Annotated in this window: 53 protein-coding genes and 2 tRNA genes (1 of these 55 cut by a window edge); 31 read left to right on the top strand and 24 right to left on the bottom strand. The window is 64.3% G+C overall.

All coding sequences use genetic code 11. The annotated features are described in order from the left end of the window. From rpmI to ACN0X9_RS00260, 4 genes are all read right to left on the bottom strand, one after another. Positions 1-116, bottom strand: the 5' portion of a protein-coding gene (gene rpmI, locus ACN0X9_RS00275) for a 50S ribosomal protein L35 (protein WP_075191477.1). The gene continues 85 nt to the left of window position 1, outside the view; 116 of the gene's 201 nt are visible here — the first part of the coding sequence; its start codon is at positions 114-116; its stop codon lies off the left edge, out of view. 158 nt (positions 117-274) lie between these two features. After that, entirely contained in the window at positions 275-727 is a 453-nt protein-coding gene (locus ACN0X9_RS00270) for a MerC domain-containing protein (RefSeq protein WP_417485632.1), read from the bottom strand. A gap of 168 nt (positions 728-895) precedes the next feature. Next, a complete protein-coding gene (locus tag ACN0X9_RS00265; protein ID WP_417485631.1) occupies positions 896-2,659 on the bottom strand; it encodes a hypothetical protein in 1,764 nt (587 codons plus the stop codon). A gap of 23 nt (positions 2,660-2,682) precedes the next feature. Next, positions 2,683-3,156: a peptidase S1 gene (locus ACN0X9_RS00260; RefSeq protein WP_417485630.1), complete on the bottom strand. Its 474-nt coding sequence runs from the start codon at positions 3,154-3,156 to the stop codon at positions 2,683-2,685. A 252-nt stretch (positions 3,157-3,408) separates the two neighbouring features. Between ACN0X9_RS00260 and ACN0X9_RS00255 the strand changes: the two genes are divergently transcribed. Then, positions 3,409-4,677, top strand: coding sequence for an MFS transporter (locus ACN0X9_RS00255; RefSeq protein WP_417485629.1), 1,269 nt, complete (start codon positions 3,409-3,411; stop codon positions 4,675-4,677). A 69-nt stretch (positions 4,678-4,746) separates the two neighbouring features. Here the strand turns inward: ACN0X9_RS00255 and infC are convergent, their stop codons facing one another. The 3 genes from infC to ACN0X9_RS00240 form a co-directional block, all read right to left on the bottom strand. Then, positions 4,747-5,286 carry a translation initiation factor IF-3 gene (infC, locus tag ACN0X9_RS00250; protein ID WP_417485848.1) on the bottom strand — a complete coding sequence of 180 codons (540 nt, stop codon included), beginning with the start codon at positions 5,284-5,286 and terminating at the stop codon, positions 4,747-4,749. 153 nt (positions 5,287-5,439) lie between these two features. Continuing rightward, the gene (locus tag ACN0X9_RS00245) at positions 5,440-6,423 is read right to left on the bottom strand and encodes a glycosyltransferase family 9 protein (RefSeq protein WP_417485628.1); all 984 of its coding nucleotides are present in this window, start codon (positions 6,421-6,423) and stop codon (positions 5,440-5,442) included. Further along, positions 6,420-7,568, bottom strand: coding sequence for a glycosyltransferase family 4 protein (locus tag ACN0X9_RS00240; RefSeq protein WP_417485627.1), 1,149 nt, complete (start codon positions 7,566-7,568; stop codon positions 6,420-6,422). The genes ACN0X9_RS00245 and ACN0X9_RS00240 overlap by 4 nt, the downstream gene beginning before the upstream one ends. A gap of 225 nt (positions 7,569-7,793) precedes the next feature. Between ACN0X9_RS00240 and ACN0X9_RS00235 the strand changes: the two genes are divergently transcribed. Beyond that, complete coding sequence (locus ACN0X9_RS00235; protein WP_417485626.1) at positions 7,794-8,471, top strand: hypothetical protein; 678 nt, start codon at positions 7,794-7,796, stop codon at positions 8,469-8,471. On the opposite strand, the gene ACN0X9_RS00230 is transcribed toward ACN0X9_RS00235, so the two are convergent. From ACN0X9_RS00230 to ACN0X9_RS00215, 4 genes are all read right to left on the bottom strand, one after another. Next, positions 8,472-9,419, bottom strand: a complete 948-nt coding sequence (locus tag ACN0X9_RS00230) for a diguanylate cyclase (protein WP_417485625.1) — start codon at positions 9,417-9,419, stop codon at positions 8,472-8,474. Positions 9,420-9,570: 151 nt separating this feature from the next. Beyond that, entirely contained in the window at positions 9,571-10,689 is a 1,119-nt protein-coding gene (queG, locus tag ACN0X9_RS00225; RefSeq protein ID WP_417485624.1) for a tRNA epoxyqueuosine(34) reductase QueG, read from the bottom strand. A 9-nt stretch (positions 10,690-10,698) separates the two neighbouring features. Further along, positions 10,699-11,376, bottom strand: coding sequence for a glutathione S-transferase family protein (locus ACN0X9_RS00220; RefSeq protein ID WP_417485623.1), 678 nt, complete (start codon positions 11,374-11,376; stop codon positions 10,699-10,701). Positions 11,377-11,407: 31 nt separating this feature from the next. Beyond that, on the bottom strand, positions 11,408-12,379 hold the full coding sequence (locus ACN0X9_RS00215; RefSeq protein ID WP_417485622.1) for a cation diffusion facilitator family transporter: 972 nt from the start codon (positions 12,377-12,379) through the stop codon (positions 11,408-11,410). Between the two features lie 151 nt (positions 12,380-12,530). Here ACN0X9_RS00215 and ACN0X9_RS00210 point away from each other — a divergent pair, with 151 nt between their 5' ends. Further along, positions 12,531-13,337 carry an undecaprenyl-diphosphate phosphatase gene (locus tag ACN0X9_RS00210; RefSeq protein ID WP_417485621.1) on the top strand — a complete coding sequence of 269 codons (807 nt, stop codon included), beginning with the start codon at positions 12,531-12,533 and terminating at the stop codon, positions 13,335-13,337. Positions 13,338-13,414: 77 nt separating this feature from the next. After that, positions 13,415-14,281: a CPBP family intramembrane glutamic endopeptidase gene (locus ACN0X9_RS00205; RefSeq protein ID WP_417485620.1), complete on the top strand. Its 867-nt coding sequence runs from the start codon at positions 13,415-13,417 to the stop codon at positions 14,279-14,281. 56 nt (positions 14,282-14,337) lie between these two features. Here ACN0X9_RS00205 and ACN0X9_RS00200 read toward each other — a convergent pair whose 3' ends face one another. Continuing rightward, positions 14,338-15,303, bottom strand: coding sequence for a complex I NDUFA9 subunit family protein (locus ACN0X9_RS00200; protein ID WP_417485619.1), 966 nt, complete (start codon positions 15,301-15,303; stop codon positions 14,338-14,340). 164 nt (positions 15,304-15,467) lie between these two features. On the opposite strand from ACN0X9_RS00200, the gene ACN0X9_RS00195 reads away from it, so the two are divergent. Beyond that, a tRNA-Leu gene (locus tag ACN0X9_RS00195) sits at positions 15,468-15,554 on the top strand. A gap of 151 nt (positions 15,555-15,705) precedes the next feature. Here ACN0X9_RS00195 and ACN0X9_RS00190 read toward each other — a convergent pair. Beyond that, positions 15,706-16,128 (bottom strand): hypothetical protein, encoded by a 423-nt coding sequence (locus ACN0X9_RS00190; protein WP_417485618.1) that lies wholly within the window; start codon positions 16,126-16,128, stop codon positions 15,706-15,708. A gap of 313 nt (positions 16,129-16,441) precedes the next feature. Between ACN0X9_RS00190 and ACN0X9_RS00185 the strand changes: the two genes are divergently transcribed. The 10 genes from ACN0X9_RS00185 (at position 16,442) to ACN0X9_RS00140 (ending at position 25,833) form a co-directional block, all read left to right on the top strand. Further along, complete coding sequence (locus ACN0X9_RS00185) at positions 16,442-17,962, top strand: MBOAT family O-acyltransferase (protein WP_417485617.1); 1,521 nt, start codon at positions 16,442-16,444, stop codon at positions 17,960-17,962. 12 nt (positions 17,963-17,974) lie between these two features. Then, positions 17,975-19,234, top strand: coding sequence for a hypothetical protein (locus tag ACN0X9_RS00180; RefSeq protein WP_417485616.1), 1,260 nt, complete (start codon positions 17,975-17,977; stop codon positions 19,232-19,234). Positions 19,235-19,260: 26 nt separating this feature from the next. Beyond that, positions 19,261-19,875: a ribonuclease D gene (locus ACN0X9_RS00175; protein ID WP_417485615.1), complete on the top strand. Its 615-nt coding sequence runs from the start codon at positions 19,261-19,263 to the stop codon at positions 19,873-19,875. Between the two features lie 87 nt (positions 19,876-19,962). Next, positions 19,963-20,676 (top strand): LPS export ABC transporter periplasmic protein LptC, encoded by a 714-nt coding sequence (gene lptC, locus ACN0X9_RS00170; protein ID WP_417485614.1) that lies wholly within the window; start codon positions 19,963-19,965, stop codon positions 20,674-20,676. Beyond that, a complete protein-coding gene (locus tag ACN0X9_RS00165) occupies positions 20,676-21,209 on the top strand; it encodes an LptA/OstA family protein (protein ID WP_417485613.1) in 534 nt (177 codons plus the stop codon). Before lptC ends, ACN0X9_RS00165 begins: the two co-directional genes overlap by 1 nt. A 45-nt stretch (positions 21,210-21,254) precedes the next feature. Further along, positions 21,255-22,016, top strand: coding sequence for an LPS export ABC transporter ATP-binding protein (gene lptB, locus ACN0X9_RS00160; protein WP_417485612.1), 762 nt, complete (start codon positions 21,255-21,257; stop codon positions 22,014-22,016). A gap of 37 nt (positions 22,017-22,053) precedes the next feature. Next, positions 22,054-23,568 (top strand): RNA polymerase factor sigma-54, encoded by a 1,515-nt coding sequence (rpoN, locus tag ACN0X9_RS00155; RefSeq protein ID WP_417485611.1) that lies wholly within the window; start codon positions 22,054-22,056, stop codon positions 23,566-23,568. Between the two features lie 181 nt (positions 23,569-23,749). Beyond that, the gene (gene hpf, locus ACN0X9_RS00150) at positions 23,750-24,379 is read left to right on the top strand and encodes a ribosome hibernation-promoting factor, HPF/YfiA family (RefSeq protein ID WP_417485610.1); all 630 of its coding nucleotides are present in this window, start codon (positions 23,750-23,752) and stop codon (positions 24,377-24,379) included. 17 nt (positions 24,380-24,396) lie between these two features. Then, a complete protein-coding gene (ptsN, locus tag ACN0X9_RS00145; protein WP_417485609.1) occupies positions 24,397-24,861 on the top strand; it encodes a PTS IIA-like nitrogen regulatory protein PtsN in 465 nt (154 codons plus the stop codon). Positions 24,862-24,945: 84 nt separating this feature from the next. Further along, the gene (locus ACN0X9_RS00140; protein ID WP_417485608.1) at positions 24,946-25,833 is read left to right on the top strand and encodes a tetratricopeptide repeat protein; all 888 of its coding nucleotides are present in this window, start codon (positions 24,946-24,948) and stop codon (positions 25,831-25,833) included. Positions 25,834-25,894: 61 nt separating this feature from the next. On the opposite strand, the gene ACN0X9_RS00135 is transcribed toward ACN0X9_RS00140, so the two are convergent. After that, positions 25,895-25,970, bottom strand: a tRNA-Ala gene (locus tag ACN0X9_RS00135). A gap of 121 nt (positions 25,971-26,091) precedes the next feature. Next, positions 26,092-26,559: an FYDLN acid domain-containing protein gene (locus ACN0X9_RS00130; RefSeq protein ID WP_417485607.1), complete on the bottom strand. Its 468-nt coding sequence runs from the start codon at positions 26,557-26,559 to the stop codon at positions 26,092-26,094. Positions 26,560-26,670: 111 nt separating this feature from the next. Here ACN0X9_RS00130 and aroA point away from each other — a divergent pair, with 111 nt between their 5' ends. The 5 genes from aroA to ACN0X9_RS00105 all read left to right on the top strand — a co-directional run bounded on the left by aroA (position 26,671) and on the right by ACN0X9_RS00105 (position 31,752). Beyond that, positions 26,671-28,014 (top strand): 3-phosphoshikimate 1-carboxyvinyltransferase, encoded by a 1,344-nt coding sequence (aroA, locus tag ACN0X9_RS00125; protein WP_417485606.1) that lies wholly within the window; start codon positions 26,671-26,673, stop codon positions 28,012-28,014. After that, the gene (cmk, locus tag ACN0X9_RS00120; RefSeq protein WP_417485605.1) at positions 28,011-28,637 is read left to right on the top strand and encodes a (d)CMP kinase; all 627 of its coding nucleotides are present in this window, start codon (positions 28,011-28,013) and stop codon (positions 28,635-28,637) included. The genes aroA and cmk overlap by 4 nt, the downstream gene beginning before the upstream one ends. 52 nt (positions 28,638-28,689) lie before the next feature. Further along, a complete protein-coding gene (rpsA, locus tag ACN0X9_RS00115) occupies positions 28,690-30,528 on the top strand; it encodes a 30S ribosomal protein S1 (protein ID WP_417485604.1) in 1,839 nt (612 codons plus the stop codon). A 140-nt stretch (positions 30,529-30,668) separates the two neighbouring features. After that, positions 30,669-30,974 (top strand): integration host factor subunit beta, encoded by a 306-nt coding sequence (locus tag ACN0X9_RS00110; RefSeq protein ID WP_011642040.1) that lies wholly within the window; start codon positions 30,669-30,671, stop codon positions 30,972-30,974. A 73-nt stretch (positions 30,975-31,047) separates the two neighbouring features. Further along, the gene (locus ACN0X9_RS00105; RefSeq protein WP_417485603.1) at positions 31,048-31,752 is read left to right on the top strand and encodes a putative metalloprotease CJM1_0395 family protein; all 705 of its coding nucleotides are present in this window, start codon (positions 31,048-31,050) and stop codon (positions 31,750-31,752) included. A gap of 3 nt (positions 31,753-31,755) precedes the next feature. On the opposite strand, the gene ACN0X9_RS00100 is transcribed toward ACN0X9_RS00105, so the two are convergent. Next, the gene (locus ACN0X9_RS00100; protein WP_417485602.1) at positions 31,756-31,908 is read right to left on the bottom strand and encodes a hypothetical protein; all 153 of its coding nucleotides are present in this window, start codon (positions 31,906-31,908) and stop codon (positions 31,756-31,758) included. A 91-nt stretch (positions 31,909-31,999) separates the two neighbouring features. Here ACN0X9_RS00100 and ACN0X9_RS00095 point away from each other — a divergent pair, with 91 nt between their 5' ends. The 9 genes from ACN0X9_RS00095 to ACN0X9_RS00055 all read left to right on the top strand — a co-directional run bounded on the left by ACN0X9_RS00095 (position 32,000) and on the right by ACN0X9_RS00055 (position 40,504). After that, a complete protein-coding gene (locus ACN0X9_RS00095; protein WP_417485601.1) occupies positions 32,000-32,950 on the top strand; it encodes a LysR substrate-binding domain-containing protein in 951 nt (316 codons plus the stop codon). Between the two features lie 288 nt (positions 32,951-33,238). Next, entirely contained in the window at positions 33,239-33,874 is a 636-nt protein-coding gene (locus ACN0X9_RS00090) for a phosphoribosylanthranilate isomerase (RefSeq protein WP_417485600.1), read from the top strand. 29 nt (positions 33,875-33,903) lie between these two features. Further along, positions 33,904-35,136, top strand: coding sequence for a tryptophan synthase subunit beta (gene trpB / locus ACN0X9_RS00085; RefSeq protein ID WP_417485599.1), 1,233 nt, complete (start codon positions 33,904-33,906; stop codon positions 35,134-35,136). 59 nt (positions 35,137-35,195) lie between these two features. Next, complete coding sequence (locus tag ACN0X9_RS00080; protein WP_417485598.1) at positions 35,196-35,480, top strand: BrnT family toxin; 285 nt, start codon at positions 35,196-35,198, stop codon at positions 35,478-35,480. Next, positions 35,452-35,736, top strand: coding sequence for a BrnA antitoxin family protein (locus ACN0X9_RS00075; protein ID WP_291765863.1), 285 nt, complete (start codon positions 35,452-35,454; stop codon positions 35,734-35,736). Before ACN0X9_RS00080 ends, ACN0X9_RS00075 begins: the two co-directional genes overlap by 29 nt. Before the next feature lie 567 nt (positions 35,737-36,303). Then, positions 36,304-37,101, top strand: coding sequence for a tryptophan synthase subunit alpha (gene trpA, locus ACN0X9_RS00070; protein ID WP_417485597.1), 798 nt, complete (start codon positions 36,304-36,306; stop codon positions 37,099-37,101). Between the two features lie 45 nt (positions 37,102-37,146). Continuing rightward, entirely contained in the window at positions 37,147-38,082 is a 936-nt protein-coding gene (accD, locus tag ACN0X9_RS00065) for an acetyl-CoA carboxylase, carboxyltransferase subunit beta (protein ID WP_417485596.1), read from the top strand. Continuing rightward, on the top strand, positions 38,054-39,400 hold the full coding sequence (locus tag ACN0X9_RS00060; protein ID WP_417485595.1) for a bifunctional folylpolyglutamate synthase/dihydrofolate synthase: 1,347 nt from the start codon (positions 38,054-38,056) through the stop codon (positions 39,398-39,400). The genes accD and ACN0X9_RS00060 overlap by 29 nt, the downstream gene beginning before the upstream one ends. Before the next feature lie 87 nt (positions 39,401-39,487). Then, positions 39,488-40,504 carry a S41 family peptidase gene (locus ACN0X9_RS00055; RefSeq protein ID WP_417485594.1) on the top strand — a complete coding sequence of 339 codons (1,017 nt, stop codon included), beginning with the start codon at positions 39,488-39,490 and terminating at the stop codon, positions 40,502-40,504. Between the two features lie 78 nt (positions 40,505-40,582). Here the strand turns inward: ACN0X9_RS00055 and trxA are convergent, their stop codons facing one another. From trxA to tsaE, 6 genes are all read right to left on the bottom strand, one after another. Further along, on the bottom strand, positions 40,583-40,903 hold the full coding sequence (gene trxA / locus ACN0X9_RS00050; protein WP_011642030.1) for a thioredoxin TrxA: 321 nt from the start codon (positions 40,901-40,903) through the stop codon (positions 40,583-40,585). Positions 40,904-40,983: 80 nt separating this feature from the next. Next, positions 40,984-44,535, bottom strand: a complete 3,552-nt coding sequence (gene addA, locus ACN0X9_RS00045) for a double-strand break repair helicase AddA (protein ID WP_417485593.1) — start codon at positions 44,533-44,535, stop codon at positions 40,984-40,986. After that, entirely contained in the window at positions 44,532-47,582 is a 3,051-nt protein-coding gene (addB, locus tag ACN0X9_RS00040; protein WP_417485592.1) for a double-strand break repair protein AddB, read from the bottom strand. The genes addA and addB overlap by 4 nt, the downstream gene beginning before the upstream one ends. Continuing rightward, on the bottom strand, positions 47,579-48,292 hold the full coding sequence (locus tag ACN0X9_RS00035; protein ID WP_417485591.1) for a nucleotidyltransferase family protein: 714 nt from the start codon (positions 48,290-48,292) through the stop codon (positions 47,579-47,581). Before ACN0X9_RS00035 ends, addB begins: the two co-directional genes overlap by 4 nt. Next, positions 48,289-49,386 carry an aminoglycoside phosphotransferase family protein gene (locus ACN0X9_RS00030; RefSeq protein ID WP_417485590.1) on the bottom strand — a complete coding sequence of 366 codons (1,098 nt, stop codon included), beginning with the start codon at positions 49,384-49,386 and terminating at the stop codon, positions 48,289-48,291. Before ACN0X9_RS00030 ends, ACN0X9_RS00035 begins: the two co-directional genes overlap by 4 nt. Next, positions 49,376-49,852 (bottom strand): tRNA (adenosine(37)-N6)-threonylcarbamoyltransferase complex ATPase subunit type 1 TsaE, encoded by a 477-nt coding sequence (gene tsaE, locus ACN0X9_RS00025; protein ID WP_417485589.1) that lies wholly within the window; start codon positions 49,850-49,852, stop codon positions 49,376-49,378. The genes ACN0X9_RS00030 and tsaE overlap by 11 nt, the downstream gene beginning before the upstream one ends. Before the next feature lie 103 nt (positions 49,853-49,955). On the opposite strand from tsaE, the gene ACN0X9_RS00020 reads away from it, so the two are divergent. Beyond that, positions 49,956-50,276, top strand: coding sequence for a 2Fe-2S iron-sulfur cluster-binding protein (locus ACN0X9_RS00020; RefSeq protein WP_417485588.1), 321 nt, complete (start codon positions 49,956-49,958; stop codon positions 50,274-50,276). 33 nt (positions 50,277-50,309) lie between these two features. Here the strand turns inward: ACN0X9_RS00020 and ACN0X9_RS00015 are convergent, their stop codons facing one another. Next, a complete protein-coding gene (locus ACN0X9_RS00015; protein ID WP_417485587.1) occupies positions 50,310-52,799 on the bottom strand; it encodes an ATP-binding protein in 2,490 nt (829 codons plus the stop codon). Between the two features lie 277 nt (positions 52,800-53,076). Beyond that, positions 53,077-53,523, bottom strand: coding sequence for an energy transducer TonB (locus ACN0X9_RS00010; protein ID WP_417485586.1), 447 nt, complete (start codon positions 53,521-53,523; stop codon positions 53,077-53,079). Positions 53,524-53,729: 206 nt separating this feature from the next. On the opposite strand from ACN0X9_RS00010, the gene ACN0X9_RS00005 reads away from it, so the two are divergent. Then, on the top strand, positions 53,730-55,426 hold a 1,697-nt coding region (locus tag ACN0X9_RS00005), incomplete at its 3' end, for a hypothetical protein (RefSeq protein WP_417485585.1).

Genomic DNA, 55,426 nt, shown 5'->3' with positions numbered 1-55,426 from the left:
TTGGGCGTCCGCTTGATCATCCCGTGGCGCTTGCCGGTCTGGCCCGCCTTGATTTTACCCGTGGCGGTGAGCTTGAAGCGCTTTTTCGCGCCGCTCTTCGTCTTCATCTTCGACATTTTCATCTCCTTTGCAGGACGCGGCGAGCGCATCCGGTGGATGGTTCAGCCAGCGGGCATGTCGAATTCGGCCCGGTTGGCTGGTGTTGGAAGCGGGGGTTTATACCCTCAATGACCCTGATTGCAAGCGGTCATGCGAGTCGCGGGCGCACGCAAACTCAGTGCGAATGATCGTCACACAGCCCGCAATCGCGCTCATGCACGTGCCCGGCCCGGGCGCGCGTCCGCCAATTGGCGAAATGAGCCCCGGCGAGCACGGTCACGCCGGTCAGCGTCAGCACAGTCTCGATCGTCGTCGAAAACACATGGGAAGCCCCCAGCGCCATGACCGACAGGCCGGCCAGACCAATCACGAAGATCGGCCAGCCAGCACGGGTCGCCCGCACACTCCAGCCGAGACCGACCAGCGAGACAGGCGCCGCGATGGCGAGCAGCAGGAGATGCCAGTCATGGCTCAGCCCCAACAATTCACCGGCCTCGGGCGCCAGCATCGGCGTTGCCGCGGCGGCGGCCGGCAGGAACAGGCAATGGGCGATGCACAGGGCTGACAGGCCGACGCCGGTGGCGTCGAGCTTGCCCTGGTTGTCGGCGATGTGGCGGTGAAGAGGCATGGGGCATCCGGCTGCGTTGCCTGAATGATATAGTATAACATTCCCGACTTGCAAAGGACCGAACTGCGCCGCCGGGCCATTTATTTCCCGGGCCACGAAAACAAGAAAGGGCGACCCGACCGGGCCGCCCTCTCCTGATCCCCGCGCGCTGCGCGGCTGCTTCGCGGCTTACTCGTGGAAGCCGAGCTCGGAAATCGCCAGGACCGCCGGCGACACATCGCCACCGGAATAGGTGCCGACCCAGATATCGTAGACACCGCCCTGCGGATCGGCGAAATGGACACCCGGGTTCAGGTTCCCGGCGCCGTCATCATTGCAATACCATTCCCCGTCCGGGCCATTGATCACCAGGGTGGTGTCGCGATCGGACACGGCCGAGATGTAGAGGTCCAGACTGCCTGGCTCAAATCTCAGCTCGACATCCGGGGCCAGGGTGACGAAACCGCGGCAGTGCTGGCCAGACGCCGATTCAGCCTCGACACCGCCGCCGGCCATCAGCTCGACGAGATAGGGGTCAGGGACAAAACCGCCGGTCAGCTCAACATTGCCGTAATTGGCCGGGAGCGAGTAATCCAGCGGAGTTTCCGGCAGGAAGCCGCCACCAAAGCCCAGCTCGGACACGTGCAGCGTCGCCGGACCGCCATCATGCTCGCTATAAGTGCCGACCCAGACATCATAGCGACCGGACATCGGATCATTGAACACGATGCCCGGGTCGAGTTCGCCGGCGCTGTCATCATCGCAATGCCAGCTGCCATCCGGCGCGTTGACGATCATGGTGGCGTCGCCGTCATAGCTGGCTGACAGGTAGAGATCGAAATCACCGGCCTCATAGTCGAGGTCGAAATCGGGGGCGCTGTCAGCCCAGCCGCGACAATTCTCTCCGACCGCCTCATAGATATCGGTTTCGCCACCGGCGATGACATCGACATTGTAGGGATCGGGCACGAAACCGGCCTGGAGTGAAGCGGATCCGGACTGCGACGGCAGCGAATAATCCAGCACCGCCGGCTCGTCGACATTGCCCAGGAAGCCAAGCTCGGAGACATAGAGCGTCGCCGGAACATGCGCGTCAGACGCATAGCGAGCCGCCCATACAGCATAGCGGCCTGGCAGCGGGTCGCGGATCTGGACTCCCGGATTCAGGTTCTCGGCGCTGTCATCATCGCAATGCCATCCACCGTCCGGCGACTGGACTGCGAGCGTGGTATCGCTCTCGGCCTGCATGGAGAAATAGAGGTCGAACGTGTCGCTGCCCGCATAGTCGACCCAGACGTCCGGCGCCCGGTCTGCCTGGCCCCAGCACATGCCGTCGGCGAAACGATCCAGCTGCAGTTCACCACCCGCCTGGACGGCCATTGTCCGCGGGTCATTGGCAAACCCTTCGCTCAGGCTGAGTGTGCCCGATTGCGGAGGCAGATTGGCCGACGGCGCTTGCGAGTAGGGATTGTCATCCTCGAAGCCGAGCTCGGAAATGTGCAACATGGCCGGCTCATAACCGCCGCCCGAGCCATAGGTTCCGACCCAGATATTATAGAGACCGCTCTGCGGTTCATCGAACATCATGCCGGCATTGAGGCCGCTTCCTGCGCCATCATCATCGCAATGCCAGGCACCGTCCGGCGTGTTGACGAGCAGCACCGTATCGACATCAGAGGCGGCCGACAGGTAGAGGCTGAAATCGCCGGCCGAATAATTGAGATTGTAGGACGGCTGGTAGCTCACGAAACCCGGGCACCACTCCGAAACCTCACTGGCAGGCATGGCGCCGCCGGCGCGCAAGCCGACCGAGACCGGATGCGGAATGAAACCGGCGTCAAGCTGGCCGGACCCATAGGCGGGCGCGGCCGAGATATCCTGCACCGCGTGTGCGGGTGCGACGAACAGAAGGGCGGCCACTGCGGCGCCGGTCATCAATTGCAACTTCATCATGTTTCTCCCCCAGGATTGAAGTGTCACTCACTGTAAAGTTCGGAAATCGACAGGCGGGCCGTCGCCGGGCCAGGCCCGAGAAAACGACCGACCCAGATATCATAATTGCCGGAGACGGGTTCACCGAACCGGATCGACGGGTTGAGGCCGCTGCCGCTGTCGTCATCGCAATACCATTGGCCGTCCGGCGCATTGACGACCAGCGTCAGGTCGTCGTCGGAATCCGCCGAAACGATGAGCGGAAATGGCCCGGCATTGTAATAGACGGAAACATCCGGCTCTTCGCCGCTGATGAAACCGTGGCAGGTCTCCGATATCTCAATGGCGGAATCGATGCGGGTCTCGAGTTCAAGATCAATGGTCTTGGGATCCGGTGTGAAACCGGCCGACAGATAGAGACTGTCTCCCGGACCCTCGCCGACACCCCAAGCCTCGCCCGACACGGCAGGCAGGGCCAGCACTGTCAGTGACATCAGGGCGGAGTGCCAAAGGCGCATCAATCTGTCTCCTGTCCGGTCGTCTTCGCGAAACGCCGTCGCTCAGCGCGTCAGTTGAACATGCTTCGTGTTGGATATCATCAGAAAACCCGGCGGCTGAATATGGTCTGAATGGGTGAGCCGCGTTTCCGGCATACACGCGGCGGCAATAAGGCGCCAAGACCAGCCAATCGTCCAGCCTGTTGAATTTTCGCGTGAAAGCGAGTTAATCGGCGCTCCTGCCGCGCCCGCGGCGTGCTCCGGATATGTCTCGTGCTCACGCCTTCCCTGTCGATTTTCTCCAATCAGCCCTACCGGCATTACTGGATCATGCGGCAATTATTGTCGGCAGCCCGGCAGATGCAGGCGGTCGCGATCGGCTGGCAGGTCTATGATGTCGCGCGCCAGACCCGCTCGGTCGAGGAATCGGCCCTGATGCTGGGCTTTGTCGGCCTGGCCATGTTTGCGCCGGTATTCTTCCTGTCCCTGCTGGGCGGACAAGCCGCCGACCGGCTCGACCGCAAGCTGATCCTCGTCGTCACCAACCTGATCCGGGTCGCCTGCGCCATCGCCCTCGCCATCAGCCCCTTCCAATCCGGACCGGTGACGCTGGTCATCGTCTTTTCGGCTGCCACCTTTCTCGGCGTGACCCATGCCTTCTCTCCCGCCGCCTCCAGCGCCCTGATGGCGCGGATCGTGCCGCGCGATGACATGCGCCAGGCCATCGCCTGGAACTCGCTGGGCTTCCAGGTGGCAGCCATTGGTGGCCCGGCGATCGGCGGGCTGCTCTATATTATAGGACCTACCACCGTCTATCTGGTCAGCGCCGCCATGCTGGTCGCCGCGACCGTGGTGATCGCGACAGCGAGAACACCGAAGCACGAAAAACTGGAGGGTCATCGCGGCCTGTCGATGGTGATCGAAGGCCTGCGCTATGTGCGTGACAACAAGGTCGTACTGGGCGCGATCTCGCTTGATCTGGTGGTCGTGCTGTTTGGCGGCGTCACGGCACTTCTGCCTGTTTTCGCGCGCGATGTTCTGCACACCGACACGGTGGGTTTGGGCTTGTTGCGGACCGCGCCGGCCATCGGAGCCGGACTGATTGCCTTCCTGCTGGCCGTGCGACCGCTGACCCGCAGGATCGGCATCTGGATGCTGGGGGCGATCGGCGTCTACGGTGTTGCCATGATCGGCTTTGCGCTGTCGGAGATCTTGATCCTGTCGATGATCGCCCTGGCGGTGACCGGCGCTGCCGACATGATCTCGGTCTTCATCCGCCAGTCGATCATCCAGCTGGCAACGCCGATTGGCATGCGCGGTCGGGTGTCGGCGGTCGAATTCATCTTCATCTCGGCCTCGAACGAGCTGGGCGAATTCGAGTCCGGCGTTGCTGCCCGCTTCATGGGGCCCATTGGCGCGGTCCTGCTCGGCGGTGGCATGGCGCTGGTCACCGCCGCGGCCTGGTTCCGGCTCTTCCCGCAGCTGGCGAAGACCGACGCGCTGGACCAGGTCGAGGAAGACCCGGCAAAACCGACCGCCTGACCCTCCGGCAGACAAACAAAAACGGCGCCCCGAAAGGCGCCGTTTTCGGATCGGACATGTGAGGTCCGCTTAACGCGGCGCCATCACCATGACCATCAGTCGACCTTCGAGCTTCGGCTCGAATTCGACCTTGGCCACTTCGCCGAAGTCTTCCTTGACGCGATTCATGATGTCCATGCCGCGGTTCTGGTGAGCCATTTCACGGCCCCGGAAACGCAGGGTCACCTTGACCTTGTCACCCGCCTCGAAGAAGCGATGCATGGCCTTGGTTTTCACCTGGTAGTCATGGATATCGATGTTCGGACGCATCTTGATCTCTTTGATCTCGACGGTCTTCTGCTTCTTCTTGGCCTCGGCCTTTTTCTTCTGATCCTGGTATTTCAGCTTGCCATAATCGACGATCTTGCAAACTGGCGGATCGGCATTCGGCGACACTTCAACGAGGTCGAGCCCAGCCTGTTCGGCGGCCTCCAGGGCCGCTTCCGTCGGCATAACGCCTTGCTTCTCACCAGTTTCGTCGATCAGGAGCACCCGCGGTACGCGGATATCCCGGTTAATGCGCGGGCCCTCTTTTTTGGGCGGTTGCGCAGCGTGTGGTCTACGGGCTATGGCATCTTCTCCCTGGTTGCCCCAAAGCTGAACCTTACTAATCCTCCCGGGAGGGCGCTGGATCAAGCCCTAAACAGGCAAATAGCGCCTCAGGTCCGCCGGGAGGCGGGCACTATGGTGAAATGATCACAATTGGCAAGCGTGGTGAGCGGTTCACGCGGCCGCCGGGGCGCGGTCGAAACCACCCGCGAAGCGCATGGCGGCGATCGCCTCTTCCGGTGTGACCTGGGCCAGCGTTACCGCGTGCATCAGGATGACCGGCGCGGACCCGCGCGGGGCGATCGGGGCCGGGTCATCTGTATTGCCGTAAAGAGCCAGCGCCGGAGCTCCGGCGGCGGTCAGCAAATGGACCAGCGGCGTATCTTCGGAAAAGACGAAATTGGTCCGTCGGGCCAACCCGGCCAGCTGTGGCAGCTTGGCCTTGCCGGTCAGGTCCCTCGCGCCGGGCGCGACCTGCGACACATGACGGCCGACATCGCGCGTGTCCGGGCCGCCGATCAGCGCCGGTGTGATGCCGGACTGCAAAAGCTCGTGCGCCAAAGCCGCCCACTGCTCTTTCGGCCAGCGCAACGCCGGCTTCACGCTCTCGCCCGCCGGGGCCAGCAGGGCAAACGGTCCGTTGAGCCCGAAATACTCCGGATCAAGCATGCGCGACTGCTTGGCCAGGAAGTCGACCCAGCTGGCATCCGGCGAGGGCGCGCCACCCAGCGGGAAAAAGGTCGGCTCGAGGCCCAGGGCGCCATTGAGGGCCCCCGCCATCTCATCAACCGGATGCGCACCGCTTTCAGCGCGAACCGCGATGTCGTGCCACTTGCATTTCGAAAAGCGGAAATTGCCCTTGATCCGGCGCGAGTCAGCGCTCCCGACCAGATCGAACACCCGCACCGGCTTGGCCAGCTTGATACGCTTGTCGCGCAGACCGACCATCGGCCGCGTATCCGGACAGGCATCAGTCTCGATCGCGTTGAACCACGGGCAATGCTTGAGAAAGCTCTCATAGTCCGGCGTGGTCAAAAGGATGATGCGGTCACGCCGGAACGTGTCGCGAATGGTCTTCGCGGCGGCCAACATGCGCACCGTCGAGGTCAGGTCACCCCAGTGAAGGATATAGGTTATGTCGCGCTGCGGCTCGGTCATGGGGTGGAGTTTAGGACCTCACGATAGACCCGCAAAGTCGAAGCTTGCAGGGAGACGGTAGAAAAATGCGTCGCGACATGGTCGCGCGCGGCGGCGACCATGCTGTCATGCACATTCCGGTCCAACGTCAGAGCCGCCGCGATGGCTGTGGCCAGGGCCGCCGGATCACCCGGTGCAACACGCCAGCCCGTCTCGCCATCCAGAACGACTTCCCGGGCGCCGCCATGGTCAGCGGCGATCACCAGACGCCCCATCGCGCCGGCTTCTGCCGCCGTGCGGCCGAAGGCCTCGGGATCAACCGACGGGGTCAGGACCAGATCGCTCAGGGCAAATGCCGCCGGCATGTCCGTGCAGTGCCCGACCCGGTGAACCCGGTCCGTAACGCCGAGTGTCGCTGCCAGCTCTTCAAGTTCCCGGACGTAGGCATCACGCCCCTGGGCATCGCCGACCAGCAGGAGGTGGGGGAGTGATGGTCCGACATCGCCAAGCCCGGCAAGCGCCCGGATCGCCTCTCGCTGGCCTTTCCAGCCCGTCAGCCGTCCCGGAAGCAGCAATAGCGGGGCCTTGCCGGCCAGGCCGGCAACACCCCATTGCCCGGCCAGCGCCGCGACACGCTCGTCCGGCACCGCCGCCGGATCAAACCGGGTCAGGTCGACACCGCGTGGAATGACCGTCAGACGCGCACCGTCGACGCCGTGCTCGCGCCGGACATGGTCAGCGATAAAGCCGGAATTCGCGATCACCCGCTCGCCGCCAGCCATGACCGAATTATAGCGCCGCTTCAGCCCGGACCTGGCGTTGTAGGTGCCGTGATAGGTGGTAATGAAGCGCGCCTCGGTCCGGTCACAAGCCCACTTGGCGCTCCACGCGGGCGCGCGCGAACGGGCATGTACGATCTGGACGCCTTCGCGCCGGATCAGGCGGACCAACGCTGTCATGTTGGACCACAGGGTAAGCGGGTTCTTGCTGGCGACAGGCAGGCGGACGAGTTCACCGCCGAGCTCTGCCAGTTCACCCTCCAACCGCCCGCCCTGGCTGGCAACGAGTGCCCGCCCTCCGGCAGCGACCACGGCCTCGGCGACCTCCAGCGTTGTCCGCTCGGCGCCACCAGCCTCGAGTTCGGGTATCACCTGGAGAACGATCATCTCGGGGCGGGCTCTTTCATACGCGCGACCGGTCCGGACGCCTGTTGCGGAACTTCTTCCATAGCTCGCGCCGGAAAACAAACGGGCTTTGAGGTGAGACAGGGGCTATCGCCCCGGGGGTCCGTTGCCGTATCTGGATCAGGTGATGTCTGTTTCGGGGGAAGAGCGTCACCGGTAATTCATGCCAGCCGGTCACGGACCGGCCCGACCCGACGGAGTTGACTGATGCGTATCACCCCGACTGCCTGCATTTTGGCGCTGGCCACGATTTCGCTGGCCTTCGCCCCTTTCGCGCAGGCCCAGAACAGCGCCGCCTATCAGGAACGGGTCCGGTTGGACGCCTGCCTCGGGCAGATCCAGATCGACCCTTCAGAAGCCCTCGAACGGGCCCAGACCTGGCGCCTGGAAGGTGGAGGCTGGCCGGCGGAGATGTGTGAGGCGCGCGCCCTGATCGAGCTGGGCGAAGCCGTGATCGGGGCCGACATCCTGGTCAGCCTGGCCGAACGGCAACCGATCGGCATGGTCGATGAGGAACGGGCCGAGCTTTACATCCTGGCCGGGGATACGCGTTTCACGTCTGGCCTGGTCGACGGGGCGGCCTTGGCCTACGACGCCGCCCTCACGCTGACACCGGACTCGGTCCCGGCCCGCCTGGCCCGCGCCCGCCTGCTCGCCGATGCCGGGGACTGGGCGGCCCTGGCCGTGGATGCGGACGCCCTGATCACCCACGCTCCCTACCTGGCAGCCGGCTGGCGCTATCGCGGACAATCGCATCTGGGACTCGGGGAGCTCGATCTTGCCTGGCAGGACATGCAACGGGCCCGCGAACAGGAGCCGGATGACATTCCGTCGCTCTTGCTGCGGGGTGCAATCCTGGAAGCGCGGCGCCTGGCCGCCGACTGATCAGCCTGCCTGGCGCAGGGGCGGGTCGGCTTCGCGATCATCCGCGCCGTCCAGCCAAACCTTGTTGCGACCTGTTTCCTTGGCCCGGTAGAGCGCCGCATCAGCCGTCTGCAGCAAAGTGTCCGGAGCCGAAATGAGGTCACCATCGGCGAGACTGGCAACGCCCAGGCTGGCTGTGACTGGAACGGCGACGCCCGCGTCGGTCGAGATCGTCATGGCCTCGACAGCGGCGCGGATGCGCTCACCGGCAATACCGGCAGAGTACAGGCCGGCGCCCGGCAGGATGACGCAGAATTCCTCGCCACCGAGGCGACCCAACATGTCATTGTCCCGCAGGCAGGCCTGAACGGCTTTGACGGTTTCAATGAGCACTGTGTCGCCAGTTGCATGGCCATAGGTGTCGTTGACCGACTTGAAGTGATCCAGATCGATCATGATCACGGACAGGGGAATGTCATCGCGCGTCGCGCGTTGCGACTGGATATCCAGATACTGCATGAAGGCGCGCCGGTTGGCGGCACCGGTCAGCGCATCGGTCTCGGCCAGACGCTTGAATTGTTTTTGCATGCGCACCAGACGACTGGCAGCGCGCAGGCGGGCCCTCAGCTCCGTCATGTTCACCGGCTTGCGGATGAAGTCATCGGCGCCCGCATCGAGGGATTCCTCGAGCCGCCGATCCTCGCCCGATGCCGTGATCACGATCGTGTAGACGGACTCGGTCTCGGCGTTGGCCTTCAATGACCAGCAGGCTTCCAGCCCGGACACCGCTCCGACCTCGATCCCCGTCAGGAAAATGTCGACCGTTCCCATCTGCAAAATCGCCAGCGCGTCTTCGGCACTGTTTGCTGTCTGCACGCTGTAGCCGGCCTGCCGGACGGCTTCGGACAGGATGCGCAACTGAACCGAGCTGCTTTCGCAGATCAACACCGAGATCGTCTCGGACGACATGTCAGTTTGAAAATCCGCCGAAGTCATCGTGCACGGCCCATGCTGATTGTTGTCATGACTGTCGCTCCCCCCGAAGCTATGTCCTTGCCCATTCTCGAGCCTCAGAGTGCATGACAAATAGATAACATCCCCTCAATTTTGATGCGTCGCGCTACGAATTCCCGCTCGCCAGGGTCGCCCACTCCATCCGGACATCACTGTCAGCCTCCGCGTCGGTCAACGTTTCGGACATGTCCGAAGCGAGACGTGGCGACAACTGTCCCAACGCCCAGACAGCCATGCCTCGCACCAGCGGTGATACGTCGTCCAGCGCCATTCTTGCCACCGGGACAAGTGCCTCGTCGCCGGAATTGCCGATCGCAATCATGACATTGCGGACAAAGCGGTCGCGCCCGATCCGTTTGACCGGCGAGGCGGTGAAAACCTGCCGGAATGCGGCGTCATCGAGCGCTGCCAGTTCGGCCAGCAGCGCCCCTTTCAACTCCGGTCGCGGGTGGAAGGCCGCCTCCGCGCTGGTTTGCGCAAACTTGTTCCACGGGCAGACCGCCAGACAGTCATCACAGCCATAGATCCGGTTGCCCATCGGCTGGCGGAATTCGAGCGGAATGACACCCTTGTGCTCGATGGTGAGATAGGAGATGCACCGCCGCGCATCGATCCGGTAGGGCTGCGGGAAGGCTTTGGTCGGGCATACATCAAGGCAGGAACGGCACGAGCCGCAGGTGTCGCGCTCGGCCTCATCCGGCTCCAGCTCCGCCTCGGTCAGCATCACACCCAGAAACAGCCAGGAGCCGAATTCGCGAGAGACCAGATTGGTGTGTTTACCCTGCCAGCCGATACCCGCTTTTTCCGCCAGCGGCTTTTCCATCAGCGGCGCGGTATCGACGAAGACCTTGACCTGCTGACCGGTTTTCCCGGCAAAGGCGCGCGCCAGATGCTTCAGCCGCTTCTTCAGAAGGTCATGATAGTCGGAGTTTTGCGCATAGACGCTAACCACAGCTTCCGAGCGCCGCTCAAGCAAAGGCAGCGGATCGTGCTCCGGCCCGTAATTCAGGCCCACCACCACAGCAGATTTCGCCTCCGGCCACATGGCCGTGGGATGCTGACGCCGCGCCAGCGTCTCCTCCATCCAGGCCATCGACCCGTGATGCCCGTCCGCGACATACGCGGCCAGGCGATCACCGGCGACCCAGGCCTCATCGGCGCGGCAGATGCGGGCCGTGGAGAAGCCGAGCTCGAGGGCGAGGGATTTGAGATCGTCGGGGCCCATCCGTCGTGCCTAAAAATCCAGATCCGCATAATGCGCCGCAGCCGGCACGCCCGGCAGCTTGTCGGCCAGCAGCCCGCGAAAGGCCGGGCGGCACTTCACACGGGAATACCATTGCTTGACCGGCTCGAACTCGTCCCAGGGGACGTCGCCGAGATAGTCGGCGCAGGACAGGTGCGCAGCGGCGGCGATATCCGCGAGGGTGTAGCGGGGGCCGGCAAGTCCGTCGCGGGCCTCGAGGAGCCAGGCCATGTGATCGAGATGCCAGCGCAGGTGATCACGGCCGGCGCGCAGGGCGGCAGGATCCGGTGCGCCAAGACCCTGGGCCTTTTTCTCCAGCTTTTCGTGCAGGAGATAGGCGTTGACCTCGCCATCATATTTGCGGTCGAACCAGTCAACGAGACGGCGCGCTTCGGCGCGCTCGGCCGGACCTCCCGGCAGCAGGCAGGGGCTGGGCGTGGTTTCCTCAAGATATTCCAGGATGGCGCGGCTCTCGACGATGACCCGCCGACCACCGCCGCTCTCATCGATCAGGACCGGTGTGGTGCCGGCCGGATTGAGAGACAGAAGATCGTCCGGCCGCTCCCACGGCACTTCCAGCTGCAGCTCATGGCGCAGGGATTTCTCCTCGAGCACGAGGCGAACCTGTCGGGAGAAGGGATCGAGGGGCCAGAAGTGTAGCGTTCGCATCGCGACAGGCTAACCCGCTTCAACCAGAAGTCTAAGCGCCCTTGGTCGTGCTTTCTGCATTGAAAAATTCACCGCCATGCGGTTCCGCAACCCCGTGCGGGTCGGCATGGATGAGGATGTCGGCGGCCGGGAAGGTATCGTGCAGCCGCCGTTCGCAGTCGATCAAGATGGTATGGGCCTCGCGCAGGGTCAGATCCGGCTCCAGCGAGACGTGAAACTGGATGTGTACCAGCGGACCGGCGGCTCGGGTGCGCAGTTCATGAACATTGATGATGCGCGGATCATCGCTGGCGAGGGCACAGATCAGGTCGCGGGCCTCATCAGGCAGTTCGCGGTCCATCAACTGGTCACCGGCCGAGCGGGCCACGGTCCAGGCAGTCCAGAACAGCCAGAGCGAAACGGCCAGGGCAGCCGCCGCGTCGAGCCATAACAGGCCGAGCAGGGTCGAGCCGGCAATGCCGATGATGACCACCACATTGGCCCCGAGATCGGAGAAATAATGGGCGCGATCCCCCTCGACCGCGATCGAGCCGGTCGCGGTGACGGCCCGGGTCTGGATGATGACCAGGCCGATCGTCATCGCGATCGAGAGCAGCATGACCGCAAAGGCCCAGCCGCCGGCACGCACCTCGACCGGATTGATCAGATGCTCGACCCCTTCGCGCATCAGCAGCGCCGCCGAGACAGCAACAAAGATCGCCTGAAGGATGCCGGCGAAGGCCTCTGCCTTGCCATGCCCGAAACGGTGTTCCGCATCGGCCGGCTCGGCGGCGTATCGCACCGACAGATAGACGGCGAGCGAGGCGGTCAGATCGAGCAGGCTGTCGGCCATTGAGGCCAGCAGGGCCACCGATCCCGACATCCACCACACGCCGGCCTTGGTCAGGGTCAGGATCAACGCCACCACGACAGACGCCGCCGTCGCCTGGCCAGTATGGCTCAACGCGTCTTTCGGGCTCAGGCGGCCGGGCCCACCCGGTCCTGCGGCAAAATCATGGGGCATGATGTTATCCTTCGACACCGGTTTTGCTGTGCCGCAGGGCGGTCGTCAATCCGGGCAGTGCGCCACCTTGTGAGCAAGGTCTGCCCCGCATCTGGCCAAGCGCGGCGGATTGTTCAACTATCGGCGCGATCCTTGCTGCCAGGAATACCCCATGAGCCTGTTCTTTCTCGTCATCCTCGCGCTTGTGCAGGGCATCACCGAATTCCTCCCGATCTCGTCCTCGGCCCATCTCATCCTCGCGCCACAAGTGCTCGGTCAGGCTGACCAGGGTCCGTTGATCGACGTGATGGCCCATGCCGGCTCGCTGCTGGCCGTGCTGGTCTATTTCCGCAGCGACATCGTTTCCGTGGCACTGGGCAAGCTGGCCTTTCTGCAGGGCCGGGTCACGCCGGGCGGGCGCCTCGCTCTGCTGGTCGCCGCCTCTATGCCGCCGATCATCATTGTCGCCGGGGCCCTCGTCGCCTTTGACCTGGTAGACAGCCTGCGCTCACCGCGTGTCATCGCCATTGCCACCCTGGTCTTTGCCCTGCCGCTATGGCTGGCCGACAAATATGGCCGCCAGACCGTAACCATCGAAACAATGAGTTTCAAACAAGCCGCCCTGATCGGTATCGCCCAGCTGTTCGCCCTGATCCCCGGCGCGTCGCGTTCCGGCGTGACCATGACCGCCGCCCGCGGCCTGGGACTGACGCGTACCGACAGCGCCCGCTTCTCCATGCTGATGGCAATCCCGGTGATCGCCGCCTTCGGTCTGGTGTCCCTGATCGAGCTGGTCCGCGCCGACGGCATGGCAACCGGCGCCAGCCTGTCCGACGGCTTGATCGTGGCCGGCCTGTCCTTTGTCACAGCCTGGGCCGCCATCGCCGTGCTGATGCGACTGGTCGAGCGGATCGGCTTTTTGCCCTTCGCGCTCTATCGCGTCGCCCTAGGTCTCGCCTTGTTGGTCTTTTTTGTTTAGGAAGAAGCCGAAATAGCTTGCCCGGAACCCTGCCCCGTGATTGATTAGGAATAACCCTAATTAACGCGGAGGCTGCCATGCGTGCCATTCTGGTTTTCCTGCTGATCGCATTTGGCTTCAGCTGGCTGGTCGCCTGGCAGATCCATGCCAGTGGTGGCCTGGGCGCGCAGGGCCCACTGACCGGGGTCGGCTTGCTGTCCCTGATGATGATGGGCCCGGCACTGGCGGCGATCGTCTGCATGGCGCTGTTCGACAAGGGCCGACGGCTCGCTGCGATCGGCTTGCGGGGGCATGGGTTGGGCACGGTCGCCAAATGGACGGTCATCGCCTGGCTGGTGCCGGTCATCGTCTGCGCCCTCGCCGTCCTGGCCACACTGGCACTCTCCGGCCAGACGATCGGTGACCCGGTCGCCGTCATCGCGGCCCAGCTCGAGGCGGCGGAGCAGGATGCGCCAATGGATCCCGGAACCCTGCTGGTCATCCAGCTGTCCGTGGGCCTGCCGGTCGGGATCGCCTTCAACACTGTTTTCCTGATGATCAGCGAGGAACTGGGCTGGCGCGGCTGGCTGCAACCGCGTCTCGCGGGTCTCGGCTTCTGGCCCATGTGCCTGGCGGTCGGTGTGCTCTGGGGACTCTGGCACGCACCGATCATCCTGATGGGCTATAATTACCCCGGCCTGGGCTGGACCGGCGTGGCCGTCATGACCGTCTTCACGACGCTGTGGACACCCTATCACGCGCTGGTCCGCGAGCGCGGCGGACTGGTCGCGGCGGCGGGCATGCACGGCGCCCTGAACGCCGTTGCCGGGGTGGCGCTGCTCTTCCTGTCCGAGCCCGAATGGCCCTGGAACGGGCCGCTGGGCGTGGGGGGGCTTGTGGTGCTGGCCGCCGGCCTGCCGCTCATCGCCTGGGCTCGGACAGGCAAGAAAAAACGGGCCGCGTAAAGCGCGACCCGTCTTTCAATCCATCATCCGGATCATCCAGGGACAATAGCCCTGGATCAGGCTTCGCGCTCGTGGAACTGGCCATAGCGACGATAGCGTTCCAGATAGCTCGGAACGATGGCCTCAACGGTTTCACCGGTGACGCCCAGATCGGCCAATCCCTTGGCACTTTCCGACACCACATTGTCAGACTGCAGCTGCACCAGCTGGTCGCGGGTGATCAGGACCGGCATCAGGGGCAGCGCTCCGACCAGTTCGGAGACGGTCGCGATCACCTTGCCGATCACCCAGGGCAGCGGCAGCAGGAGGCGCGGACGGTCGGTCTCGTCGAGGATGAAGCGCATCAGCTCTTCGAATGTATAGACGCCCGGTCCGCCCAGCTCATAAGTCTGGCCGCGCGCTTCGGACCGCTCGAACGCTGCCAGGACGGCCTTGCCGACATCACCAGCGAAGACCGGCTGGAAACGGGTCTTGCCGCCGCCAAACAGCGGCAGGGCCGGCACAAAGCGCGCCAGGGCGCCGAAACGGTTGAAGAAGCCGTCCTCGGTGCCGAACACGATGGACGGACGCAGGATCGTCGCCTGCGGCAGCGCCGCCAGAACGGCGGCTTCGCCCTCGGCCTTGGTGCGGGCATAACGCGAAGCGCTGTCTGCCGAGGCACCGATGGCGGAGACCTGGATCATGCGCTCAATGCCGAGCCCGGACGCTGCCTTTGCGATGGTTGCGGCGCCGACGGCGTGCAGGCGGGAGAAGGTCTGACGGCCGCTCTCATTGAGCACCCCGACCAGATTGACCACGCCGCTGGCGCCATCAAGTGCCCGCTCGACAGAAGCCGCGACCCGCAGATTGGCCTGGACCAGCTGGACCTGCCCGACCACACCCATGACCCGCAGGTCCTGGGCCAGGTGCGGGCGACGCGTCGCCACGCGGACCCGATAGCCGGCTTTCGCCAGCGCCCGAACCACATGACGCCCGACAAATCCGGACCCGCCAAACACGGTGATGATCTCGTCTCGCAGCATGGTTTGCCCTCATACAGATGGGATTTGATCCGGATAGACCAAAAAACCGCGGCGCTGTCCATGCGGCAATGCGCTTGCGGTCCGACTGCAGAACACAGCGATGCGTGCATTGAGCCCGTTGACAGCGCCCCGCCCCGGCTTTAGTTACCGCGCCTCGCACACCTGCCCAGGTGGCGGAATTGGTAGACGCGCTGGCTTCAGGTGCCAGTTCCCGCAAGGGAGTGGAAGTTCGAGTCTTCTCCTGGGCACCATTGCTTCGCAACTGTTGCGACGATTGAACGGTCCGCCTGGCGGGCCGTTTTCGTTTTTGGGGTTGGTGCACACGAAAGCGCCCGACTGCGGGGGACCACAGCCGGGCGTCTTTCAACCTGAATGCTTCGTACAGGTTATATCGTCGGGCGCTTACGAGCCGGTCGAGACCGGGGTCGTGCGGCGCTGGATGTTGAAGCTGCCGCTGTCACCGGGCTGGAGATAGGCGCGGCAGAAGCCGGCTTCGGTCACCGTGAACGGGCATTCCAGCTGGGTATGCTCGACATTGAGGGTCAGGCGAAGCTCGCCGCGGTCCGGCACCGAATAGGTGCACAGGCCGCTGACCACATCACCGACCGAGAAACGGCCATTGTCGAGCAGGCCGCGGCCACGCTCACGGGTGGCGACGCTGTCGCCATCTCCCTGGGTGAGCTGGCAGGAAACTTCCCAGGCGCGCTCGCCCATCATTTCGAGATAAAAGGCTTCCCCACCGTCGGGGGCTTGAGCCGTGGCCGGTGCCATGAAGGCGAAGGACGCGGCGAGGGAAGCAGCGATCATTTTGCTCTGGTTTTTCATGTGTTCTCCCTCCTGCGAGAAACGTGTCAGGATCTTGTATGACACTAATGTTACAGAATGGCCAGTGATTGTAAAGTCCGTATACGGACGTTTCGGTTGTTTTCGCAATATCCTGCTTGTGCAGTAATTATGGGGAGTTCCGCTGCACTCCTGATGCAATTCGATGCGATTTTTATTCGTTAACAGGACATTAATCGGGTGAGATGTGACACTGGTCGGCCCGCCCTGTGGATAACCCTGGTGCGTGCAGGCCTGCCTTGCCGCCCGGGTGGCGGGCGGCTAGCGTCCCTGCCACCTCCGGCGCGGCGCGGTCATGATCTTCAATTCCTTCGAATTCCTGTTTCTTTTCCTGCCCGGCGTGCTGCTCACCTATTATCTGGCGCGTCGCTATATCTCGCACTGGACGGCGCTGAGCCTGCTCGCGGCGGCCAGCTTCTTCTTCTATGCGTGGTGGGATGTCTCGCGGGCGCCCTGGCACGAGCTGGATGGCTGGACGCTTGAGAGCCTGATCCGCTCGCTGTGGTTCATCCGGCATGTCCTGCTGCTGCTCGGCTCGGTGATCATCAACCACATCGTGGCGCGCCTGATGCGGCGCTGGGGCAATCAGCCGCTGCTGGCCATCGGCATCATTTTCAACCTGTCACTGCTCGGCTTCTTCAAATATGCCGACTTCCTGGCCAGCAATATCAACGCGCTGACCAGGCTCGACATTCCCGAGCTGGGCCTCGGCCTGCCGCTGGCGATCTCGTTTTTCTCCTTCCAGCAGATTTCCTACCTGGTCGATGTGGCACGCCGGAAGACCGAGCCGGGCCGCTTCTTCGCGCATGCGCTGTTCGTCTCATTCTTCCCGCACATCGTCGCCGGACCGCTGATCCAGCACCACCAGATCGCCTCGCAATTCAACGACACCACCCGCAAGGACGACCTGTGGGACAATCTGGGCGTCGGCCTGTCGCTGTTCGCCATCGGCCTGGCCAAGAAAGTGCTGATCGCCGAAAGCATCGAGCCCTACGCCTCCTCCCTGTTCGCCATGGCCGAGCGCGGTGACACGCCGGGACTGGTCGCCGCCTGGCTGGGCGCGACGGCCTATGCGCTGCAGATCTTCTTCGATTTTTCGGGCTATTCCGACATGGCGCTGGGCCTGGCGCGCTGCCTGGGTTTCCGCCTGCCGGTCAATTTCAATGGACCCTACAAGTCAGCCTCGATTGTCGAATTCTGGCGTCGCTGGCACATCACGCTGAGCCATTTCCTGCGTGACCATCTCTACATCCCGCTGGGTGGCAACCGGCATGGCGAGACGCGGCGTTCGATCAATCTGATGGCGACCATGCTGCTGGGCGGCCTCTGGCATGGCGCGGCCTGGACCTTTGTCATCTGGGGCGGGCTGCACGGTCTGGGTCTGACGGTGAACCATTACTGGGCCAAATGGGGACCCAAGGGCTGGTTTGACGGCCATCGCCGCATTCTGGCGATCGGCCTGACCTTTGCCTTTACCACCATCGCCTGGGTCTTCTTCCGGGCCGAGAGCTGGACCGGCGCCGGGCGCATCCTGGCCGGCATGTTCGGCATGTCCGGACTGGGGCTTGAGGGCGTGTCGGGCGAGTTGGTGATCTGGGTCGCCTTCGGGCTCGGCCTGGTCTGGTCCCTGCCGGACACGCCGGAACTGTTTGCCGAAGTGCTCGACGAGCAGACCCTGAAAGACGCCCAGATCAAGCCCAGGCCTGGCCCGCGCTGGCGCTTTACCCACTGGGCCGCCATCGGCGCCGCCGTGCTGCTCTTCCTGTCGGTACTGAACGCCTGGAAGACCTCCGAATTCATCTATTACACCTTCTAGGACCCGCCCCCGATGCAACGTTATGCCGCGACATTGCTGATTGCCCTCTTCACCGCCCTGGCGGGGTTTGCCGGGTTCAACGCGTTGGTCGACCCGTTCGGCATCATGGGCACGCCGGACATTGCCGGACTGACAGCGCGTGACACCCGCCTGTATGAAGACGGCGGACGCGTCCATGTCGCCGACCAGCTGGCCCGCGGCGACGACCCGGCCATCATCCTGGGCTCCTCACGCACGGTCGACGGTTTTCCGCGAGATGCGGCCGAGCTGCCCGCCGGCTTCATCAATGCCGGCATGCGCGGCACCAATATCTTCGAACTGTCGCAGGCCGCCGCGCTGGCCGCCGGAGGCGCCCGGCTGCGCTGTGTGGTGATCGGGCTCGATCTCGACGAATTCGGCACCCACTCCAAGGCCAAGTCGACCTATTGGCTGTCGGCACTGCGTGACGGCAATGCCGACTTCGCCCGTGCCCGGGTCGCCCTGTCGCCGAGCACGTTCGGCGCGTCGGTCCAGCTCCTGGCCGACAATCTGACCGGCTCGTCGCCGCGCGTGCCCTGGGCCGACACCTATCCGGCCGGCGCCCAGCGGACACGCTATGAAAATGGTGCCCGCGGCATTTACCGCTTCTATCTGGGCTATCGCTTCGACGCGGAACGGCTGGCCCTTTTCGAAACCGTGCTGGACGATCTGACGGCGCAGGGCGTGCAGGTCACCGGCTTTATCCATCCCCTGCATGCCTGGCGGGAAGAAGCGCTGTTCCGGGCCGGGCGCGGTGAGGACTTCCTGGCCTTTCGCGCCGCACTGACCGAGACCTTCGCCCGCCATGCCGACCGCGAACCGGTCGGGGCCTGCCTGCCCGGCCCTGCCAGCCAGTTATACGATTTTTCCGGCTTTCGCCCCTTCGCCGCGCTGCCGGCGCCCGCCGCCGACGCAACCGATGCCCACCCGACCTTCTATGAGCCATCCCATTACCTGCCGCATGTCGGTGCCGACATGCTGGCCATCATGGCCGGCGACGCGCCGGAAGATGCCGGTGTCACGGGCGAGCGTCTGACGCCGCAAAGGCTGGAGTCTTCGGCCGAGGCCCTGCTCGCCCGCCGGGCTAACTGGCTGGCGACGCCCGACGGCGCGACGGTCACGGCGCTGCTCGACGCGGTCATCGCCGGCAATCCGTCGGCCGAGCTGGAAACGCCGCAATTTCTCAACCGGGACGACGAAACCAGCGTCGCCGACAAGCTGGCGCGCATTGCACCGCGCGCCGCGCGGCGCTAGACGCTGGAACAAACAAGGATGACGCCATGACCGTTCACTATCACAAGGGCGACCTGCCCGCTGACCTCGACCTCGGCCCCATCGTCGCGGTTGATACGGAAACCCTGGGATTGTCGCTGACCCGCGACATGCTGTGCGTGGTGCAGCTGTCGTCCGGCGACGGCGATGCCCATGTCGTGCAGATGAACCGGGCCGATTATGACTGCCCCAATCTCAAGCGGGTGCTGGCCGACAACGCCGTCGAGAAAATCCTCCACTTTGCCCGTTTCGATGTGGCCATGGTCGAGAAGTATCTCGGCGTGACGATGGCGCCGGTCTTCTGCACCAAGATCGCGTCGAAACTGGTGCGTACCTATACCGACCGCCACGGCCTGAAGGATGTGACCCGCGAACTGGTCGGCGCCGATATGAACAAGCAGCAGCAATCGTCTGACTGGGGCGCGGACGAACTGTCTCCCGCACAGCTGGACTATGCGGCCTCCGACGTGCTCCACCTGCACCAGTTGCGCGAGAAGCTGGGCATGATGCTCGAACGCGAAGGCCGCACAAAGCTCGCCAGGGCCTGTTTCGACTTCCTGCCAACCCGCGCCAAGCTTGACCTGGCCGGCTGGCCGGAAATCGACATTTTTGCCCATTCCTGACCTTGGCCGCCTTGAAAAGGCCTGCAAAGGCTGGTCTTTCTGGCGTACGGGCCTGATGCGAGCGCCCGATCGGATGTGTATGACCCCGTGACCAGTCTGACCGCTTCCTCCGGCCGAGATGCCTTTGAACCTGCTGCGTCCGGGCGGTGGGAACCCAGACGTGCGCTTGCGCTCAGCGTCGCCCGCAAGCGCACGGCCTTCGTGCGCGGAATGCGACTGCTGTTCACGGCGGGGGCCCTTTCGATCGCCGCCCTGCTGGTCGTCCAGCTCGTGCTCGGATCGAGTGGCAATGCGACGGGTGAGACTGAAGCCGTCAGCGCGGATGTCCGCATGACCAATCCGCGTTTTACCGGACGCGACGAAAGCCTGACCCCGTACGTTGTGACCGCCGACACGGCCATCCGGCGGCGGGATGCGGCCGATGGCGTGACGGAGCTGGAACGCCCGCGCCTCGACTATGACTTCCTCGAAGCCGGTGCGGACGTGTCCCGGGTGCTCGCGGAGTCGGGCCGATACGATTTGCCGAACCGCATTCTCGACCTCTATTCCGACGTCAACTTCCGGACCCGGGCGGGCTATACTTTCCAGTCCGACCACGCCCGCATCTTCCTGCGCGAAGAACGCGTGACCGGTGAAGAAGCAGTGGAAGGTACCGGCCCGATGGGTACAATCCGGGCTGACAGCTACGAAATCACCGATGGCGGCAATCGCATCATCTTCTCCGGCAATGTCCGGGCCCGCCTGATACAAGACCGCACCGCGCCCATTCCGGATGCGTCGCCCGAAGAAGGAAACGACTGATGCGCCTGCTTGCAATCACCCTGTTCGGATTGGCCGCGGCAGCATTGCCGTCCACAGCCGCGTCGGCGCAAATCGGAAACTCATCCTTGCCGCTGGATATCGAGGCCGAGACCTTCGAGGTGCTCGACGCCGAGCGTCACATCGTCTGGCTCGGTGACGTGCATGTCGTCCAGGGTGAATCGAGCCTCCAGGCCGACCGGATGGACGTTTATTACACCGGCGAGGGTCCCGGCGGCGGCTGGGGTGATATCGACCGGATCGTCGCTACCGACAATGTCTTCTACATCACGCCGACACAGAGGGCGCGCGGCGATCGCGGCGTCTACGAGCTGGCCGAGGAAGTCATCACCCTGACCGGGGAGGTCGTCATCACCCAGGGCGACAATGTCATCACCACCAACCGTTTTGTGAACAACCTGACCACCGGCAATTCCAATTTCGGCGAGGCCGGCACCGGTGAACGCGTGCGCATGGTTCTGCAGCCGGCCCGCTCAACCGACACCTCCGAATCGACCGAAAATCCCGAAGGCTGACAGCGCGCCTGCTCGCGGGCCTGCGGAACAAGGACACTTTCCTTCATGGCGATCACCGAACCCACGCCCCGGGCAGAAACCGACACGGCGGGCGGCCTTGTTGTCGAACAGATCGGCAAGGCCTATCGCAAGCGCCCGGTTGTGAAGGGGGTCTCGGTTTCGCTCCAGCGCGGCGAAGTCGCCGGACTGCTGGGCCCCAATGGCGCCGGCAAGACGACCTGTTTCTACATGATCACCGGCCTCGTCGAGGCCGACTATGGCCGCATCCTGCTGGATGGCGAGGACATTACCCGCCTGCCCATGTACCAGCGCGCGCGTCTGGGCATCGGCTATCTGCCGCAGGAAAAATCGATCTTTCACGGCATGACGGTTGAGCAGAATGTGCTCGCGGTCGCCGAAGTGGTCGAAAAGAACCGCGATGCGCGCCATGCCCTGGTTGATCAGCTGCTGGAAGAATTGCGCATCTCGCACTTGCGCGAAGCGCCGGCGCCGTCACTGTCAGGCGGCGAACGTCGACGCATGGAAATCGCCCGCGCCCTGGCGACTCGCCCCTCCTTCATGCTGCTGGACGAGCCCTTTGCCGGTATCGACCCGCTGGCCATCACCGATATCCGCGACCTGATCCGCTTTTTGAAGGAGCGTGGAATCGGCATCTTGATCACCGACCACAATGTCCGTGAAACCCTTGAAATCACTGACAGAGCCACGATCATCCATGAGGGTGAGGTGTTGTTTGAAGGCTCGCCTGCGGCGATCCGGGCCGACCCGGATGTGCGGCGCGTTTATCTCGGAGAAAGCTTTGGCTGATTAACCTCTGCATGAAACGTACCAAACAGAGGTTCACATGGCCGGATTGATGCAGAAGCTGGATATGCGCCAGGGACAATCCCTGGTGATGACGCCCCAGCTCCAACAAGCCATCAAGCTGTTGCAGCTCTCGAATATCGAGCTTGCCGAGTTCGTCGAAGGCGAGCTGGAACGCAATCCCCTGCTCGAACGCGATGACAGTGGCGAATCAGCCGAATCGCAACGCGAAGAGGGCCAGGGCGAACCGCGCGAGCTGGAACTGGCTGCGCCCTCGGCCGATGCCAATGATTCCATCGATGCCGATGTCGACATGATGCATGGCGATGATTCGAAGTCGGACCTGTCCGGCGTTGACGGCGTCGAGAGTGGTGCTGCCATGGGCGCCGGCTCGGTCTCGGGCCACACCTCCGGTGGCAGTCGCGGCCCGGCGAGCGAAGACTATGACGCCATCGCCAATTCCTCGCGCGAGATTTCGCTGGCCGAACACCTGCATGAACAATTGTCGATGGCGACCGGCGATCCGGTCGACCGCCTGATCGGTGCGCACCTGATCGACCTGGCCGATGATGATGGCTATATGCGCTCGGACCTCGACGAGATCGCAACGCAGCTCGGGGTCGAACGCGCCCGCGTCGAAGCCGTGCTCGACCTGACGCAGACCTTCGACCCGGCCGGCGTGATGGCCCGCGACCTGCCCGAATGCCTGGCCCTGCAACTCAAGGACAAGGACCGGCTCGACCCCGCCATGGCGACCCTGCTCGACAATCTCGAGCGCCTCGCCAAGCATGATTATGTCGCCCTGAAATCCCTGTGCGGCGTCGACAGCGAAGACCTCGACGAAATGATCTCCGAGATTCGCGCCCTGACCCCCAAGCCGGGACATGCCTTCGGCAGCGATTCAACCCGGGCGGTCGAACCGGACGTCTTCATCCGCCAGTCGCCGGATGGCAGCTGGCAAGTGGAACTGAATTCGGAGACCCTGCCGCGCGTGCTGGTCAATAACAGCTATTTCAACGAGATCAGCGCTGTCGCCAAGTCCGAGACCGACAAAACCTTCATCACCGAGTGCTCGCAGAACGCCTCATGGCTGGTGAAAAGTCTCGATCAGCGCGCCCGGACGATTCTCAAGGTGGCGAGTGAAATCGTGCGCCAACAGGACATGTTCCTGGCTCATGGCGTCGCCTATCTGCGTCCCCTCAACCTGAAAACAGTCGCCGACGCCATCGGCATGCACGAATCGACCGTCAGCCGCGTCACGTCGAACAAATATGTCGCGACAGCGCGCGGCATGTTCGAGCTGAAATATTTCTTCACCTCCGCCATTCCGTCCGCCGGCGGCGGGGAGGCCCACTCTGCCGAGGCCGTCCGCCATCGCATCAAGCTGATGATCGGCCAGGAATCGGCCGACGGGGTGCTGTCCGATGACAGTCTCGTTGAACAATTACGGGATGAAGGGATTGAAATCGCCCGCCGGACTGTGGCCAAATACCGGGAGGCGCTCAACATCCCGTCCTCGGTCCAGCGTCGTCGCATGCTAAAACGCGCTGGCTAGGGATCGCTTGAACGGGCGCCCCGGTGGTATTCTTCCACCGAGATCGCGGCCTGCAGGCATCCGGAGAACAGTCATTGACTCCCCCTGCGGCCCGCGACTAGGTTCCGCCCGCTTTCCGAGGAGAGGCGGAACTGCACGTCAACGCCTCACGTGCCGGTGAATGGCCGGCGGGAAGGAGCGCATGCATATACAGGTGGTCAGCAAAGGCATCGACGTCAGCGGCGCGCTGCGAGAACAGATTCTCGGGCGCGTGGAAGACGGAGTTGCCAAATACTTCAACCGTCCCGGTGAAGCTTATGTATCGATCTCGCGCGAGGGCACAGGCTTTCGCGTGGAGTGTTCGGTGCATCTGCCATCGGGCGTCATGCTGCAGGCCCACGGCGAAGCCGAGGATGCCTACAAAGCAGCGGAAAATACCATGGAGCGCCTGGAGAAGCGCCTCCGCCGCTACAAGCGGAAACTGAAGAACCACCACAATGACAACAAGGCCGAACTTCCGGCCGAGAGTCTTCCGATCGTCGTCCTCAAGGGCATGCGCGACAGCCATGTCGATGACGAGGACCTCGACGACGAAGACACAAGTGATGCACCGCTCAATGGTGCCCCTGAGCCGATCGTCATCGCGGAACAGGTCGGAGAAGTCCGCACCCTGACCGTGGGCATGGCGTCGCTGGAACTGGATGCGGCGGATTCGTCCTTCCTGATGTTCCGCAACGCCGCCAATGGCGGTCTCAACATCGTCTACCGGCGACCGGACGGCCATATCGGATGGCTGAACCCGGCGCGGGAAGACCGCTCAGAGCCAGCCTAGGAGCGTGTAGTCGGACAATGGCGTTAGCTGATTTGATCCCGGGTTCGGGAGTGTGCATCGATTTGGGTGCGTCCAGCCGGAAACAGGCCCTGCAGGCCATGTCCGAACTGGCCGCCGGCATAACGGGACAGGCGTCCCGGACGATCTTCGATGCCGTGCTTCAGCGTGAACGCCTCGGCTCTACCGGGGTCGGACAGGGTGTCGCCATTCCCCATGCCCGCCTGAGCGGGATGGATGAGGTGGTCGGTATCTTTGCCCGGCTCCGGACGCCGGTCGACTTCGAGTCGATCGACGGCCGGCCGGCCGATCTGATTTTCATGCTTCTGGCACCGGAAAATGCCGGTGCCGAGCACCTCAAGGCACTGGCCCGCGTGTCCCGGCTGTTGCGCCGGGAAGATGTCCGCCAGCGCCTGCGCGCCGCGCCGAATGGCGATGCCGTACACGCTGTCCTGTCCGGCGAACCGGCGTCCGACGCCGCCTGAACCCGCCCGGCCTGAACAGGGCACTCATCACACGTTCAGCCACACCCTGCTTTCCTGCGGCTCCACACTGTCAGGAGACCGGGCATGCTGCGCGTCTGTCTACTGGCCGGAATCGTGGCGCTCACCGGCGCTGCGGCATCGGCCCAAACCCCACCCCCCAGCCTGCGTGAACAGGCCGAGACCGGCGATCCTGTCGCGGCCTTCGAGTATGGCTACTCGCTCACCTTCCCCGAGGACGGCGAACCCGACACGGTGACGGGGCGCTACTGGCTGATCCAGGCCGCCGATGCCGGGCACCAGCCCGCCAATCACATGTTGGGCATTCTCTATCGGGATGGTTTCGGCGTTCCGACGGATATCGACCGGGCTCGCGCTTTCTTTGAACTCGCCTGGAATTCCGGCGACAAGGCCGCTGGCCACGACCTCGCCGAATTGATGCTGTACGACTACAGCGACGAACGCGACGAAGCCGTGGCGATCCTGGAATCCCTCCTCGGCGATGTCGACACGGGTCCGGGAGCCAGCCTCACCCTGGCCGAGACCCTGATGTTTGACGGCGACAGCGATGGCGACAGCGACGCGATCCGGGCCGTGACCCTTGCGCGTGACGCGCTCGATCGGGACCCCGAACTGGTCCGCGCCCAGTATCTGCTGGGCATCGGTGCGGCCGAAGGTCTGGCCGGACCGGTCGACCAGGCCGCCGCCCGCCAGGCCTGGGAAGCCGGGGCTGAAGCCGGAGACACGCTGGCGCTGATTGCGCTGGCGGACAGCTGGCTGGACCCGGACTGGGGCGTCAATGATCGCGGCGAAGCGATGGCGCTTTACACCCTCGCCGGAGAGCTCGGAGACGACCAGGCGGCCAGCCTCGCCGAGACCCTGGCCGATGATCTCGATGACACAGAAACCGAACGGGCCGGGATCCGGCGCCAGGCCTGGGAAAACCGCATGGGATGGAGCCCGTCGGAAGACTGATTCCCGAACCATAGCAGCCGGATACGAAAAAACCCCGCCGGAAACCGGCGGGGTTTGATCTTGGTGGAGCCAGACGGAATCGAACCGACGACCTCTTGCATGCCATGCAAGCGCTCTCCCAACTGAGCTATGGCCCCGAAACTCGGGTCACCGCAGGCGCTTGGGTATATGCCCTAGGCGAGAGGCGCGGAACCTAGTCCCGGTTTTCCCCGGGATCAAGCCTCTTTTGCGCAGCAAATGCAGCGCACCTGCCAAGGCCTAATTGTCCTCGTCCTTGTCGATGTTGAAGTCACCGAAATCGTCGTCCTCATCATCGTCGATCAGCACGCCGGTATCGTCAGCATCATCGTCGTCATCATCGTCGGCATCAACGCCGCCCTCGCCGAAACCGTCGGGAAGGTCGTCGCTCAGACCTGATGCGCCATCGTCATCATCATCGTCATCATCATCGTCGCCAGCCGGTTTGCGGGCGAGCGTTTCGGCATCGACTTCAGGCGTGTCATCCGCCTCGTCGCCATAGCCGTCCTCGTCGTCCGCTTTCGCTGACTTTTTCGGCGCTTCATCCTCTTCGACGGCTTCGAGCTTGGCCTTCAGACGCGGGTCTTCGCGCTCCGGGTCAAACTCGGTTCCGCACTTGGGGCACCGGGCCGGCCGGCGTCCGAGGTCGTAAAATTTGGCGCTGCAGCTTGGGCAGGCGCGCTTGCTTCCTAGTTCAGGCTTGGCCATGGCTTCCCTACATAACCAGTTTTCTAAATCGGCGCGCCCCGTTGCCACGATCATCGCGCTCTGTCAAAACCTGATCGCCGTCATGTCACCTCAAACCTTGCAATTCCGTTGATGACCCCATCTTTGAAGCGCCTTTCCGGCGCCATGCGGGCCGTGCCCGCCTCTGCCCTGTCCGGAACCATCAAGGCTCCGGGCGACAAATCAATTTCCCATCGTGCCTTCATACTGGGAGGGCTCGCGAAAGGCGTGACCGAAGTCACCGGCCTGCTGGAAAGCGATGATGTGATCAATTCCGGCCGCGCGGCAGCCGCGCTGGGCGCCACTGTCGACCATCTCGGCCCGGGCCACTGGCGGATCGACGGGTGCGGCGGTCAATGGACCACCCCTTCGGCACCGCTGGACTTCGGCAATGCCGGGACCGGTGTCCGCCTGATGATGGGCGCCGTCGCCGGAACCGGGGCCAGTGCCGACTTCATCGGCGATGAAAGCCTGTCCTCCAGGCCGATGCGTCGTGTGACCGACCCGCTTGGTGAAATGGGCGCCCGCTTCACGACGACCGAGGGGCGCCTGCCCGCCCGGCTGGATGGCGGCCCGCTGACGGGCATCCATTACACCCCTCCAGTCGCCTCGGCCCAGGTGAAGTCCGCCGTCCTGCTGGCGGCGCTCGGTGCGACCGGAACCACGGTGGTGCATGAGCCGCAGATCACCCGGGATCATACCGAGACCATGCTGAAAGCCTTCGGTGTGACACTAGCGGTCGAGCGAGCCGGCACTGCCGCGACCATCACGCTGACCGGACCGCAAACCCTCACCGCCTGCCCCGTCGACGTGCCGGGGGACCCGTCCTCCTCGGCCTTCGCGATTGTGGCGGCCCTGATCATTCCCGGATCGGACATCACCCTGGAAGGCGTGATGGACAATCCGGCCCGGACCGGACTGATCGACACCTTGAAGGAAATGGGTGCCGACATCGTCCTCACGCCGGGTCCGGACATGGCCGGCGAGAAAACCATGCATATCCGGGTGCGACACAGCCAGCTGCACGGCATCACCGTGCCGGCGACAAGGGCTCCGTCGATGATCGACGAGTATCCTGTACTGTGTGTTGCCGCGGCCTACGCCAATGGCACCACTCACATGCCGGGCCTTGAAGAGCTGCGGGCCAAGGAGAGCGACCGCCTCGCCGGCAGTGCGGCGATGCTGCGTGCCAACGGCGTTCCGGTCGAGGAAGGACAGGACAGCCTGGCGGTCACAGGCATGGGTGTCGGCGGCGTCCCTGGCGGCGGCCTGACCCCGACCCATCACGACCACCGCCTCGCCATGAGCGGCCTGGTGATCGGATTGGGTGCACAGGCCGCATCATCGGTTGATGATGTCGCCATGATCGCCACCTCCTATCCCGATTTCTTTGACCACATCGCCACCCTCGGCGGCCGACTGGAGCCAACCGGATGATCATCGCCGTGGACGGACCGCTGGCCTCGGGCAAGGGAACCATCGCGCGCGCCCTGGCGGCTCATTTCGGCCTGCCCTATCTCGATACCGGATCGCTCTACCGGGCGACGGGGATCGCTGTGCTTGATGCGGGCATCGACCAGACGGATCCCGAAGCCTGTGCCGCGATCGCGCGATCACTGGACCTGGCCGCCATTGACGAGGTCCGCATCCGCACGGCCGAAGCCGGTGCCATGGCCTCACGGGTCGGCTCGATCCCGCAGGTTCGCAAGGCCCTGTTCGACCTGCAGAGGGCCTTTGCGGAGCAACCGGGCGGGGCGATCCTGGACGGGCGCGACATAGGAACCGTGATCTGTCCGGACGCCGATGTGAAACTCTATGTGACCGCCGACACCGAGACCCGGGCCCGGCGGCGCTGGCAGGAACTGAACGCCCGCGGCGAGACGATCAGCCTCGAAGAAATGCTGGCCCAGACCCGCGAACGCGATCACCGCGACGCCGGTCGCAGTGATGCACCCATGCGCCCGGCCGACGACGCAACCTTGCTAGACACGTCATCCTTGAGTATAGACGCGGCCGTTACCGACGCTGTCGCGATTGTGGAAAAACGCCAAAAGGCGTGATCATTCCGGCGCCAAGGTGACAGATAGCCGGGCGTTCTGACCGCGGAATGTCGTGACCCAGTCGGGTCGCGGCCCCGTTGCGAGCGCCCATACAGTTCAATTTCCAACCGGCCGAACCCGGCCAGGCAGCGAGACGACACAGGTAAAACGACCCGTTTCCAACCTCGCGGCTCCGGAGCAACCCTTTAACATGTCTACAGAAACTCTTACCCCGTCGACTGATGATTTCGCCGCCATGCTGGAAGCCAGCCTGGCCGGCCGTGATCTGGCTGAAGGCCAGGTCATCAAAGGCAGCGTGACCGCCATCGAAAATGGCGATGTGGTCGTCGATGTCGGTCTCAAGACCGAAGGTCGTATCCCGCTGCGTGAATTCACCGGTCCGGGTTCCGACGCCCCCAAGGTGGGCGACGACGTCGAGGTTTACCTCGAGCGCATCGAAAACGCCCTCGGCGACGCCATCCTTTCGCGCGACAAGGCTCGCCGCGAAGAGAGCTGGGATCGCCTCGAGAAGTCCTTCGACAAGAAGGAGCCGGTCAACGGTGCCATCGTCGGTCGCGTCAAGGGCGGCTTCACTGTGGATCTGGGTGGCGCATCCGCCTTCCTGCCGGGCTCCCAGGTTGATATCCGTCCGGTCCGCGATGTCGGCCCGCTGATGAACCAGGAACAGCCGTTCGCGATCCTGAAAATGGACCGTCCGCGCGGCAATATCGTGGTTTCGCGCCGCGCCGTTCTGGAAGAAAGCCGTGCCGAACAGCGCGCCGAGCTCGTTGGCCAGCTGGCCGAGGGCGAAGCCCGTGACGGCGTCGTCAAGAACATCACCGATTACGGTGCGTTCGTTGACCTCGGCGGCATTGACGGCCTGCTTCACGTCACCGACATGTCGTGGAGCCGCGTCGGCCACCCGTCTGAAGTGGTGGAAGTCGGCCAGACGGTCAAAGTCCAGATCATCAAGATCAACAAGGAAACCCAGCGCATCTCGCTCGGCATGAAACAACTCATGTCCGATCCGTGGGAAGGCGTTGCAGCGAAATACCCGGTTGGCGCCGTCTTTGAAGGCCGTGTCACCAATATCGCTGAATACGGTGCCTTTGTGGAACTGGAAGAGGGCGTTGAAGGCCTCGTCCACGTGTCCGAAATGTCCTGGACCAAGAAGAACGTCCACCCGGGCAAGATCCTGTCGACCTCCCAGGAAGTCCAGGTCATGGTCCTCGATGTCGACGCCGACAAGCGCCGCATCTCGCTGGGCGTCAAGCAGACCCAGCGCAATCCGTGGGAAGTCTTCGCGGAAACCTTCCCGTCCGGCACCGCCATTCAGGGCGAGATCAAGAACATCACCGAATTCGGTCTGTTCGTTGGCCTCGAAGGCGATATCGACGGCATGGTCCACCTCTCCGACATCTCCTGGGATCAGTCGGGCGAGCAGGCCATCGAAGGCTTCAAGAAGGGCGACATGGTCGACGCCAAGGTTCTCGACGTTGACGTCGAGAAAGAGCGCGTCTCCCTGGGTATCAAGCAGCTCGCTGGCGATCCGATGGACTCGTCCGGCGTTGGCCGCGGCGACACCGTCACCTGTACCGTCACCGAAGTGACGACCGGCGGTATCGAAGTTGCCTTCGGCGACGACAGCCCGGTCAAGGCCTTCATCCGCAAGTCCGACCTGTCCCGCGATCGCGGCGAGCAGCGTCCGGAACGTTTTGCGGTCGGCGACAAGGTTGATGCCCGCATCACCAATATCGACAAGGGAACGCGTCGCATCTCGCTGTCCATCAAGGCACTCGAGATCTCCGAAGAGCGTGAAGCTGTCGAGCAGTATGGTTCCTCGGATGCCGGCGCTTCGCTGGGCGACATCCTCGGCGCCGCCCTGCGCGAGAAAGATGACAAGGCCGAATAGGCCCTGATCCGACCTCAACGGTCATGAAGAACGGCCGGGGCTTGCGCTCCGGCCGTTTTTTATTGCGCTAAATTGTCCGTGTGCATTGACGCGGCGAGCGCCAGACGTAAGGATTAGGCATTCACACGCGGAGGGTTAGCATGATCAAGTCCGAATTGATCGACCAATTGGCCGAAGCAAATCCCCATCTCTATCACCGCGATGTGGAACGCGTCGTCAACACCATCCTCGATGGCATCACCGATGCCCTGGCCCGCGGCGAGCGTGTCGAACTGCGCGGATTTGGTGCCTTTTCGGTCCGCCACCGCCCGGCTCGCGTCGGTCGCAATCCGCGCACCGGCGAGAGCGTTGCCGTCAAGGAAAAGCACGTCCCCTTCTTCAAGACCGGCAAGGAACTGCGCGAACGCGTCGACGCCTCGCGCGAAAGCAATCCGGAAATCGCCTGATCCGGACCGCCCGGCGCGCCTTTTACCGATTCCCATAACGAGGCCTTAACGCGGATCCGCGATCTTCGGATCAATGATCGCGTCGTCCGTATCTTCTGTCGTTTCGACCCCGGCGATCGCCCGGGCCGCGAGAACGATTGCCACCGAACAGACCAACAGGCTGGCCGCCTGTGGATCGTGCGGCAGTGCGGCTTGTGGTGGCTGCGGCGGCGCGTCGAAGGCGAAGGAAGCCGCCGAGCTCTCTGACGAGGAGCGAAAGCAAGTCGACGCCCTGAAAGCGCGGGACCGCGAAGTCCGTGCGCACGAACAGGCACACCAGGCCGTTGGTGGCCAGTATGCCGGCGCTGCCAGCTACACCTTCCAGAAAGGCCCGGACGGCCGCTCCTACGCGGTGGGCGGCGAAGTCCCCATCGATGCCAGTGAGATCAAGGGCGACCCACAAGCCACGATCGACAAGATGCAGCAGGTCAAGGCCGCCGCCCTGGCCCCGGTCGAACCGTCCGGCCAGGACCGCAAGGTCGCCGCACTGGCCGACGCCAAGATTGCCCAGGCGCGGGCCGAGCTGAACCGGGCTCAGGGAGACGAAGGCGGTGAGGACGAGCCGTCAGCGTCTGGGGAGAAGCTGCAACCCTCGCTGAATCAGCAGATCGCGGAAATGCGACAGGCTGATACCCGGTCGGTAACGTCATCGGCATCAACGGCGCCGACCGACCTCACCGCCTATGCGGCCAATGCCTATCGGCATCAGGCATCAGCCGTATTCATGGCAACGGCCTGACACTCAGACCTTGCGGTTCCAGTCGGTGTGACCGTCCAGCCAGGCAAAGCGGCGGACCATCCAGCCCAACCAGTCATGGCGCCCCGAATGCCGCGGCATGATCGCGCTCACGCGCTGTGGCTCGGTGGTTTCAATCATCAATTCAACCAATGTCATGGCCGCCTCCTGTTCAAGCGATGACTTGATATAGGGGCCTCAACATGGCACTGACCAATGTGTTCTCACTGGTCTTTCATAAGCTAATTTGATGTCTGAACGACCCAATCTACCTCCCATCAACGCCATCCGCGTCTTCGAGACGGCCGCTCGGCTGGGCAATTTCACCCGCACCGGGGAGAGCCTCGGCATGACCCAGGCCGCGGTGAGCTATCAGATCAAGATACTGGAAGACCGGCTCGGCTTTGCCCTGTTCGAACGCAAGGCCAGGCATGTTGAATTGACACCCCGCGGCGCACGTCTGGCCCATGGCACATCCGACGCCTTCCGGCTGCTGGAACGCACCTTCCGCGATGTGCGCGAGGACCGCGATACGGTTCTGTCAATCACCGCCCTCCCAACCTTCTGCTCGAACTGGCTCGTGCCCCGGATCGGCGCTTTCCAGCTCGAGAATCCCCACCTGGCAGTGCGCATCGACAGCCGCTCCGATCTGGTCGACATCAAGGCCGGGGAAGCCGATATCGGCATCCGGATCGGCAAGGGCCAGTGGCCGGGCCTGGAAGCCCGCCGCCTGTTTGGCGACACCACGGCGCCGCTGGTCTCCCGCGCCGCCATGGACCGCCTTGGTCCATTCGAGCGCCCGGAGGACCTGCTCAGATTACGCTTGTTCGGACCGATGCGTTGGTGGCGTGACTGGTTGCGCGAGGCCGGCGGCGACCCATCCCGGCTTCCCGACCGGCCGGCGCTCGAGTTGGAGACCCAGACCATGGAGGTCTCGGCCGCCATCGCCTCAGGCGATGCCGCGACCATGGTCTCGCCGGTCTATTTTGCCGAACAACTGGCCTCGGGAGCGTTGGTGGCACCTTTCTCAACCGAGCTTGACCTTGGCGACGGCCACTACATGGTGTTCGACCCGACCCGCGCCAAAGAGCCCAAGATCAAAGCCTTCATCGCCTGGATGCTGTTCCAGCCCATGGCCTTCTGCCTCAACCGCACCGAGCCGGCTTTTCCAGAGGCCGGCAAGGCGGTGGGCAAGGGCTGATAGTCGTGGAGACTGTCGACCCCGTCCTGATGATTGCGCGTTGCGCGGATGTCGCCATAAATCCCTTGCCGGGAGAAAGCCGTATCCAGTTGTTGAGCTCAAGGGGCATGCCCGCGAAGCGGCGCCTGCGGCGCCCTTGCCGGATACGGCCTGCTGGCTGCCATGAGGATTATGGATGGATCCGCGCACAGCGCTCGAAAATTGAAATGAGTACGGCCTGTTCTGGCGACAGCATCTTCCTTCATCAAAGACTTCCCCCGCTGCGCTGAAACCGCTAACGCTCAGCCCATGACCGACATCAAGTTCTGCGGATTGAAGACCGGACGGGATATCGCGGCGGCCGAGGCGGCCGGGGCGCGCTGGACCGGATATGTGATCTTCCCCAAAAGCCCTCGCCATGTCTCACCCGCCCTGGCCGGTGAGCTGTGTCACCTGACCAAATCAAGCGAGACGGTCGCAGTGACGGTCAATCCGGATGACGACTTGCTGGCCCAGATCCGCGACGCCATGCGCCCGGACTGGATCCAGCTGCACGGCTCGGAGAGCCCGCAGCGTGTCATCCAGGCCCGGGCCTATGCAAAGCGTGGCATTATCAAGGCCTTGCCGGTTGCCGAAGCGAGCGATCTGGAAGCCGCCAAGCCCTATGACCGTGTCGCCGACATGCTCTTGTTCGATGCCAAACCACCCGCGGGCGCCGACAGGCCGGGCGGGCTGGGTCATGGCTATGATTATGCCTTGCTGAAATCCCTGCAGATTTCCGTATCCTGGCTCTTGTCCGGCGGGCTTGATGACACCAATGTCTGCGCCGCTGTCGCGGCTGCCGGAGCCAAGGCAGTGGATGTCTCTTCCGGTATCGAAAGCGCACCCGGCATCAAGGATGCCGATCGCATTGCCGGCTTCGCGGCTGCACTCGCAGCCTGCTGAGCCCCACCCCAGCGCACAAGGAGCGTGCCATGAGCGAAACCGTCTCTGCCGACACACGACCGAATGCGCTGTCGGCCTGGCCAGACGCACGCGGCCATTTCGGGCAATTCGGCGGTCGTTTCGTCGCCGAAACGCTGATGCCGAACATTCTCGAGCTGGAAAAAGCCTATGAGGCGGCCAAGGTCGATCCCGGCTTCAAGGCCGAGATGGACCTCTTCCTGAAGGATTATGTCGGCAAGCCCAGCCCGATCTATTTCGCCGAACGCCTGACAGAGGAATTCGGTGGCGCCAAGGTCTGGTTCAAGCGGGACGAGCTGAACCATACCGGCAGCCACAAGATCAATAATTGCCTCGGCCAGGTCCTCCTGGCCCGCCGCATGGGCAAGACCCGCATCATCGCCGAAACCGGCGCCGGCCAGCATGGCGTAGCGACGGCGACGGTGGCGGCACGCTTCGGTATTCCCTGCACCGTCTTCATGGGCGCCACCGATGTCGAGCGCCAGGCCCCGAATGTCTTCCGCATGAAGCTGCTGGGCGCCGAGGTGATCCCGGTCACGGCCGGCACCGGCACGCTCAAGGACGCCATGAATGAGGCGCTGCGCGACTGGGTCACCAATGTCACCGATACGTTCTACGTCATCGGCACGGTCGCCGGCCCGCACCCCTATCCGGCCATGGTGCGCGACTTCCAGTCGATCATCGGCCGCGAGGCCCGGGCCCAGATGATGGATCGTCTTGGGCGGCTTCCCGACGCTTGTGTGGCTTGCATTGGCGGCGGCTCGAACGCGATGGGGCTCTTCCATCCCTTCATCGAGGATGAGGAGGTTCGCCTGATCGGCGTCGAGGCCGCCGGCCATGGCGTCGAGACCGGCAAGCATGCTGCCTCGCTCAAGGGCGGACGTCCCGGCATCCTGCACGGCAACAAGACCTATCTGCTGCAGGATGATGACGGCCAGATCATTGACGCCCACTCCATTTCGGCCGGGCTCGACTATCCCGGCATCGGCCCGGAGCACGCCTTCCTGCACGACATGAAGCGCGCCGAATACGTCTCCGCCACCGACGAGGAGGCGATGGAGATGTTCCAGCTGTGCACCAAGCTGGAAGGCATCATCCCGGCCCTGGAACCCAGCCACGCCCTCGCCCGCGTCCGCGATCTTGCAAAAGAGCTCGGCCCCGACGGCGTCATCCTGATGAATATGTGCGGCCGCGGCGACAAGGACGTCCCGCAAGTGGCGCGGATGCTGGGGGTCGAGTTGTAGTTCAGCGTTTCTCCCTGCAGCGCCCTTGATTGTAATGACAATTGTAGTTACAATTATCCATGTTCGAATGGGATTCAGCGAAGAACGCGGCGAATATCGCCAAGCACAAGCTGAGCTTCGAGGAAGCCATCCAGGCTTTTGACGGACCGGTCTTCACAATCGTCGATGACCGAATGGACTATGGCGAACGTCGCGAAGTATCGATTGGCCTCATCAAAAGCCGCGCTATCGTCGCCATTGTCCATACCGACCGGCAGGGCCGCACGCGCCTCATTTCGGCAAGGCGGGCCAACAAGAAAGAAAGGGCGCTCTATCATGGCCACTATCCGCAAGAAGCTCAGTGACATCCACGTCTCCGAAGCACGGATCGCCGAGATTGAGAACATGCCGGACGAGGATATCGACTATTCCGACATCCCCGAACTCGACGAGGCCTGGTTCGCCAAAGCCGAACTTCGCATGCCAGCTGCAAAGAAACAGATCACCTTGCGCCTTGACGACGACATCATTGCCTTCTTCAAGGAGAGCGGAAAAGGCTATCAGACGCGCATGAATGCCGTACTGAGGGCCTTTGTGGATGCGAAGAAGAAGCGGGCGTGAGTGAGATCGTGAAGAATTTTGAAGGCACCAGATCAGCGGTGCAGAGCGGCCGCGGTGTCAAGGATGTGCCTCAAGTAGCGCTGATGCTGGAGGTGGAGTTGTGATCGGGGCGATTGCCGCATTGATCGCGCTAGCGGGCGTTAGCGACAACACTCATATCAATGTTGCCACGTCAGAAATCCCCATTCCTGACGGAGCTAGAGTTCAACTGGAGTGTGTCTTCTGGAACTCGGATCGGGCAATCGATTGGATGGCTGATTTTTTTCCGGTGCAGCCAAGACAATATGGCGGTGCTCTGTGCGTTGAGTATCCCGCAACAATCACAAACCATGGTGTAGACGCATCTGCGGCGCTGATTTCGCAAGGATGGGCACTCGCGGCCATGACCGACGCACATGAAAATCGCGCGTTCACGGTTTTCGAGCGGCCCGCCGAGCAAACAAGTTCGTGCGATCGTATTGTGATGGGGGGGTTCCGACGACATCCGTTCGAGCCAGGACAAGCTATGGCGCCCCACACAACGGTGCTTTCTTTCTCAACCGCACAATCGGTGGAGTGTTTCCTCCAATGACCAACCGCCTCACCACCCGTTTCGCGGAGCTGTCCGCTTATAATCGTGCCGGATTTGTCGCCTACATGATGGCCGGCGATGGTGACAGTCAGGGCTTGCTGAATGCGCTGCCCGCGGCTGGCGCCGATGTGATCGAGCTGGGCATGCCCTTTACCGATCCGGCGGCCGATGGCCCGGCCATCCAGGCCTCGGCGCTGCGGGCGCTGGAGGCGGGGATGACGCTGAAGGGCACGCTGGCCCAGGCCGCTGAATTCCGCAAACACGATCACGACACGCCACTTGTTCTGATGGGCTATGCCAACCCGGTCTTCTCGATGGGCTGGGAGAAATTCGCCAAGGCTGCGGCCAAGGCCGGTGTTGACGGTCTGATCTGTGTCGATGTCCCGCCGGAGGAGGACGACGAGCTGCGGACCGCGCTGACCAAGCAGGGCATTGCGCTTATCCGCCTCGCCACCCCGACCACCGATGATGCGCGTCTGGCGACCGTGGTCGCCAATACGGCGGGCTTCGTCTATTACGTTTCCACGACAGGGGTGACCGGGGCCGGAACCGGCGTGGTCACCGAGGTTGGCGCCGCTGTCGACCGGGTCAAGGCCGCCTCCGGCCTGCCGGTCGCGGTGGGATTTGGCGTTCGCGAGCCACAGCAGGCCGAAGCGATCGCCAAGCGGGCCGACGCTGTCGTGGTCGGATCGGCCATTGTCGACGCCATGCACCAAGGCGGCGTCGCGGCGGCGACCGGCCTGGTGAAGACATTGTCGTCGGCGGTGCATGCCGCCCGGCGCGCAGGTAAATAGGCCTTCGGGCCGAAACGCGTTGAAAACGAGTACGAGGCAAGACGCATGACCGAGAAGTCGAACGGAATGAGCTGGCTGTCGAAGATCACCCCGCCGGGCATGTCGAAGATCTTTTCCAAGCGCGACACGCCGGACAATCTGTGGGTCAAATGCCCCGTTTCCGAAGAGATGGTCTTCCACAAGGACCTGGAAGCCGGCCTGTTCGTGACCCCCGCCGGTCATCACATGCGTATCGCTCCGGCCTATCGCTTCCAGTTCACCTTCGACGGCGAATATACCGAAGTCGAGACCCCGGAAGTGGTCAAGGACCCGCTCAAATTCCGCGACGACAAGCCCTATACGACCAAGCTGGCCGCGGCCCGCAAGAAGACCGGACGCGACGACTCGATGGCCATTGCCACGGGTACGATCGGCGGGCTCGATGCCGTTGTCCTGGTCCAGAATTTCGCCTTCATGGGCGGCTCACTCGGCATGGCCGCCGGTGAAAGCTTCATCAAGGCCGCCGAGACCGCCCTGGCCCGCAAGGCCCCGCTGATCGTCTTCACCGCTGCCGGCGGTGCCCGCATGCAGGAAGGCGCCCTGTCGCTGATGCAGATGCCGCGCACGACGCTGGCCGTCGAGATGCTGCGCGAAGCCGGCCTGCCCTATATCGTCGTCCTCACCGACCCCACGACCGGCGGCGTCACCGCGTCCTATGCCATGCTGGGCGATGTCCACATCGCCGAGCCGGGCGCCCTGATCGGCTTTGCCGGCCCGCGCGTGATCGAGCAGACGATCCGCGAAAAACTGCCGGAAGGCTTCCAGCGCGCCGAGTATCTGCTGGAAAAGGGCATGGTCGACAAAGTCGTGCATCGCGCCGACATTCCCGCTACACTGGCACGCATGTTGAGGGTCCTGATGAAAAAGCCCGGCACCTCCATGCCCGCCGCTCTGACACCCCCGGCACCCGATCATGTGGTGGCCGACGGGGGGAGCCATTAGCACGCGCCGACAAGCCCTCGACGACGCGCTGGCGCGCCTCGCGCGCCTGCATCCCCAGAAAATTGACCTCTCCCTGGGCCGCCTGCAGCGGCTCCTGGCCACGCTCGGCTCGCCGCAGGATCAGCTGCCGCCGACCATCCATGTCGCCGGCACCAATGGCAAAGGCTCGACCTGTGCCTATCTCGCAGAAATGGCGCGCGCCAAGGGCGAGCGGGTCCACATCTATACCTCGCCGCACCTGGTCAATTTCAACGAGCGCATCCTGCTCGATTCCAAGCCGGTCGATGACCGCACGCTGATCGAGGCTTTCGCCCGCTGCGAAGCCGCCAATTTCGGCGAGCCGATCACCTTCTTCGAAATCACCACGGCTGCGGCCTTTCTGCTCTTCTCCGAACACCCCGCCGACCGGCTGATCCTGGAAGTCGGCATGGGCGGACGGCTGGACGCCACCAATGTCATCGCCAAACCGGCCCTGACCGTGATCACACCGGTCAGCCTCGACCATCAGGAATTCCTCGGCGATAGGCTGGCCGACATTGCCCGCACCAAGGCCGGCATCTGCAAGTTCGGCGTCCCCGCCGTGATCGCCAACCAGTGCGACGTGGCCGAAACCGCCATTCTCGACGAAGCGACCAAGATCGGCGCCCCGACCTATGTCTGGGGCCGCGACTATAATGCCTACATGCAGCACGGGCGGCTGGTATTCGAGAATGACCACCAGGTCTGGGACCTGCCGGCACCGGGCCTTCTGGGCCCGCACCAGATCCTCAATGCCGGCGCAGCGGCGGCCTGCGCAGCGATGCTGCAATGGCCGGAAGAGGCAGTGGCCAAAGGCATTGGCGATGCCCGCTGGCCTGGACGCCTGCAACGGGTCTCGTCTGGTCCGATCGGCGATATTGCCCGCAAGGCCGATGCCGAGCTGTGGCTGGACAGCGGTCATAATGAAGCCGCCGCCAAGGCCCTCTCCCACGCCCTCGCCGACATGGATGAACGCGAGGACCGACCGCTGGTCATCATCGCCGGGTTCACGCCGGGCAAGGATGTCGAAGCCTGGTGCAGCCAGTTCGCCGGTCTGGCCCGCCGCCTGATCGCGGTCGAGTTCAAGTCCGGCCGGGGCGGCTCGCAGGACGCGGAGCATGTGGCTGCGGCGTCCGCGCGCGTCGGCCTCGAGGCCAGCGTGGCGGCCGGCCTGATACCGGCGATGAAGAATGCCGCCAAGGAACGCCCCTCACCGCGCATCCTGATCAGCGGCTCGCTCTACCTGGTCGGCGAGGCGCTGGCCCTGGGTGACGAGCCGCCGCATATCACGCCGGGGTGATTGCCCAGACCGGGCCACGCATCCAATTCCACCCCGACCGGCATCCTCTTTCCGACGGGCTCGATTGCCCCAAGGAGACTGGACCTCATGACACTTTCACCCATGCTCGCGGGCCTGCTGGCCCTGATACAGGCATCAAGCCCCGCAGCGGCGGTGCCAGACACAACCGACATGCTCCCGGTCGCACAGGCGATCACGACCCTGATGCGTGACCACCACTATGACCCCGGGGAACTCGATGCCCCGGCCTATCGGGCCATTGAGGCAGCCATGCTTGACCTCGGAGCCCAGGCATCCGGCCGTGATGACTTCCTGAGCGGGTTTCGGGCGATCTGGACCGACGCCCCCTTCTCGCATGTCGTTCTGTCGGAAGCCCGGGGCACGGCGGCCGAGATGGCGGCCCATGTCGACACGCTCCGCATTGGCGGCGGCGGCGCCACGCTGGACTGGCGAGGCGAGACCGCCATTCTTACCGTCACAACCATGATGGGTCAGGATACGATCGAGGAGATCAATGCGGCCTATGCCGAGATCGCGGCACTGGGTGCCGAAGCGTTGGTGATCGATCTGCGCGAGAATGGTGGCGGCGCTTTCGCGGTTCTTCCGCTTGTCCGCCACGTCCTGGCCGAGCCGCTCGAGGCCGGCATCTTCGTTTCGCAACCGTGGAATGCCGCTCATGATCGCGCGCCCACGGCCGCCGATATCGCCGAGACGCCGTCCTGGGAGGGTTGGTCGCTGCGCTCCTTCTGGCAGGCCGTCCAGGCCAATGCCTTGACCCCGATACGGTTCGAGCCGGTCACCGAGAACCGTTTTGACGGCCCGGTCTATGTCCTGGTCAGCGAGACCACCGCCAGCGCGGCCGAGATGGCGGCCGACGCGTTGAAAGCCTCCGGTCGCGCCACGCTGATCGGTGAAGTTACCGCTGGTGAAATGCTGTCGCAGACCGTGTTCGACCTGCCCGAAGGCCTGCAGCTCTGGCTGCCGATCGCGGACTATTTTTCCGTCGCGCACGGTCGCATCGAAGGCGCAGGCGTTACGCCCGATATCAGGTCCGAAGCCGATCTGGCCGACGATGTGGCTTTCGGCTTGATCGACGAAGGCTGAGCTCGCCGGTTACCGCAAACAAAAACGGGCCCTCCAGATGGAGGGCCCGTTTGCTTGTGTCAGGTGGGGAAGAAGCGCTTACAGCGTTTCCTGGACCCACTCGGAGATCTTGCCCTTGGCCATGGCACCGATCTTGGTCGAGACGACCTGACCGTCCTTGAAGATCATCAGCGTGGGGATGCCACGCACGCCGTACTTGCCCGGCGTCATCGGATGATCGTCGATATTGACCTTGGCGACCGTCAGCGAACCTGACATTTCCTCGGCAATCTCCTCGAGCGCCGGGGAGATCTGCTTACACGGACCACACCATTCCGCCCAGAAGTCCACAAGGACCGGGCCGCTGGCATTGATCACATCACTCTCGAAGGATTCATCGCTGACCGCTTTGGTCGCCATGGGACACTCCTTTGTTGGGACGAATCCGCGGGGGCGGACTCCGTTGATGGCGCGTGAGGTAAGGAGGGCCGGCCCTCCCGTCAAGCCGCGCCCGTGTCGAAGATGATATCGAGAACCGCGTCGGGAAGCTCCATCAGTCGCGCCGCATCGGTCCACAGCAGGGCGCAACGCACGGATTTACCGGGGTGAACGGCGCGCAGGAGAGCCCGATAGGTGGCCATTTGACCGAGGTAAACTTTCGCCACTGCAGCAACATCAGCCGGTGGCGGGCGGTTGGTCTTGTAGTCGATTATCAGCACTTCATCGCCGGTCACGACCAGCCGGTCGACCTGACCGCGGATGATCGTATTGGCCGGCAGGCCCGGCGCCTGACCGACCAAGGCCACTTCGGCCCGACTGCCGGGTCCGAACAGCGGCGCGAAATCGGGATGGTCCAGAATGCCAAGGGTTTCGGTCAGGATCTGCGCCCGGTCCGGCTCGGCGATATCGGTTTGCGCGGACAGAAAACGCTGCCCGGCGGCTTCGCGGCGTTCAGGTGGCAGGTCGGGCAGGGTCTGCAACAGTTTGTGGATCACATCGCCGCGCCGGAACCGATGCCCGCCCGGGTCTGCCAGCGGCGACAGGACAGCCGGCTCGCTGTCGGCGTCGGCCAGCAGGCTGGACGGTGCAGCGCCCAATATCTGTCCGCCTTCGGAGGGCGCCATGGTCCGGGCCCAGATCGGGGTGTCGGTTGCCTCCGCACCCGCCCGGCTGGCCGCACCCAGCGCCACCGGCGCCGGACCGAAGCGCAGACCAAGCTCTGCCTCCTCGACGAGGCGTGACACCGGCGTTTCAAAGGCTGCCCAATCCTCACCCTGCCAAGCTTCTGCCAGTTGCGTGTACCAGCTGTCGTCGGAGATCCGGCCCGGATGGCCTTGCCCCTGGCGCCAGCCACACACGATCAACCGGTCGCGCGCTCGGGTCAGCGCGACATAGAGCAGGCGACCATGTTCGGCCAATTGCCGATTCTCGGCTTCCTGGCGCAGCGCCGCGACCGCGTCAGTGTCGTCATCCTTGCGCTGCGACCATAACAGACCGCAATCCTCATGCGCGAAGATTGGCGTGGTCTTGCCGGTCAGCGGACTGCGCGTGGTGTCCGGCAGGATGATGACCGGGCGTTCCAACCCCTTGGACGCATGCACGGTCATCACCTGAACCTCGTCGCGGTCCTGGCTCATCTCGCGCTTGATCTGGACGTCTTCGCCCTCGATGCGGGCGATGAAGCTGGCGAGGGCACCGCCCTCTTCACGCTCGTGCTGCAGCGCCCGCGCCAGGAATTCCTGCAGCGGATCGCGCGCCTCCTCGCCCAGACGGGCAAACATGCGCGCCCAGCGCGTCTCGCCGGTGGGTGTCCGGGCATTGAGAAAACCGGTGAAGAAATCATACAGGCGCGACTTGTCGGCCTGGTCGCGCAGCGCCGACAGGGCGGTGCGGGCATCGGCGAAGCGCGGATCCTCGCTGGTGAAGAGCGCATTCCACAACGTGCCGCGGCGTTTCAGGTCGGTGCGTGAGCGAGCGAGATCATAGAGCGCCTGCTCGTCTATCCCCGCCTCTGTCGGGTCGACCGGGTCGAACAGTGGCGACCGCAGCACCTCGGCCAGCGCCAGATCATCACCGGAGGTCATGGCAAAGCGCCCCAGCGCCAGCATGTCCTTCACCGCGGTCTGGTCGCGCAGCACCATCCGGTCCGCCCCGGCGACCGGAACGCCGGCCAGCTTGAGCTGGCGGATCACCTCTTCAAAGAAGCCACCCGTCCGGCGCCAGACCAGGATGGCGATATCCGAGGGTCGGACAGGGCGCTGGCTGAACTGCCCACCCTTTTCCTCCCAGACCGCGTCACCACGGGCGATCATGTCGGCGATCTCACCGGCCACCGTCTGGGCCAGCACATCGCGCGAACTGCCGCGGGCCCGCAGATCGACCGGGTCGAAGATCGAGCTCTCCTCGGCCTTCTCCGGCTTGGGAATGGCCGGCCAGATCTCGACACAGCCCGGCGTGTGCGACCGCGCGGCCCGATGGCCCTGATAGCGGGCAAAGGGCAGATCGGTCGCGCCGGCGACAAACTTCATCTCCGGCGCCGGACGCTTTGCTTCGAAGGCCTTGTCGACCGCAGCGAGAATCTCCGGCGCCGAGCGGAAGGAAACATCCAGTCCCGGGCGTTCAAACGGCAATTCCACCGCAGCTGCGGAGGCCGCAAGCCGGTCGCCCTCTTCGATGAAGCGAGCCGGTTCGGCACCCTGAAATGAATAGATCGACTGTTTCTCGTCGCCGACCACGAACAGGGTCCGGCCCGTCTCCTGCGCGCCGGCGCCAGCGAAAAACTCGGCCGTCAGCCCGCGGATCATGTCCCACTGGCGCGGCGCGGTATCCTGGGCTTCGTCGATCAGGGCATGGGCGAGCTGACCGTCGAGCTTGTAGCCAACCCAGCCGGAAAACGGGTTCTCCGGCGCCAGCAACAGACCGGCCAGCCGGATCAGATCGTCAAAGTCCAGCGCGCGAGCCTGTTCCAGGGCGTCGGAATAGGCGCGCGTGAAATCGTCAACGATGCGCAGCGCCACAGCGCTGGCCCGGGCGATATCGGCCCGTTTGATCATGTCCCTCAGCGCATCCAGCCGATCAGCCTCGGCTTCCAGCAGGGACATGATATGGGGAAAGCGGTCGGAGATGGTCTTGGTGGCCAGCTTGGCCGCCCGCGTCCCGGTGCCGTTCTTGATGAAAAACGCGGCCAGATAGGTATCGAAGGCCAGGACCGGATCACCGGCGGTCAGCGCCAGACGGATGGTCTCGCCGCGCGTGACATCGGTTTTCGCCCCTTCATGGATCAGAGCGTGCGAAGCGGCCTCCACCTCGGTGCGCGGCATGGCGGCCATGGCATCCTGTTTGAGCGCCGCGGCATGGCTGCCCTCAGGCAGCTCCAGCACCGCCCACAACTGCGCAATCAGCCCGTCGCATCCACCGGCCCGCTCACAGGTCTCGGCGAAGTCGTGACGGTTGGACCGGGCCCAGCGCAGGATGGTGTTGATCGCATCGGGGCCGCCGGTCTCGATCAGCGTATTCACGGCCTCCGGTGCCAGACCGGACAGGACAGCCCGGCGCGCCGCCTCCATGGCCTTGCCGGCCGATATGTCATCGAGCGTATCAAAGCCGGGCGGGGCACCGGCCTCGAGCGGGAAGCGACGCAGCAAACCTTCGCAGAAGGCGTGAATAGTCTGGATCTTGAGGCCGCCCGGCGTTTCCAGTGCCTGGGCGAACAGTTTGCGAGCCTGGTCGGCGTCACCCGGTTTCAGATCACGGCCCAACAAATCCTTGAGCTCGACGGACAGGACCTCGTCGGGCGTCACCGACCAGTCGCCCAGACGCTTGAACAGGCGCTCCTTCATCTCGGCGGCGGCGGCCTTGGTATAGGTTACGCACAGGATCGTTTCCGGCTTGTGACCGGCCAGCAGCAGGTTGATCACCCGGTCGACCAGCACCCGCGTCTTGCCGGAACCGGCATTGGCCTCGACGAAGACACTGGCCTCGGGGCGAGCGGCACGCTGCTGGTCAGCGCTGGCCGATTTGAGGATATCCGGATCGAAACGGGCCTCGCTCATGCCTCGCCCTCCGATGAACCCTCGGCGGCCGAACCCCATTCGCCGCGCCGGGCGAGGTGGTCGAAATCACCGTAATCATTGACATACTGGGCCCGGATCTGGCTCTCATAGGGCATCGTTTCATCATCGAAACGAGCAATCCAGCCGGTCAGGTCGGCCAGCGCGCCCTCGACATAGCTGGTCACATCCGGATTGCGGCCGCCATCAATGCGGACCTCCTTGCCGCCCCCGGCATTGCCCGGCAGCGAGATGTAGTAGAGCCCCGCCGCCTCGCCCGTCTCCAGCGCCTCGAACGCGCCCGCCGCGGCCATCGCCGCCGTCAGCGGCAATTGCGGATCGAAGCCGGCCTTGATCGACTTGGCGCTGGCCGAGCCGCCGGTCTTGTAATCGATGATGTCGAGGCGCCCGTCCGGATGGCGGTCAAACCGGTCGGACCGGCCGGTCAGCGTCCATGGCCCGGCAGGCCCCTCAAAGGGCATGGAGCCAAAGATCTCGACCTTGTCGAGATGGATACCACGGGCGCGACGCTCGGCCTCCCAGCCAATCAACCAGGACGCCGCCCGCTCAAAACGGGCCCGCTCCAAGACCATCTCCTCCGGTCCGAACCCGGCCTCGGTCAGCTTGACCTCGGCATGCGCGACCAGCTGGTTCACGGCGTCATCGGGGATGCCGGCGGTCCAGGTCGGAACCACCGTCTCCAGGGCGTCGTGCAGCGCCGAACCACGCTCGCGCGCGTCCGGCGGCATGTCGGCCGGGTCGAGGCGGCGCAGCCCCAGCACATGGCGGGCATAAATCGAATAGGGATCGCGGACCCAGGTGCGGATCTCGGTGATCGACATCTGCCGCGGCCGGACGGAAACCGGCGGGGCCGGCTGTGGGCGCGGCGCGGCGCGTGGGGGCGCGCCGGGATCGTCAAGACGGCGCGACAGGGCCGCATAGTCCGTCTCGGGCGCGAATGCGGTATCGGCTGCCTTGCCCAGCGCACCACGGGCCAGGGTCTTCAGCCGCCACAGCCAGCGCGAGGCGACCGTCGGCGAGCCTTCCGACTTGCCCGACCGGGTCATGATCACATCCGGGGCCGCGGCCAGTTGCGCGAAATCATGGGCGGCGAGGCCATAGCGGCGCTCAGGCGCGCCGAGACCCACTGTTCGCCGCATGCCCGGCGACAGCCACGGGTCGGCACCGGGACCAGGCGGCCAGACGCCTTCATTGAGGCCGGCCAGGATGACCCGGTCGGCGGTTATCAGGCGAGCCTCGAGCGGGCCAAGCACCTGCAGGCGCGGATGCACGCCCAGGCGCGGCGCGACCCGGCGCGACCGGCACATTTCACCGAATGCCGCCGCATACTCGGTCAGACTCATCTCGGGCAGGGCTTCGCTTTCCTCCAGCAGGGAGCGCAAAAGGCCCGCAGCCGCCTCGCCGCCTTCACCTGCCCAGACTGCTTGCGCACCGGACCCGCTGTCATCGGAGGCCAGGGCCTCGGCGGCTTCGGCATGGGCGCGCGCCCAATCGCGGGCCGGGCGTCTTCCGGTTGTCACCAGTCCGGTCAAAGCGGTGTCGAGCTGATCAAGAATGGCGTTGATCGTCGCCCGATCCTCGTCGAACAGCTTGACGTATTTGCCATCGAGCCGGGCCCGAACAGCAGTCAGATCGCGACCGGGACGGGCGCCGCGCAGCGCTTCCGCCTCGAACTTCGCCAGCACCGTATGGGTCAGGCCGCGCCGATGGCCGGCCCGGAACAGGGGCGAGCCCCACAGCGCGGTCAGGGCGACAACGCTGCCGCAATCGCGTGCCACATCCAACAAGCGGGTCAAAAAGGCGCCCGCCATTGTTTCGGCCAGCGCCGCGCCACCGGAATCATCCAGCCGGACGCCAAAACGCGTCATCTCGGCGGAGACACGGCGGGCCAGCATGCGATCCGGTGTGACCAGAATGGCTGTCCGGTCCGGCGTTTCGAGCACCTCGCGGAGCATAAGAGCACAGGCGCGGGCCTCGCTGATCTCGTCTGCTGTCTCGACCAGGGTGAGCCCGGTCATGCCGTCATTGAAGAAGCTGTCGCCGAACCGCTCCTCCAGCTCACCAATCCGTTTCAGCCATTCATCGGTCGTGTCGGCCGGACGCAAGGCTTCGGCGATCAGTCGGCGGCGACGTTCTGCCAGGTTATCTTCCGCCGCTCCCGGCCAGGACGGCAGGGTTGCGCGATCCACACCGAGCTCTTCGACCAGTGTCTTCATCGCCCATTGCGGGTGATCGTCCTCGATCGAGTTCCAGGCCGATGCGTCGGCGTCCCAATCGAAGCCCGGCAGCACCACTGCGCCTTGCGGAAGGTTGGCGACGACCTGCATCAGCTTGCGGGCCGCCGGGATCGAGCCCGTGGACCCGACCACCAGGACCGGATGGTCCGGCGGCTGCCGGGTCCAGCGATCAACCAGCTCATGGAGAACCAGCGATCGCCGCGCGGCTGTATCGGTCAGGCCCAGCTCGGCCAGACGCTCCGGCCAGACACGCTGGACAATATCGATGAACTCGACGGCTTCACGGCGGTCGGCCGGCAGATAGGTCGTGACCGCGTCCTGCAGATCCGACAGATCGCGGACATCCTCGGTGGCGAGGTCATCGAGCAGGGCGGCCAGCGAGTCCGACAGGGCCAGCGCGCCGCCAACACCCAAGGGACGACCGAGCGCACTCTCCTTGGCGAGGATCAGTCGCGCCAGCTCATAGCGCCGCCGCTCGATGGAGATTGCCGGCGCCGCCAGCCCGGCCAGCTCACCCGGCTCGAAGGGCGGGTCGTCGACATCGACATCACCAATCGGTCGGATCAGGGGCAGCAGGGCGACACCATTGCCGGCCAGCTCGGCGAACACATCTCCCAGCGCCTTGGCGGCGCGGCGGGTCGGGGTCAGAATCAAAAGACGGGTCAGCGAGTCCGGATCACCGGCCGCGTCGAACTCGTCACGCAGCGTCGTCGCCAGGACGCGCAGAAAGTCCGCCTGTGGCGGAATGGTGTAGAGGCATGGGCCCGACGTATCGAAAAGACGTCCGCTCACCGCGCCAGCCGCGCCTCCGCCTCGGCCAGGGCGCGCGGATCACCCACATGCATCCAGAAGGCCGGCAGGGGAACACCGTGCAAACGACCCTTGGCCGCGATCTCGCGCCAGACTTCCATCATCGAGAAACGACTGACTGTCCGCCCGGCCAGAACCGCCGGATTGAGAATCTGGACACCGGCATAGGCATAGGGCGCCGTTTTCGCCTCACCGCGGAAACGGACCCGACCGTCATCATCAAGAAACGCGTCACCCGCACCATCAAAGCCCAGGGTGGCGTCCATCGGAGCGAGCAGGAGGAGGGCGTCCATGGACGCGCCATCCCAGGCCGCCCGCAGGCTGTCGAGCGAGGCAGCGCCTGTCTCTTCCCAGATGGCGTCGATATTGGCGATGAAAAACGGATCGTCTCCCAGCTCGGGCAGCGCCTTGACCACACCGCCGCCTGTCTCAAGCACTTCGCCACGCTCATCCGAGACGGTGATGGCCGGCCCATCCGGACGCGCTGACACATGCGCCTCCATCTGATCGGCGAAATGGTGGATATTGACCACGCAACGCTCGACACCGCCCGCAGCATAGCGATCCAGGGTCCAGTCGAGCAGGCATTTTCCGCCCACCTCGACCAGTGCCTTGGGGCGTGTCTCGGTGATCGGACGCATGCGCGTGCCCAGACCGGCGGCGAGCGCCATGGCGGTGCGGATCTCGATCATTTGTGGGCTTCCGCGAAAACCTGCGGCGCGTGCGACTTCATCCACATGTGAAGCGGCATCAGCGCCGGATGCTGGAGGTCGGCGACGAAGTGGCGAGCGACGCGTGGCAGCAGGTCCAGATAGCGCGCCTTGCCATCGCGCACCGCCAGACGGACGAAGATGCCCAGGATCTTGGCATTGCGCTGGGCGCCCAGCACCGCATAGGCGGAGTCGAAACCGGCAGCATCGTCTATGCCGGCCTTGGCGACAAAGCGGGCCTTCAGTGGCACGGCAAGCTTGCGCTCGACATTGCGGCGGGCATCCTCGATCAGCGAAACAAGGTCGTAGGCCGGGTGACCGATCAGCGCGTCCTGGAAGTCGAGCAGACCGATTTCGCCCTCACCTTCGCGCTCAGGCAGGTAGATCAGGTTCTCGGCATGGAAGTCGCGCAGGACCAGGCCGGGCGCACAATGATCAAGACGTTCGAAGGCGCGGGACCAGATCTCGCGCCAGTCGGAGCGCGCCGCGTCGCTCAGGGTTGCGCCGGCATGCTTGTCCAGGAACCAGTCCAGGAAGAGTTCAGCTTCCGCCATCAGCGCGGTGGCGTCATAGGCCAGCAACGGCCAGCTTTCGCCATCCCGTTCGACTGCGTCAGGAAAGCTGGAGCGATAGATCGCGGCCAGCACATCCACCGCCTTGGCGTAGAGCGTGCCCTCATGCAGCTCTCCGGGCAGAAGTCGGGCGATCAGGTCATCGCCAAGATCCTCCAGCAGCAAAAACCCGGACTGCGTGTCGCTGGCCAGCACGGTCGGGGCGGAAAAGCCGCGCTCGCACAGGGCATCGGCCAGGCCTGCGAAGGCCGTGAGGTTCGACCCGGCCAGACGGGCGACGGCGTTATAGCCCAGGGCCGCGCGTTCCTGTGGGTTCGCATCCGGCGGGCAGACCGGCGTTTCAGCGGCCGCCGGCGCGTCCATCAGCATGGCCCGCTGACCGCCCTTCTCGAGGCGGATATAGCGACGGGTCGACGCATCACCGGGTAGGGGGTGATGGGTTGCATCGCCCCAGCCGGCTGCATCCAGAAATGCCGTCATTCCGGCTTTGCGGTCAGATGTCATCAAGGCGCGTCTCCCACTCGCCAAACCCTGTTAAGCCCGCCCGCCTTGGTGTGTCCATCGCGCCGCCGGGGCTTTCCCCGGTCATTTCGAGCTGCACCTCCAGCCTGTCATCCGGGATCAGACCGAACAAGCGGTCGGGCCACTCGATCAGCATGGTCGCCTCGCCGAAGGCGTCGTCGAGGCCCAGCTCGTCCAGCTCGTCCGGCGTCTCGATCCGGTAGAGGTCGGCATGCCAGAGTTCGTCATGGCCCCAATCATAGGTCTGGATGAGCGTGTAAGTGGGACTGGGTGCGTCATCGACGCCGCACAAGGCCGCGATGACCGTACGGGCGAAGGTGGTCTTGCCGGCGCCGAGATCACCGGTCAGAAGAACCGTGTCACCGGGACGCAGCGCGTTCGCCAGACGCAGGGCCAGTGCCTTGGTTGCCGCCAGATCGGGCAAGGAAACAGTGTTGAAATTCCCCATGTATTGCGCTTAACGAAGCCCGCTCCGGACGGCAAGCGGTGAGGCTGAATCTTGACTTGGCCGTGAACGCTGTTCATTTGCTGGGCGAAGAACGGAGACTGGCATGCCGAAGATTACCTATATCGAGCACAACGGAACCGAGCACGTCATCGACGTCGACACCGGGCTGACCGTGATGGAAGGCGCCGTGCGCAACCTGGTTCCGGGGATCGACGCCGATTGCGGCGGCGCCTGTGCCTGCGCGACCTGTCACGTCTATGTCGACCCGGCTTGGGCCGACAAGACCGGCACCCGCGAGGCGATGGAAGATTCGATGCTCGATTTTGCCGAAGAGGTCCAGGAGACCTCTCGCCTGTCCTGCCAGATCAAGGTCAGCGAAGCACTGGACGGCCTGATCGTGCGGATGCCGCAAAACCAGGGCTGAGCCCAACCGGCAGACTGTTACGCCGAACGGATCCTATTCGACGCGGGCCCGGTCTCCGGCAAGACGCGTCGCCGGGCGACTGGCCAGGTCCAGCTCGGGCGGGATCGCCGTGCCACGCGGTTCGGGCGGCAGATGGCAGGAGACCAGCGTGCCACGCTCGGGCTCGGACTGAAGCTCGACCCAGCCACCGTGCAGCTCGGCAATCTCCTTGACCAGTGACAGGCCCAGGCCGGCGCCACCGCGCTCGCCGCGGGCAAAGCGGTCAAACACGCTGGCCTGCTTTTCCGGGGCGATGCCTTCGCCGTCATCCTTCACCCACAAGGTGATGTCCTCGCCATTTCGACGCGCGCCGATGGTCACGGCACCGCCGGTCGCAACATGGCGGATGGCGTTGGAGAGCAGGTTCATCGAGACCTGCTTGAGGCGATTGCGATCGGCCCGCAGCAGGCCGAGCCCGTCCTCGATGTTGACATCGAGCTTGATGGCATGGTGGTCGGCTCTCGCCGCGACCAGCTCCGCCGCTTCGCGGGCGACATCGCCCAGATCGACATCCCCCAGCTCAAGCTCCAGCTGACCGGCATCGATCGCCGCGACATCGAGAATGTCGTCGATCAGCTTGGCCAAGTGTGCCGCCGCCGACTGGATCGCCGACATCGGCTCCTTCTGGCGATCGGACAATTCACCGGCAAAGCCCTGGGCCAGCATGTCGGCATAGCCGCCAATCGTCGTCAGCGGTGTGCGCAGCTGGTAGCTCACATGCTCGACAAACTCGGTCTTGATGCGCTCGGAGGTTTCCAGCGCCTCCGCCCGCTCGCGCAAGGCTTCCTCGATACGGCGACTGTCGGTGACATCGTCCCAGCAGATCAGGGTGGCGCCATCAGGCAAAGGTCGGGTGAGATAGGTCAGGACGCGACCGTCCGAACGGCGCATCTCGCCGGTCACCTGTTTGCGCGCCTGCGGGCTGGGATCGGTGACGCGGGCCTTGATGTCGGTCCAGACCCGGTCGTCGGTGAACAGCGCCGCGCAGGTTTCCGAGACAGCATCAAAATCGGGTTGCCCGTCCAGTTCCTCGGCCTCGAAACCCCACAGGTCTTCAAAGGCGGAGTTGTTGAGCTGGAGACGGCCATTGGCGCCGAACACGGCGACCGCTTCGTGCAGCTTGTCGAGGGTCGCCCGCTGGACATTGATCAATGTGTTGTAGCGCGCCCGCAGGGCCAGCTCATCGGTCTTGTCCTCGAAGATCAGCATCAGACCGCCCAACGGGTGACGCTGGCGGGCGACCCGCAGGGTACGCCCGTCCGGCAGCGGCCACAGCTCGTCCGGCGTCTCCTCGCTGGGAGGGGCGTCATAGCGGGCGAGCTCGTCGGTCTTCCAGGCACCGAAATCGGCCTGCTCGGGCAGCAGCCGCTTCTCACGCATGCGGTCGAGGAATTGGCCATGGCCGGGACGCTCATTCAGCCAGGCATCATCCAGCTTGAACAGGTTCGAGAACGCCTTGTTGTGGAAATTCAAACGCTTGGAACGGTCGAACACAACCACGGCTTCGGCCATGTGGTTGAGGGTATCATCATGGGCGCGGCGGAAGCGGGCCAGCGCTGCCTTGGCCTCCTCACCGTCCGTCACGTCAAGGGCGAAGCCGGCTGCGCCGCCAGAGACGGGAAAAACCAGGAATTTGAGACCACGGCGTGAGCCATCGACGACGACAATGCGCATTTCGTCCATGGCTTCGCCGGCCGCTGTCGCGCGGGACGCAAGCTCGGTCATGGCGGCATCGAGCAGGATCTGGTTTTCGATGACCCTGTCCACCGCCTCGCCTTCGACCGCATCGACATAGGCCTGGTTGGCCCACTCGATGCGACCGGTCGCATTCATGCGCCAGGCTGGAACCGGCGCCCGACCGAGCATGTCGAGGAAGGCGAGCGGGTCCTTCGACACCAGCCTGCGAGCCTCCTCGATGCGGCCGCGAGCGCCCGATTCTTCAAGCCCGCGTATGGTCGCATCCGAGAGCCAGACCACGAGCTGGGTGCCGGCGGCCCGGCCGTCGACCTCGAGGAAACGACCGCTGGGACCGAGAATCGTCAAGGAGAAGGGCTGGCCCTTTTCGCTGAGGTCACCGAAACGCCGGCGCAGAGTGGTTTCTTCGCCGCCTGCCGAGCGCGCCTCGTAATCGGCCAGGCCTTCCATCAGGATGCCGGCCGGGTTGGGGCCATCATTGGCCTCTGCAAACCGCAGCAAGGATGCCAGGGCAACCGAGGACCCGAATATCCGGGGCGCGCCCCAACCCGTGTCGGCTGCATCGGTTGGCGGTTGATCCCAGACCAGTACCAGGCCCGGATGAGCCCCGAAAACACTGTCTGCCCGCGCAATGCGGTCTTCCAGCTCGGCCATCTTGCGTCGCCACAAGGCCTGGGCACCGCGAGCGCCGGCTGTCTGCTTGAAAGCCCAGATACCAACCGCCACGGCGAAAGCCACGGCGCCAATGGTGACAGCAAGTGTCACGAACTGAAATGTCTGTCCGGTCATCAATGTCGCCCTGGGTGCGGACCCGCCCCCATTGCCTGCGGCCCTCACGAATCACCATGATACCGGCCTGTCGAGTCGCGGGCGATGCCCGCGCCGCTAAAATTCCTAATATGTTATATACCGCAGGCAGCCTCAGCGGGGAAAAAACCGGTTCGACGCCGATACAGACGCCGGCCAGCCTTGCCGGGTTGATAGATCACCGGTTGCTGCAGGCCCGCCCGATTGGCGGCCCCGCGCCGCATGGAGCTGCATGAAGCTGTGGAAAGCGGTCGGGCGATCAGCGGATATGGACTTCGCCAGCGCGGAACTCGAACATCACCACACAGTTTTCCAGTATTTCAACGCCGTCCAGCGGCACAAACCGCCAATCCGAAACGGCCCGTTCGGTCGCCCGGTTGAACGGCCCGTCCGGCACGGCCCTGTAAACCCGTGCCCGGTGGACGCTGCCATCCGCATACACATGAAAGCGGACAACCACCCAGCCCTGACGGCCGAACTGCCAGGCCCGGGCCGGATAGTCGGGCAGGTCTGCAGAAATTGCGGCGAGCGTCGAACCGCGACAGTCTTCAGGCCCCATCATACGCTCGACATTCGGCGGCACCGGCAGCTCGTCACGCGGAATGAAAGGCCCCCGCGTCGGCCGGGCCAGGCCGGGTAGCTCGACAGACGGAATGCCGCCACAGGCGGTCAGGACAAGACAGAGACAGGCAGCAAGCGTTCGCATGGCCGCAAGCTAGCGGCTCGCCCCGGGCCGAGAAAGGCCGCATTCAGCGGACCGGGAAAACCGCCGATGTTGAACAATTCGTAAAGAATGAGTGAACCCCGTTCATTTTCCGGCATCAAACTTGTAGGGTTCTGATCGAATGGGTGAGGGGCCTGCCGATTTGGGACAATCGGCCAGGCATTATGTTGTTAGAGGTGCGTCAAGCCATGTCTTTGTTGCCAACCGCGCATGCCGGACAGTCTTTCGGGGCCCGCCGGATCGATTTCTACACCGTCTCCGGTGAAGTTTCCGCATCAGACGACGCCACCGGGCGTGTCACCGATACCGACAGCATGACCCATGATGTCCGCCTGCTGGACCGATCGAACGCCCTGGCGCCCGGTGACACAGCCAGCGTGCTGCGTGTCCAGGCTGGCCCCAATCGCCGGTCCCGACCGGCCGCAATCATCAATCACAGCCGCGGCACCTGGATGCGTGCCGCGCCGGAGGCCACCACCCTGCTGGCCCGCTCCGGCGTGACCCGCGGGTTTAACTGGTGGCTGTCGGTTTGGGTGCTGGCGCTGGTCGCCATTGCATCGGTCTGGCCCGCAATCCATGGCTTCCTGACCGAGGTCAATGCCAGCCTCATGGCGCCGGTTCCCGCCTTTGATGTCTTTGCGGAAATCAATGCCTTCCTGCCGGCGCTCGCCGGATGGCGGATTGAATCCGCGCTGCCGGCCGGCCTGCTCGACAGCCTGGCCTCGCTCGGCTTCATCCCGATGGAGCAACTGACCGAGTGGAGCCTCGGCCTGGGCGCCGGTCTGGTCACCCTTCTGGCCTTTTTCGGGCGCTCCTGGCGCCTCGTCTACATTCCGGCGCTCGGCGCTCTGGCCCTTGGTGTCGGCACCATTCTCGGATCGGCCCTGCCGACATTGGCAGTGGTCGGCGGCAGCCTCGCCTTCTTCATGCTCGGCGGCCTGGTAAACCGTATCCGCGATGGTGGCCGCTTCAATGCCCGCGTCGCCCGCCTGGCCGAACACGCCCTGCGCAACCCGCCCCAGGAAGGGGTCCGCTCCGGCGACACGGCACAATCAGCCGCGACCGGGATCGCCGCCTCCGCTGCGATCGCCACGGCCACCGCCGCCGCTCAAGGCGACAACCAACCCGAAGACCCGACTGAAACGGCGGACATTGCGGCGGACTCAGGAACTGATGCCGCGGACGAGGTGGTCAGCGAGACCCGCAATGCCCCGAGCGACGTCCAAGCGTCCGGGGAAGCGGAGGCGCCGGACCCGTCCGACCTTCTGCCCGCCGCCTCAAGCGATGAAGCCGCAACAGAGGCAGACACCAGCATCGCCCCGCCTGAGCCTTCCGGGGATGCCGCCGCCGCGGTCGAAATGGACGTGGCCGACCCGGATACGGACTCGACTGCAGACCCTGTAGCGGCTGAGGATGAGTCGTCCATTGCCGAAGTCAATGCCGAGGAACCCGTCGCTGACGCCGACGCCCCTGAAGCCCCGGCGCTGGCTGAAGACACCCAGGCCGGACTTGCGGACGTGCCTGCCGAAGATGCCTCGACCACCGAAACGCCCGTTCCGGCAGCAGCCGCGAACGACGATGCCGATCCGGTGACCGCAGATACGGTTGCGGAATCCGGTCCGGACAACACCGAAAATGACAGCGTGGCTGAGGTCGCTGCCGACGATACGGTAGCGGCAAATGCCACCATCGACGCCCCGGAAGTTCCTGTGTCGGAAGCCGCCATTGATGACGCCGCCGAAGAAACCGCGCCGGCGACCGACGCCACCGACACACCGGAACCGGAGGCTTCACCGGAGACCGCACCGGTCGCGGACAATGACGACGCCGCACTCGATGAGGACCTTCCCAGCCTTGATGACGTCGCTGCGGCTGCGGCACTCTC

Origin of the sequence: Maricaulis sp., assembly GCF_048268525.1 — a bacterium.
Classification (GTDB): Bacteria; Pseudomonadota; Alphaproteobacteria; order Caulobacterales; family Maricaulaceae; genus Maricaulis.
Note: the sequence above shows the minus strand (reverse complement) of the source record. Positions and strands in the feature narration are given on the sequence as shown.

What these genes read in the sequence shown, in the direction of transcription:
- ACN0X9_RS00270 (WP_417485632.1), bottom strand. Translation starts at nt 727, where the DNA reads ATGCCTCTTCACCGCCACATCGCCGACAACCAGGGCAAGCTCGACGCC.
- ACN0X9_RS00265 (WP_417485631.1), bottom strand. Translation starts at nt 2,659, where the DNA reads ATGATGAAGTTGCAATTGATGACCGGCGCCGCAGTGGCCGCCCTTCTG.
- ACN0X9_RS00260 (WP_417485630.1), bottom strand. Translation starts at nt 3,156, where the DNA reads ATGCGCCTTTGGCACTCCGCCCTGATGTCACTGACAGTGCTGGCCCTG.
- ACN0X9_RS00245 (WP_417485628.1), bottom strand. Translation starts at nt 6,423, where the DNA reads ATGACCGAGCCGCAGCGCGACATAACCTATATCCTTCACTGGGGTGAC.
- ACN0X9_RS00240 (WP_417485627.1), bottom strand. Translation starts at nt 7,568, where the DNA reads ATGATCGTTCTCCAGGTGATACCCGAACTCGAGGCTGGTGGCGCCGAG.
- ACN0X9_RS00235 (WP_417485626.1), top strand. Translation starts at nt 7,794, where the DNA reads ATGCGTATCACCCCGACTGCCTGCATTTTGGCGCTGGCCACGATTTCG.
- ACN0X9_RS00230 (WP_417485625.1), bottom strand. Translation starts at nt 9,419, where the DNA reads ATGTCGTCCGAGACGATCTCGGTGTTGATCTGCGAAAGCAGCTCGGTT.
- queG (WP_417485624.1), bottom strand. Translation starts at nt 10,689, where the DNA reads ATGGGCCCCGACGATCTCAAATCCCTCGCCCTCGAGCTCGGCTTCTCC.
- ACN0X9_RS00220 (WP_417485623.1), bottom strand. Translation starts at nt 11,376, where the DNA reads ATGCGAACGCTACACTTCTGGCCCCTCGATCCCTTCTCCCGACAGGTT.
- ACN0X9_RS00215 (WP_417485622.1), bottom strand. Translation starts at nt 12,379, where the DNA reads ATGCCCCATGATTTTGCCGCAGGACCGGGTGGGCCCGGCCGCCTGAGC.
- ACN0X9_RS00210 (WP_417485621.1), top strand. Translation starts at nt 12,531, where the DNA reads ATGAGCCTGTTCTTTCTCGTCATCCTCGCGCTTGTGCAGGGCATCACC.
- ACN0X9_RS00205 (WP_417485620.1), top strand. Translation starts at nt 13,415, where the DNA reads ATGCGTGCCATTCTGGTTTTCCTGCTGATCGCATTTGGCTTCAGCTGG.
- ACN0X9_RS00200 (WP_417485619.1), bottom strand. Translation starts at nt 15,303, where the DNA reads ATGCTGCGAGACGAGATCATCACCGTGTTTGGCGGGTCCGGATTTGTC.
- ACN0X9_RS00190 (WP_417485618.1), bottom strand. Translation starts at nt 16,128, where the DNA reads ATGAAAAACCAGAGCAAAATGATCGCTGCTTCCCTCGCCGCGTCCTTC.
- ACN0X9_RS00185 (WP_417485617.1), top strand. Translation starts at nt 16,442, where the DNA reads ATGATCTTCAATTCCTTCGAATTCCTGTTTCTTTTCCTGCCCGGCGTG.
- ACN0X9_RS00180 (WP_417485616.1), top strand. Translation starts at nt 17,975, where the DNA reads ATGCAACGTTATGCCGCGACATTGCTGATTGCCCTCTTCACCGCCCTG.
- ACN0X9_RS00175 (WP_417485615.1), top strand. Translation starts at nt 19,261, where the DNA reads ATGACCGTTCACTATCACAAGGGCGACCTGCCCGCTGACCTCGACCTC.
- ACN0X9_RS00165 (WP_417485613.1), top strand. Translation starts at nt 20,676, where the DNA reads ATGCGCCTGCTTGCAATCACCCTGTTCGGATTGGCCGCGGCAGCATTG.
- lptB (WP_417485612.1), top strand. Translation starts at nt 21,255, where the DNA reads ATGGCGATCACCGAACCCACGCCCCGGGCAGAAACCGACACGGCGGGC.
- rpoN (WP_417485611.1), top strand. Translation starts at nt 22,054, where the DNA reads ATGGCCGGATTGATGCAGAAGCTGGATATGCGCCAGGGACAATCCCTG.
- hpf (WP_417485610.1), top strand. Translation starts at nt 23,750, where the DNA reads ATGCATATACAGGTGGTCAGCAAAGGCATCGACGTCAGCGGCGCGCTG.
- ptsN (WP_417485609.1), top strand. Translation starts at nt 24,397, where the DNA reads ATGGCGTTAGCTGATTTGATCCCGGGTTCGGGAGTGTGCATCGATTTG.
- ACN0X9_RS00140 (WP_417485608.1), top strand. Translation starts at nt 24,946, where the DNA reads ATGCTGCGCGTCTGTCTACTGGCCGGAATCGTGGCGCTCACCGGCGCT.
- ACN0X9_RS00130 (WP_417485607.1), bottom strand. Translation starts at nt 26,559, where the DNA reads ATGGCCAAGCCTGAACTAGGAAGCAAGCGCGCCTGCCCAAGCTGCAGC.
- aroA (WP_417485606.1), top strand. Translation starts at nt 26,671, where the DNA reads ATGACCCCATCTTTGAAGCGCCTTTCCGGCGCCATGCGGGCCGTGCCC.
- cmk (WP_417485605.1), top strand. Translation starts at nt 28,011, where the DNA reads ATGATCATCGCCGTGGACGGACCGCTGGCCTCGGGCAAGGGAACCATC.
- ACN0X9_RS00110 (WP_011642040.1), top strand. Translation starts at nt 30,669, where the DNA reads ATGATCAAGTCCGAATTGATCGACCAATTGGCCGAAGCAAATCCCCAT.
- ACN0X9_RS00105 (WP_417485603.1), top strand. Translation starts at nt 31,048, where the DNA reads ATGATCGCGTCGTCCGTATCTTCTGTCGTTTCGACCCCGGCGATCGCC.
- ACN0X9_RS00100 (WP_417485602.1), bottom strand. Translation starts at nt 31,908, where the DNA reads ATGACATTGGTTGAATTGATGATTGAAACCACCGAGCCACAGCGCGTG.
- ACN0X9_RS00095 (WP_417485601.1), top strand. Translation starts at nt 32,000, where the DNA reads ATGTCTGAACGACCCAATCTACCTCCCATCAACGCCATCCGCGTCTTC.
- ACN0X9_RS00090 (WP_417485600.1), top strand. Translation starts at nt 33,239, where the DNA reads ATGACCGACATCAAGTTCTGCGGATTGAAGACCGGACGGGATATCGCG.
- trpB (WP_417485599.1), top strand. Translation starts at nt 33,904, where the DNA reads ATGAGCGAAACCGTCTCTGCCGACACACGACCGAATGCGCTGTCGGCC.
- ACN0X9_RS00080 (WP_417485598.1), top strand. Translation starts at nt 35,196, where the DNA reads ATGTTCGAATGGGATTCAGCGAAGAACGCGGCGAATATCGCCAAGCAC.
- ACN0X9_RS00075 (WP_291765863.1), top strand. Translation starts at nt 35,452, where the DNA reads ATGGCCACTATCCGCAAGAAGCTCAGTGACATCCACGTCTCCGAAGCA.
- trpA (WP_417485597.1), top strand. Translation starts at nt 36,304, where the DNA reads ATGACCAACCGCCTCACCACCCGTTTCGCGGAGCTGTCCGCTTATAAT.
- accD (WP_417485596.1), top strand. Translation starts at nt 37,147, where the DNA reads ATGACCGAGAAGTCGAACGGAATGAGCTGGCTGTCGAAGATCACCCCG.
- ACN0X9_RS00060 (WP_417485595.1), top strand. Translation starts at nt 38,054, where the DNA reads ATGTGGTGGCCGACGGGGGGAGCCATTAGCACGCGCCGACAAGCCCTC.
- ACN0X9_RS00055 (WP_417485594.1), top strand. Translation starts at nt 39,488, where the DNA reads ATGACACTTTCACCCATGCTCGCGGGCCTGCTGGCCCTGATACAGGCA.
- trxA (WP_011642030.1), bottom strand. Translation starts at nt 40,903, where the DNA reads ATGGCGACCAAAGCGGTCAGCGATGAATCCTTCGAGAGTGATGTGATC.
- addA (WP_417485593.1), bottom strand. Translation starts at nt 44,535, where the DNA reads ATGAGCGAGGCCCGTTTCGATCCGGATATCCTCAAATCGGCCAGCGCT.
- ACN0X9_RS00035 (WP_417485591.1), bottom strand. Translation starts at nt 48,292, where the DNA reads ATGATCGAGATCCGCACCGCCATGGCGCTCGCCGCCGGTCTGGGCACG.
- ACN0X9_RS00030 (WP_417485590.1), bottom strand. Translation starts at nt 49,386, where the DNA reads ATGACATCTGACCGCAAAGCCGGAATGACGGCATTTCTGGATGCAGCC.
- tsaE (WP_417485589.1), bottom strand. Translation starts at nt 49,852, where the DNA reads ATGGGGAATTTCAACACTGTTTCCTTGCCCGATCTGGCGGCAACCAAG.
- ACN0X9_RS00020 (WP_417485588.1), top strand. Translation starts at nt 49,956, where the DNA reads ATGCCGAAGATTACCTATATCGAGCACAACGGAACCGAGCACGTCATC.
- ACN0X9_RS00015 (WP_417485587.1), bottom strand. Translation starts at nt 52,799, where the DNA reads ATGACCGGACAGACATTTCAGTTCGTGACACTTGCTGTCACCATTGGC.
- ACN0X9_RS00010 (WP_417485586.1), bottom strand. Translation starts at nt 53,523, where the DNA reads ATGCGAACGCTTGCTGCCTGTCTCTGTCTTGTCCTGACCGCCTGTGGC.